54 protein-coding genes and 1 pseudogene are annotated in these 57,522 nt (G+C 39.9%); 34 read left to right on the top strand and 21 right to left on the bottom strand.

Annotated elements, in window-relative coordinates; translation table 11 throughout:
- From ccoP to QZ488_RS04280, 20 genes are all read left to right on the top strand, one after another.
- The coding region (gene ccoP / locus QZ488_RS04375; protein WP_293746585.1) for a cytochrome-c oxidase, cbb3-type subunit III at positions 1 to 939 on the top strand (939 nt) is incomplete at its 5' end.
- Positions 940 to 1,016: 77 nt separating this feature from the next.
- The gene (locus tag QZ488_RS04370) at positions 1,017 to 1,508 is read left to right on the top strand and encodes a FixH family protein (RefSeq protein ID WP_293746584.1); all 492 of its coding nucleotides are present in this window, start codon (positions 1,017 to 1,019) and stop codon (positions 1,506 to 1,508) included.
- A gap of 5 nt (positions 1,509 to 1,513) precedes the next feature.
- Positions 1,514 to 3,883, top strand: a complete 2,370-nt coding sequence (locus QZ488_RS04365; RefSeq protein ID WP_293746582.1) for a heavy metal translocating P-type ATPase — start codon at positions 1,514 to 1,516, stop codon at positions 3,881 to 3,883.
- Positions 3,884 to 3,895: 12 nt separating this feature from the next.
- Positions 3,896 to 4,087 (top strand): cbb3-type cytochrome oxidase assembly protein CcoS, encoded by a 192-nt coding sequence (gene ccoS / locus QZ488_RS04360; RefSeq protein WP_293746580.1) that lies wholly within the window; start codon positions 3,896 to 3,898, stop codon positions 4,085 to 4,087.
- Positions 4,080 to 4,751, top strand: coding sequence for a sulfite exporter TauE/SafE family protein (locus tag QZ488_RS04355; RefSeq protein ID WP_293746578.1), 672 nt, complete (start codon positions 4,080 to 4,082; stop codon positions 4,749 to 4,751). Before ccoS ends, QZ488_RS04355 begins: the two co-directional genes overlap by 8 nt.
- 113 nt (positions 4,752 to 4,864) lie before the next feature.
- A complete protein-coding gene (gene uspE, locus QZ488_RS04350; protein ID WP_293746576.1) occupies positions 4,865 to 5,794 on the top strand; it encodes a universal stress protein UspE in 930 nt (309 codons plus the stop codon).
- Between the two features lie 561 nt (positions 5,795 to 6,355).
- Entirely contained in the window at positions 6,356 to 6,814 is a 459-nt protein-coding gene (locus tag QZ488_RS04345) for a hypothetical protein (RefSeq protein ID WP_293746574.1), read from the top strand.
- Between the two features lie 126 nt (positions 6,815 to 6,940).
- Positions 6,941 to 7,330 (top strand): NADH-quinone oxidoreductase subunit A, encoded by a 390-nt coding sequence (gene ndhC, locus QZ488_RS04340; protein ID WP_293746573.1) that lies wholly within the window; start codon positions 6,941 to 6,943, stop codon positions 7,328 to 7,330.
- Positions 7,330 to 7,971 (top strand): NADH-quinone oxidoreductase subunit B, encoded by a 642-nt coding sequence (locus tag QZ488_RS04335; protein WP_293746572.1) that lies wholly within the window; start codon positions 7,330 to 7,332, stop codon positions 7,969 to 7,971. Before ndhC ends, QZ488_RS04335 begins: the two co-directional genes overlap by 1 nt.
- A gap of 2 nt (positions 7,972 to 7,973) precedes the next feature.
- Entirely contained in the window at positions 7,974 to 9,728 is a 1,755-nt protein-coding gene (gene nuoC / locus QZ488_RS04330) for an NADH-quinone oxidoreductase subunit C/D (protein ID WP_293746571.1), read from the top strand.
- Complete coding sequence (nuoE, locus tag QZ488_RS04325) at positions 9,725 to 10,270, top strand: NADH-quinone oxidoreductase subunit NuoE (protein WP_293746570.1); 546 nt, start codon at positions 9,725 to 9,727, stop codon at positions 10,268 to 10,270. Before nuoC ends, nuoE begins: the two co-directional genes overlap by 4 nt.
- Complete coding sequence (nuoF, locus tag QZ488_RS04320; RefSeq protein ID WP_293746569.1) at positions 10,263 to 11,531, top strand: NADH-quinone oxidoreductase subunit NuoF; 1,269 nt, start codon at positions 10,263 to 10,265, stop codon at positions 11,529 to 11,531. Before nuoE ends, nuoF begins: the two co-directional genes overlap by 8 nt.
- Before the next feature lie 3 nt (positions 11,532 to 11,534).
- Positions 11,535 to 14,327: an NADH-quinone oxidoreductase subunit NuoG gene (gene nuoG, locus QZ488_RS04315; RefSeq protein WP_293746567.1), complete on the top strand. Its 2,793-nt coding sequence runs from the start codon at positions 11,535 to 11,537 to the stop codon at positions 14,325 to 14,327.
- Complete coding sequence (gene nuoH, locus QZ488_RS04310) at positions 14,327 to 15,280, top strand: NADH-quinone oxidoreductase subunit NuoH (RefSeq protein WP_293746565.1); 954 nt, start codon at positions 14,327 to 14,329, stop codon at positions 15,278 to 15,280. The genes nuoG and nuoH overlap by 1 nt, the downstream gene beginning before the upstream one ends.
- The gene (gene nuoI / locus QZ488_RS04305) at positions 15,265 to 15,798 is read left to right on the top strand and encodes an NADH-quinone oxidoreductase subunit NuoI (protein WP_293746563.1); all 534 of its coding nucleotides are present in this window, start codon (positions 15,265 to 15,267) and stop codon (positions 15,796 to 15,798) included. The genes nuoH and nuoI overlap by 16 nt, the downstream gene beginning before the upstream one ends.
- Positions 15,795 to 16,337 (top strand): NADH-quinone oxidoreductase subunit J, encoded by a 543-nt coding sequence (gene nuoJ, locus QZ488_RS04300; protein ID WP_293746561.1) that lies wholly within the window; start codon positions 15,795 to 15,797, stop codon positions 16,335 to 16,337. Before nuoI ends, nuoJ begins: the two co-directional genes overlap by 4 nt.
- The gene (gene nuoK, locus QZ488_RS04295; protein ID WP_226989141.1) at positions 16,337 to 16,645 is read left to right on the top strand and encodes an NADH-quinone oxidoreductase subunit NuoK; all 309 of its coding nucleotides are present in this window, start codon (positions 16,337 to 16,339) and stop codon (positions 16,643 to 16,645) included. The genes nuoJ and nuoK overlap by 1 nt, the downstream gene beginning before the upstream one ends.
- 2 nt (positions 16,646 to 16,647) lie before the next feature.
- Positions 16,648 to 18,468, top strand: coding sequence for an NADH-quinone oxidoreductase subunit L (gene nuoL, locus QZ488_RS04290; RefSeq protein WP_293746559.1), 1,821 nt, complete (start codon positions 16,648 to 16,650; stop codon positions 18,466 to 18,468).
- Positions 18,459 to 19,907, top strand: coding sequence for an NADH-quinone oxidoreductase subunit M (locus QZ488_RS04285; RefSeq protein ID WP_293746558.1), 1,449 nt, complete (start codon positions 18,459 to 18,461; stop codon positions 19,905 to 19,907). The genes nuoL and QZ488_RS04285 overlap by 10 nt, the downstream gene beginning before the upstream one ends.
- Positions 19,904 to 21,337 (top strand): NADH-quinone oxidoreductase subunit N, encoded by a 1,434-nt coding sequence (locus QZ488_RS04280; protein ID WP_293746557.1) that lies wholly within the window; start codon positions 19,904 to 19,906, stop codon positions 21,335 to 21,337. The genes QZ488_RS04285 and QZ488_RS04280 overlap by 4 nt, the downstream gene beginning before the upstream one ends.
- 27 nt (positions 21,338 to 21,364) lie before the next feature.
- On the opposite strand, the gene QZ488_RS04275 is transcribed toward QZ488_RS04280, so the two are convergent.
- A complete protein-coding gene (locus tag QZ488_RS04275; protein WP_293746556.1) occupies positions 21,365 to 22,552 on the bottom strand; it encodes an ABC transporter permease in 1,188 nt (395 codons plus the stop codon).
- Between the two features lie 34 nt (positions 22,553 to 22,586).
- Entirely contained in the window at positions 22,587 to 23,270 is a 684-nt protein-coding gene (locus QZ488_RS04270) for an ABC transporter ATP-binding protein (protein WP_293746554.1), read from the bottom strand.
- A 118-nt stretch (positions 23,271 to 23,388) separates the two neighbouring features.
- Between QZ488_RS04270 and ttcA the strand changes: the two genes are divergently transcribed.
- The 3 genes and pseudogenes from ttcA to QZ488_RS04255 all read left to right on the top strand — a co-directional run bounded on the left by ttcA (position 23,389) and on the right by QZ488_RS04255 (position 25,983).
- Positions 23,389 to 24,297 carry a tRNA 2-thiocytidine(32) synthetase TtcA gene (gene ttcA, locus QZ488_RS04265; RefSeq protein ID WP_293746553.1) on the top strand — a complete coding sequence of 303 codons (909 nt, stop codon included), beginning with the start codon at positions 23,389 to 23,391 and terminating at the stop codon, positions 24,295 to 24,297.
- A 17-nt stretch (positions 24,298 to 24,314) separates the two neighbouring features.
- Positions 24,315 to 25,351 (top strand): annotated as a pseudogene (locus QZ488_RS04260) (patatin-like phospholipase family protein).
- 83 nt (positions 25,352 to 25,434) lie between these two features.
- Complete coding sequence (locus tag QZ488_RS04255; RefSeq protein ID WP_293746551.1) at positions 25,435 to 25,983, top strand: DUF1232 domain-containing protein; 549 nt, start codon at positions 25,435 to 25,437, stop codon at positions 25,981 to 25,983.
- Positions 25,984 to 26,063: 80 nt separating this feature from the next.
- Here the strand turns inward: QZ488_RS04255 and QZ488_RS04250 are convergent, their stop codons facing one another.
- The 5 genes from QZ488_RS04250 to cobB are packed head-to-tail and all read right to left on the bottom strand — an operon-like array spanning position 26,064 to position 29,704.
- The gene (locus QZ488_RS04250; RefSeq protein ID WP_293746550.1) at positions 26,064 to 26,699 is read right to left on the bottom strand and encodes a DUF2987 domain-containing protein; all 636 of its coding nucleotides are present in this window, start codon (positions 26,697 to 26,699) and stop codon (positions 26,064 to 26,066) included.
- Positions 26,696 to 27,523: a glucosaminidase domain-containing protein gene (locus QZ488_RS04245; protein WP_293746548.1), complete on the bottom strand. Its 828-nt coding sequence runs from the start codon at positions 27,521 to 27,523 to the stop codon at positions 26,696 to 26,698. Before QZ488_RS04245 ends, QZ488_RS04250 begins: the two co-directional genes overlap by 4 nt.
- Positions 27,516 to 28,286, bottom strand: coding sequence for a hypothetical protein (locus QZ488_RS04240; protein ID WP_293746546.1), 771 nt, complete (start codon positions 28,284 to 28,286; stop codon positions 27,516 to 27,518). The genes QZ488_RS04245 and QZ488_RS04240 overlap by 8 nt, the downstream gene beginning before the upstream one ends.
- A 34-nt stretch (positions 28,287 to 28,320) precedes the next feature.
- Positions 28,321 to 28,965 (bottom strand): LysE family translocator, encoded by a 645-nt coding sequence (locus tag QZ488_RS04235; RefSeq protein WP_293746545.1) that lies wholly within the window; start codon positions 28,963 to 28,965, stop codon positions 28,321 to 28,323.
- The gene (gene cobB, locus QZ488_RS04230) at positions 28,958 to 29,704 is read right to left on the bottom strand and encodes a Sir2 family NAD+-dependent deacetylase (RefSeq protein WP_293746544.1); all 747 of its coding nucleotides are present in this window, start codon (positions 29,702 to 29,704) and stop codon (positions 28,958 to 28,960) included. Before cobB ends, QZ488_RS04235 begins: the two co-directional genes overlap by 8 nt.
- A gap of 316 nt (positions 29,705 to 30,020) precedes the next feature.
- Here cobB and QZ488_RS04225 point away from each other — a divergent pair, with 316 nt between their 5' ends.
- Positions 30,021 to 30,842 carry a sulfite exporter TauE/SafE family protein gene (locus QZ488_RS04225; protein ID WP_293746542.1) on the top strand — a complete coding sequence of 274 codons (822 nt, stop codon included), beginning with the start codon at positions 30,021 to 30,023 and terminating at the stop codon, positions 30,840 to 30,842.
- A 12-nt stretch (positions 30,843 to 30,854) separates the two neighbouring features.
- Here the strand turns inward: QZ488_RS04225 and QZ488_RS04220 are convergent, their stop codons facing one another.
- The 5 genes from QZ488_RS04220 to QZ488_RS04200 all read right to left on the bottom strand — a co-directional run bounded on the left by QZ488_RS04220 (position 30,855) and on the right by QZ488_RS04200 (position 36,584).
- A complete protein-coding gene (locus QZ488_RS04220) occupies positions 30,855 to 31,487 on the bottom strand; it encodes a TetR/AcrR family transcriptional regulator (protein WP_293746540.1) in 633 nt (210 codons plus the stop codon).
- Positions 31,488 to 31,501: 14 nt separating this feature from the next.
- Entirely contained in the window at positions 31,502 to 33,700 is a 2,199-nt protein-coding gene (locus QZ488_RS04215; RefSeq protein ID WP_293746538.1) for a malate synthase G, read from the bottom strand.
- A 66-nt stretch (positions 33,701 to 33,766) separates the two neighbouring features.
- Entirely contained in the window at positions 33,767 to 34,276 is a 510-nt protein-coding gene (locus QZ488_RS04210) for an ureidoglycolate lyase (RefSeq protein WP_293746536.1), read from the bottom strand.
- Between the two features lie 29 nt (positions 34,277 to 34,305).
- On the bottom strand, positions 34,306 to 35,355 hold the full coding sequence (alc, locus tag QZ488_RS04205) for an allantoicase (RefSeq protein ID WP_293746534.1): 1,050 nt from the start codon (positions 35,353 to 35,355) through the stop codon (positions 34,306 to 34,308).
- 245 nt (positions 35,356 to 35,600) lie between these two features.
- Positions 35,601 to 36,584: an NAD(P)H-quinone oxidoreductase gene (locus QZ488_RS04200; RefSeq protein WP_293746532.1), complete on the bottom strand. Its 984-nt coding sequence runs from the start codon at positions 36,582 to 36,584 to the stop codon at positions 35,601 to 35,603.
- A 103-nt stretch (positions 36,585 to 36,687) separates the two neighbouring features.
- Between QZ488_RS04200 and QZ488_RS04195 the strand changes: the two genes are divergently transcribed.
- Entirely contained in the window at positions 36,688 to 37,875 is a 1,188-nt protein-coding gene (locus tag QZ488_RS04195; RefSeq protein ID WP_293746530.1) for a class I SAM-dependent methyltransferase, read from the top strand.
- 63 nt (positions 37,876 to 37,938) lie between these two features.
- Here the strand turns inward: QZ488_RS04195 and QZ488_RS04190 are convergent, their stop codons facing one another.
- The 3 genes from QZ488_RS04190 to QZ488_RS04180 all read right to left on the bottom strand — a co-directional run bounded on the left by QZ488_RS04190 (position 37,939) and on the right by QZ488_RS04180 (position 42,762).
- Positions 37,939 to 38,241: a PilZ domain-containing protein gene (locus QZ488_RS04190; protein ID WP_293746528.1), complete on the bottom strand. Its 303-nt coding sequence runs from the start codon at positions 38,239 to 38,241 to the stop codon at positions 37,939 to 37,941.
- A gap of 87 nt (positions 38,242 to 38,328) precedes the next feature.
- Complete coding sequence (gene hrpA / locus QZ488_RS04185; protein ID WP_293746526.1) at positions 38,329 to 42,234, bottom strand: ATP-dependent RNA helicase HrpA; 3,906 nt, start codon at positions 42,232 to 42,234, stop codon at positions 38,329 to 38,331.
- A gap of 102 nt (positions 42,235 to 42,336) precedes the next feature.
- A complete protein-coding gene (locus QZ488_RS04180; protein ID WP_293746524.1) occupies positions 42,337 to 42,762 on the bottom strand; it encodes a CBS domain-containing protein in 426 nt (141 codons plus the stop codon).
- Between the two features lie 202 nt (positions 42,763 to 42,964).
- Here QZ488_RS04180 and sbcB point away from each other — a divergent pair, with 202 nt between their 5' ends.
- Positions 42,965 to 44,395, top strand: coding sequence for an exodeoxyribonuclease I (gene sbcB, locus QZ488_RS04175; RefSeq protein WP_293746522.1), 1,431 nt, complete (start codon positions 42,965 to 42,967; stop codon positions 44,393 to 44,395).
- 182 nt (positions 44,396 to 44,577) lie between these two features.
- The gene (locus QZ488_RS04170) at positions 44,578 to 46,233 is read left to right on the top strand and encodes a FapA family protein (RefSeq protein WP_293746520.1); all 1,656 of its coding nucleotides are present in this window, start codon (positions 44,578 to 44,580) and stop codon (positions 46,231 to 46,233) included.
- A 24-nt stretch (positions 46,234 to 46,257) separates the two neighbouring features.
- Here the strand turns inward: QZ488_RS04170 and QZ488_RS04165 are convergent, their stop codons facing one another.
- On the bottom strand, positions 46,258 to 47,127 hold the full coding sequence (locus QZ488_RS04165) for an NAD(P)-dependent oxidoreductase (protein ID WP_293746518.1): 870 nt from the start codon (positions 47,125 to 47,127) through the stop codon (positions 46,258 to 46,260).
- Between the two features lie 112 nt (positions 47,128 to 47,239).
- On the opposite strand from QZ488_RS04165, the gene QZ488_RS04160 reads away from it, so the two are divergent.
- Positions 47,240 to 47,728 carry a glutathione peroxidase gene (locus tag QZ488_RS04160; RefSeq protein ID WP_293746516.1) on the top strand — a complete coding sequence of 163 codons (489 nt, stop codon included), beginning with the start codon at positions 47,240 to 47,242 and terminating at the stop codon, positions 47,726 to 47,728.
- Between the two features lie 7 nt (positions 47,729 to 47,735).
- Here QZ488_RS04160 and QZ488_RS04155 read toward each other — a convergent pair whose 3' ends face one another.
- Together QZ488_RS04155 and QZ488_RS04150 are read right to left on the bottom strand one after the other, a co-directional pair.
- On the bottom strand, positions 47,736 to 48,500 hold the full coding sequence (locus QZ488_RS04155) for a methyltransferase (protein ID WP_293746514.1): 765 nt from the start codon (positions 48,498 to 48,500) through the stop codon (positions 47,736 to 47,738).
- Positions 48,501 to 48,514: 14 nt separating this feature from the next.
- Positions 48,515 to 49,276, bottom strand: a complete 762-nt coding sequence (locus QZ488_RS04150; RefSeq protein ID WP_293746512.1) for a Nif3-like dinuclear metal center hexameric protein — start codon at positions 49,274 to 49,276, stop codon at positions 48,515 to 48,517.
- Positions 49,277 to 49,419: 143 nt separating this feature from the next.
- Here QZ488_RS04150 and QZ488_RS04145 point away from each other — a divergent pair, with 143 nt between their 5' ends.
- Positions 49,420 to 49,803 carry a hypothetical protein gene (locus QZ488_RS04145; protein ID WP_293746510.1) on the top strand — a complete coding sequence of 128 codons (384 nt, stop codon included), beginning with the start codon at positions 49,420 to 49,422 and terminating at the stop codon, positions 49,801 to 49,803.
- Positions 49,804 to 49,877: 74 nt separating this feature from the next.
- Here QZ488_RS04145 and QZ488_RS04140 read toward each other — a convergent pair whose 3' ends face one another.
- Positions 49,878 to 50,672, bottom strand: a complete 795-nt coding sequence (locus QZ488_RS04140; protein ID WP_293746508.1) for a DUF2189 domain-containing protein — start codon at positions 50,670 to 50,672, stop codon at positions 49,878 to 49,880.
- A gap of 168 nt (positions 50,673 to 50,840) precedes the next feature.
- Positions 50,841 to 51,359, bottom strand: a complete 519-nt coding sequence (locus QZ488_RS04135; protein WP_293746506.1) for a hypothetical protein — start codon at positions 51,357 to 51,359, stop codon at positions 50,841 to 50,843.
- A gap of 202 nt (positions 51,360 to 51,561) precedes the next feature.
- On the opposite strand from QZ488_RS04135, the gene QZ488_RS04130 reads away from it, so the two are divergent.
- The 5 genes from QZ488_RS04130 (at position 51,562) to QZ488_RS04110 (ending at position 56,525) form a co-directional block, all read left to right on the top strand.
- The gene (locus QZ488_RS04130) at positions 51,562 to 52,782 is read left to right on the top strand and encodes a pyridoxal phosphate-dependent aminotransferase (RefSeq protein ID WP_293746504.1); all 1,221 of its coding nucleotides are present in this window, start codon (positions 51,562 to 51,564) and stop codon (positions 52,780 to 52,782) included.
- Positions 52,783 to 52,786: 4 nt separating this feature from the next.
- On the top strand, positions 52,787 to 53,404 hold the full coding sequence (gene yfbR / locus QZ488_RS04125) for a 5'-deoxynucleotidase (RefSeq protein ID WP_293746503.1): 618 nt from the start codon (positions 52,787 to 52,789) through the stop codon (positions 53,402 to 53,404).
- Positions 53,405 to 53,749: 345 nt separating this feature from the next.
- Positions 53,750 to 54,232 carry an anaerobic ribonucleoside-triphosphate reductase activating protein gene (gene nrdG, locus QZ488_RS04120; protein ID WP_293746502.1) on the top strand — a complete coding sequence of 161 codons (483 nt, stop codon included), beginning with the start codon at positions 53,750 to 53,752 and terminating at the stop codon, positions 54,230 to 54,232.
- Positions 54,219 to 56,000, top strand: a complete 1,782-nt coding sequence (nrdD, locus tag QZ488_RS04115) for an anaerobic ribonucleoside-triphosphate reductase (protein WP_293746500.1) — start codon at positions 54,219 to 54,221, stop codon at positions 55,998 to 56,000. The genes nrdG and nrdD overlap by 14 nt, the downstream gene beginning before the upstream one ends.
- Before the next feature lie 132 nt (positions 56,001 to 56,132).
- A complete protein-coding gene (locus tag QZ488_RS04110) occupies positions 56,133 to 56,525 on the top strand; it encodes a ribonucleotide reductase subunit alpha (protein WP_293746498.1) in 393 nt (130 codons plus the stop codon).
- A 191-nt stretch (positions 56,526 to 56,716) separates the two neighbouring features.
- Here the strand turns inward: QZ488_RS04110 and QZ488_RS04105 are convergent.
- Positions 56,717 to 57,522 (bottom strand): serine/threonine-protein kinase (locus tag QZ488_RS04105; protein ID WP_293746496.1); only part of this gene is annotated, 806 nt, incomplete at its 5' end.

Here is a 57,522-nt window from a genome sequence, read left to right as displayed (position 1 = left end):
ATCTGGATCTCTGTGATTACACTGGGGTCAATATTAGGTTGTTATTTATTACTACGTTGGTGTTTACAGAATAAAACTGGCGTAGAAGAAGGTGACGACATGCACCATGAGTTTGATGGCATCATCGAACTCAACAACCAGCTACCCCGTTGGTGGACGATATTATTCTACATTTGTATCGTTTGGGGTCTTATTTATTTAGTCTTATACCCTGGTTTGGGTAACTATAAAGGTCTTTGGAATTGGCAAAGTTCTAACCAAACTATCAAATCATTGGCTGAATCTAGGGCTGCTGTAGAAGCAAATAAAACCAACGGCGTAATTAATCAATATGATAGAGAAGTAGAATTTGCAAATGAACTTTTTGCACCTATCTTTGATGGATATTACCAACAACCTATTACTGAATTAGCCCAAGATCCGGAAGCATTAAAAATAGGTCAACGTTTGTTTAGTCAAAATTGTTCACAATGTCATGGTTCTGATGCCCGTGGTCAAAGGGGTTTTCCAAATTTAACCGACGATGATTGGTTGTATGGTGGAACACCTGAAAAAATCACTGAGACTTTAATTAATGGTCGCCAAGGTATGATGCCAGCTCAATTAGATTCTATGGGTGAGACAGGCATAGAAGAATTAGTTGCTTATGTATTAAGCCTAAGTAATAGACCTGATTTGCAACAAACAAAGGTAGACGCTGGCCAAGCTAAATTTGCTATCTGTGCGGCCTGTCATGGCCAAGATGGTAAGGGCAATCAATTATTAGGCGCGCCTAACCTAACCGATCAAATTTGGTTATATGGCGGCACTGAAAAAGTGCTGACAGAAACCCTTAGACATGGTCGCAATGGTGTAATGCCTTCATTTAAAACAACACTAGGTGAAAAGAAAATCCATTTAGTGAGTGCATACGTTTACAGTTTGTCACAAGACAAGTAGTAACCAAGTGTTATACTGAAAGCCCCGTATTTACGGGGCTTTTTTAGGTTTCTTTTAACTTTGAGTAGTTTTTTTTCATGCAATCTAACACCCCAAAAATTTGGTACAAACAATTCTGGCCTTGGTTTCTTATAGTTGTGCCGCTTTCATCCATGGTGCTTAGTTTTACTATGATGAATTTCGCTTTTAATAGCGAAGACAGCATGGTTATTGACGATTACTATAAAGAAGGTAGATCTATCAACCTTAAGATCAAAAAATTACAACAGGCCAAAGTTCTTGGTATATCAACTAAAGTTCAAGTGTTTTCAGATTATGTTGAAGTATCGTTTACAAGCGGTATTCCAGACAATGATGGTGCCCTAACATTAGATTTTTTTCATTCGACACAAAAATTCAAAGATTTTTCAGTCACTTTATTACGTGACGCAAAAGGCCTATATCGTGCTCCTTTAGTGACTGATGTTACGGGTAAATGGAAATTAAGTTTACATCCGTTTGATGAAAATTGGAAAATTCAAAAAGTAATTTCTCTGCCGCAAACAAGTCCATTTGACTTAAAGCCCTAAGCAGAATGCAGACTAAGTGTTTTCATTGTGATCTAGTTATAGCCCCACAACTTAACTACCACACTAATGTATTTGGCAATCAACAATCTTTTTGTTGTCCTGGGTGTTGCGCAGTCGCTGAGGCAATCGTTAATAATGGTTTGGAAGATTATTATCATTATCGAAGCGAGTTTGCCGAAAAAGCGCAAGAGAACGAATATGAAATGCTACAGACGCTCAAGGTATTTGATGATGATAGTATTTTGCAAGAATTTGTTGAAATTCAAGATGATGCAAGCGAAATACAATTAACTATTAGTGGTATTAACTGTGCTGCTTGTGGCTGGCTAATCGAAAAGCAACTAGCTAAATTAACTGGTATTATGAAGGTTGGTGTTAATGTATCCGCCAGACGAGCAAGTATCACTTGGAATAATGAGCACTTAAAACTCAGCCAAATCCTAAGCCATATAGAAAAAATTGGTTACCATGCAAAACCATTTCAACCGGAACAACATGAAGCGTCATTTAGGCAAGAAAACAAGGCATTTCTAAAACGCTTAGGCTTAGCTGGTTTAATGACTATGCAAGTCATGATGTTAAATATAGGCGTGTTTTTTGACTTGTTTGGGCATATTGATGCACAAACTAAACAATACTTTAATTGGATTAGTTTGCTGTTAACCACCCCAGTTATTCTCTATTCAGCTGCAGAATTCTATTCTAGTGCTTGGCGAGCACTTCGTGCAAAAGTCGTCAACATGGATGTTCCTATTGTTCTGGCGTTAAGTTTAACCTACGTTTCAGGGGTATTTGCCACAGTACAAAATAACGGCCAAACCTATTTTGAATCCTTGTGTATGTTTGTATTTCTCCTACTGATTAGCCGATATTTGGAGCACAGTGCGAGGTACAAAGCCTCTCAGCTGTCTGCCAATATGTTGGAATACATGCCTACAACCGCCAATTTAGTAGAAGGCAAACAAATCACGCCTGTCCTAGCAAAATCTTTGATGGTAGAACAGCTTGTATTAGTTAAATCCGGGGAAATGGTACCAGTGGATGGAATCATTATAGAAGGCGCAGGCCAATTAGATGAAGCGATGTTAACTGGGGAGTTTAAATTAGTCAGTAAATCATCAGGACAAACAGTTTTTGCTGGTTCTGTGAATCAATTAGGCACCCTTACAATAAAAGTAACAAAATCACTGAAAGGCTCAATGCTTAATCAAATTAGTCTATTACAAAACCAAGCATTATTGAGTAAGCCCAAAATAGCCAGTTTAGCTGACCAATTTTCTCAATACTTTGTTTTAGCAGTGCTGGTAATTTCCTTGAGCAGCTATATTATTTGGTTGCAAATAAATCCCTCTCAAGCATTGTGGGTGACCATTTCAATACTAATTGCTACCTGCCCCTGTGCCCTAGGATTGGCCACCCCCTCAGCCCTGTCTTGCGCAGTCGCTCATTTAAACAGCAAAGGAGTTTTGCTAAAGCGTGCTGATGCCTTAGAGAAAATATCAAAAGTGGATTGGGTTGCCTTAGATAAAACAGGCACTTTGACGGAAGGCAAATTTACACTAGCAGATTGTATTAGCGTACCAGGCCAGAACAAAAATCGATGTTTGCAACTTGCAGCTAGTTTAGAACAATATTCATCACACCCGATAGCTAAAGCTTTTAGTGACATCACTAACACACTCCAAGTATCAGATTTCTCCTCAAAAATAGGCCAAGGTGTAGAAGGTAAAATAGATGGAATACACTTCAAATTAGGCTCAGTTAGCTTTGTTGGCCTCGCCGTACCAAAAGATATACTTGGTTGTAACGTGTTTCTGAGCACAAATGATAAGTTACTCTGTGGATTTTTGTTAACTGATAAAGTTCGCACCGGAAGTGCACAGATGATTAAAAAAATTAAGGTTAATCATCTTACCTTACTCAGCGGTGATATACCGTCTGTGGTAAAAACTGTAGCTAATTCACTTAATATACCCAACTGGTTAGCACAACAAACACCTGAAGATAAACTACATGTGGTTCAAAAAGCCCAAAACAATAACCATGTTGTGCTTATGGTAGGTGATGGTATTAATGATGGACCTGTTTTAGCCCAAGCAGATGTATCAGTCACATTAGGTGCAAGTTCTGACCTTGCTAAATCATCGGCTGATGTCATTTTATTAGATAATTCTTTAGAAAAAATCAGTGTAGTCTTCGCGATAGCAAAACGTTGTAGAGCTAAAATCATCCAAAATATGGGTTGGGCACTAGGCTATAATCTATTAGTGTTGCCCCTCGCAGTGACAGGCTTTTTAAGCCCTTGGATGGCAGTAGTTGGTATGTCATTAAGCTCTCTAATTGTAGTAGCTAATTCTATTAGGCTTTTAAAGTAGGACGATTTAATTTTGAGTATTATTTACGTGTTGATCCCTATTGCAATTTTATTGGTGTGTATTGCAATAGGTGTGTTTTTTTGGGCTGTTAAATCAAATCAATTTGAAGACCTAGAACGACACGGTAGCAGTATTTTGTTTGATGATGATCTTCCTAAAAAAGCAAACAATCAAAATACAAAAACACCTGGAAAGCATGACTGATTTAAGCTTTATTTCGGCGTTGTTAATTGGCTTAGCTGGCGGCGTACATTGCGTGGGTATGTGCGGCGGTATTGTAGGTGCTTTTGCTTACGCCGTACCAAAAAATTCCTCGATGTTACCTTACACCCTAGCCTATAATTTTGGGCGAATATTCAGTTATGTTTTAGCCGGAGCTATCACTGGCTGGGCTGGGAAATTGTTTGCACAACAAATAGCTCAAGGTATTGTTATTCTACAATTTGTTAGCGGTATATTTCTGTTTGTTTTGGGGTTATACATTGCGGGCTTGTGGCAAGGGCTAAGTAAAATTGAAAAACTTGGCAGTAGGTTTTGGCAACTTATTCATCCTTACTCAAAAAAGTTATTGCCGTTTAGAAGTCCCTTACACGCCCTACCCTACGGCATGATTTGGGGATGGTTACCCTGTGGATTGGTTTATTCAGTGCTAACTTGGTCTTTAGCAAGTGGTTCGGCGCTTAACGGTGGGGTTATTATGGCTGGTTTTGGTTTAGGCACATTACCAATAATGATCTTAATGGCTACTGGTTTTAACAAAATTCAACAAGTGATCCAAAATCCCAAATCAAAAACTTTGATGGGTTTATTATTGATGATATTCGCTTCCTTCCAACTATTTCAAGCCATCTCCGGTTCTATTCAATAATCTCACATCCTTTTTAATGAATAATACTAATCAGTATAACAACTGGTAAAATATTAAATAGTTTCATAAGCTTAGTTATCTTCTTGATTATTAATTTTAGATCGGAATTACATATGAATTATCAGAAAATATTAGCTGTAATCGAGCCAGAACTGTCCACTCAAAAGTCATTAGCTAGAGCAATCGAAATCGCCAATATTAATGGTGCAAGTGTTACTGCATTTTTAACTATTTATGATTTTTCGTATGAAATGACCACCATGTTGTCGATGGATGAACGAGAGAATATGCGCCAAGCAGTGATCGATGATAGAACTGATTGGTTGGTTAACTTAGTATCAGAACAATTTAGTACTCAAGGAGTAAGTATTGACGTGAAAATCGTCTGGCATAATCGCCCATATGAAAGCATTATTTATGAAGTGATAGACAAAGGCTACGATTTAATTGTTAAAGGTACACAGCAACACGATACATTAAAATCTGTTATTTTCACTCCCACCGACTGGCATATTATGCGTAAAGCACCTGTACCAGTGTTACTGGTAAAGGAGCATGACTGGCCTATTGGTGGTCAAATTATTGCAGCAGTAAATGTAGGAGTGGATGTTGAAGAGCACATTTCGTTGAACGAAGAAATAACTAAACAAGCTTTACATTTTGCTAAGTTATTATCATCAAATGTACATTTAGTTAATTCATATCCTGGCACACCAGCTAATATTGTCATCGAAATACCAGAGTTTGATCCCACTACTTACGATGAATCAGCCAAACAGCATCATGAACAATGTATGCATATTCACAGTGAAAAACATCATATAAGTAAAGAACACTGTCATGTAGATATAGGTTTACCAGAGGACGTGATCCCTAAGTATGCTAACCGCTTAGACGCAGAATTAGTGGTACTAGGTACAGTTGGCAGACAAGGTATTTCAGCCGCATTAATTGGAAATACTGCAGAACATGTAATCGATAAACTCAATTGCGATGTTTTGGCGATTAAACCCCATGGATTTGTATCACCTGTGAAATGTTAAGACCATAAGTGAGGGCAATATAATTGTAAATTAACTTGCTTTGCAGACTGCAGGTTTTTGTATCTCCCACTTTCAAAAATAGCGATTAATATTGAAGGCCTAGAAGGAGCAAAATTTAAATCAGTTGCTTCTAGTCATTATATTTTTGTTCAAGCCATAGTAAAATTTCATCTAAATAACATAAAGTATTTTAATGATGATGCGTAAAGTTTTTGATAAGAACAGCTAATGTAATTTTCTGTAAAACAATTATTTTATGCTTCATTAAACTTCTCAATAAATCCTCTTTAAAAACACCAACAATCTAAAATAGAGCCAAACTGGAACCCATAGCGGAAGTCCCGTGACACATAAAGTTAAGTGAAGAAAAGGGTTGAAAATCTATCAAAACAAACATAATCAAAATTCATACCAAATATATTTAGTGCAAAATATATACAATTATCAGTATCTTCTGATTAAATATTAGGCTAATGTAAATTTAATGTAAAAATTTATGTTGTTTCTTGTAAGTTTTTTAAGCTTGTTAAAAACATGTGTTTTGCAATAGGAAAGAGATTGATGAGTAACTTTTCTCAGGTACATGAATTGCTCCTGCATAATCAACAATTGCATGCCCGCACTGGTGAGTTTTACGCCGCATTATCCCATGAAGCTAAAAGTGAACGAGTCAAGATGTTACTCAACACTTTGGTCAAACATGAGTCAGAACAGTCACACTCTTTGCAAGCTTACATTGAGAAAGCGCCAGACAAAATACTGAATACTTATTTTCAATTTGACCACGAGCACAGTGTTGAGGAATTGTTTGTAACTCAGTTTAATGCAGCTCAAATCAGTACTGATAACGTAGAAATAATGGCTACGGCTTTTGACGATTATTTTTGTCATCTTTACACAGAGATGCAAGAGATCGTTGACTGTGAACTAGTGCAGGAATTATTCGAAAACCTACATCAGCACATGATGGAAGAGAAAAAGAAGTTATCCATCGATATCTATTCAATGATGGATGTGTAAAAGAAACGTTTCAGAATTAAAACATGTAGACCAACACTTTTAGGCGTTGTAAATGGTGAGTCCAAAAAAGTGTAAATTTCGAAAATAACTATCGAAAAGACATAAAACGATTTTGGGGTAATTAACATGATTCAAGCGTTGGCCGAACTATGGCCTATAATACTGTACTTCACTTTTACTCTGTTGTTATTAGTAGGAGTTATGTTTGTATCGTCTCTATTAGGTCCAAGAACAAAGGGCCATTCAACTCATCTCCCCTATGAATCAGGCATTTTATCCTTAGGAAACGCTAGGGTTAAGTTTGCTAATCACTTCTTTTTATACGCAATTTTTTTCGTCATATTCGACCTTGAAACATTATATCTTTTTGCTTGGGCAATATCCTTTGAACAGGTTGGTGTGACCGGCTTTATAGAGGCATTAGTGTTTATGATTATCCTGTTAGTCGCCCTCATTTACTTGTGGCGTATTGGCGCCCTTAACATTCTAAAAAGACATCTACCGGAGCAACGTTAATGGATTGGAATCTCTCGGACCCCAATATAGTGCCACAAAAAATCCCCGTTATAGATGAAAGTGTACAAGAAGACATCAAGAAAAACGTTATTTTTACCACTCTTAGCAACATGGTTAATTGGGGCAGAAAAAATTCTGTCTGGCCATTTAACTTCGGTTTATCATGCTGTTACGTAGAAATGGCCACCAGTTTTACCGCCCGCCATGATATAGCCCGCTTTGGTGCAGAAGTAATAAGAGCTACGCCTCGTGAAGCAGACCTTATTGTTATTTCTGGCACAGTATTTCGTAAAATGGCGCCGGTAGTAAAACATTTATACGATCAATTACTCGAACCTAAATGGGTTATTTCTATGGGTTCCTGCGCTAATTCAGGCGGTATGTATGACATTTATTCAGTTGTACAAGGCGTTGATAAAATATTACCTGTTGATGTGTACGTACCTGGATGCCCTCCCCGACCAGAAGCTTTGATGCAAGGCTTGATGTTATTACAAGAATCAATTGGTCGTGAACAGCGGCCATTAAGTTGGGTGGTTGGGGAACAGAGTGTCAGCCAAATAGAGAAACCCAGCCAACGAGACATACATAACGCCCAGCGTATGCGAACTCGGGATTTAACGCCACCGGATAGAGTTTAATCATGCCAGCAAATTCAACGCCTGATTTACTTGGTGAAATCCAACCTTGGTTAACGAGTGCAGCATTGCATGAAGAAAAGACTGCAGATGATATCCCAACGATATGGGCAACCGCAGCAGATCTAAAAACCTTATGTGAAGTATTACGTTTCAAACTAGAAAAACCTTTTGATTTTCTGTTTGATTTAACAGCCATCGACGAAACTACTCGCCAACATAATGTCATCCCCCATCGACGGGATTTTACCGTGGTGTATTTATTGCGCTCCTACGCCCGTAACCAAGATTTACGCATCAAGGTTGCTCTAACAATGGATGCAAAGGAAGTATCCAGTATCAGTTCTATTTGGCCAAATGCAAATTGGTATGAACGTGAGGTGTGGGATTTATTCGGAGTAAAATTTACAGATCATCCTTGTTTACGCCGGATTATGATGCCTACCACTTGGCAAGGTCATCCACTGTGTAAAACCCACCCAGCAAGAGCGACTGAAATGGGTGAATACAGCTTACCCGATGACATTCGAGATCTTGAACAGGAAGCATTAAAATTTAATCCAGCTGACTGGGGGCTAAAACCACAGGGTAATTCTGAAGAATTCATGTGGCTGAATTTAGGTCCAAATCATCCTAGTGTGCATGGTGTATTTAGGATCATGTTGCAACTAGATGGCGAAGAAATCGTTGAAGCCATACCCGATATCGGCTACCACCATCGTGGTGCGGAAAAAATGGCCGAACGTCAAAGCTGGCATTCGTATATTCCTTACACAGACCGAATTGATTATTTGGGTGGGGTGATGAATAACTTACCCTACGTCATGGCCGTGGAGAAACTAGCGGGCATCGTTGTGCCAGAAAGGGTCAAGGTCGTTAGAGTGATGATGTGTGAGATGTATCGCATTCTAAGTCATCTTCTATTTTACGGCACCTTCGCTCAGGATATCGGTTCGTTATCACCTATTTTTTACATGTTTGTTGACCGCGAAAAGTTGTTCGGCATCGTTGAAGCTATTACTGGCGCGAGAATGCATCCAGCTTGGTTCAGAATTGGTGGACTTGCCGCTGACTTGCCTAAAGGGTGGGACAAGATGGTCACTGAATGGCTAGATTATATGCCTGCACGTATGGCCGATTACGACCAAATGGTAATGCGAAACAGCCTTATTAAAAAACGAGCCGTTGGAATAGGCGCTTACGACACAGCCACAGCTATTGACTGGGGTGTAACAGGGCCAGGACTTCGCGCAACAGGATTTGATTGGGATCTACGTAAAAAACGACCTTATAGTGGTTATGAAAACTTTGAGTTTGATGTACCTGTTGGTACACGAGGCGATAGTTACGATAGATGTGCGGTGCGGGTAGAAGAGATCCGTCAAAGCATGCGCATTATACGTCAGTGTGTAAACAACATGCCAGAAGGCCCATACAAAGCGGATCATGTGTTAACCACACCACCTCCCAAAGAACACACTATGCAGGATATAGACACGCTAATCCCGCACTTTTTAGGAGTGAGTTGGGGGCCCGTTATACCGGCTGGTGAAGCGATGATGGAAGTAGAAGCCACCAAAGGCAGTAACGCCTATTACATCACGAGTGACGCCAGCACTATCAGCTATCGCACCCACATTCGTACCCCTTCCTTTCCACACTTGCAAATGATCCCAGTCATGGCAAAAGGCCAAATGATTGCGGATTTAATTGCAACCATCGGCAGTATAGATTTTGTTATGGCGGACGTAGACAGATGAGCAACGAAATTCCAATTTTACAAATCGACCTTGCAAAGCAACAAGTGGTTAATTACCGCGACGTGCTTAGCCAAACAGAAATCGATGCGATAGAACATGAATGTTCTTTGTATGAAAGTCGGCACGCTGCGGCTATCGATGCCCTGCAAATTGTTCAGAAACAACGCCGCTGGATAAGTGACGAAAGCCTGTATGCCATAGCCAATATGTTAGGTATGTCAGCCACAGAATTAGAAGGGATCGCCACTTTTTACAATCTAATCTATCGTCAACCTGTAGGAGAACATGTGATCCACTTATGCGACAGCATTAGCTGCTGGTTACATGATTACCAAATTATTGCCAACCATCTGCGTAACACTCTCAATATTGAATTTGGTCAAACCACAAAGGATGGAAAAATCACTTTGCTGCCAAATGTATGTTTAGGCTGTTGTGATAAGGCGCCAGCCCTAATGTTAGATGGCGAGCTAGTTGAAAGCCTAAATATAGAAACTCTGGATAATCTCATGCAGGGATTAAGTAGAGGCCAAAATGGATAAGCCACTTAGCCAGTATCTTGATCTGGACAATCCACAAAACCTTGATGCCTATAAAACCACCGGCGGTTACCAAGGATTTGAAACCGCTTTGAATATGCAACCTCAAGAGGTTCAAAAACAAGTTTCCGATTCTCAACTTAAAGGTCGAGGTGGTGCTGGTTTTATGACAGGCATTAAGTGGAGCTTTGTGCCGATGGGAAAAGATGCGCCAAAAAATAAATACTTGGTGTGTAATGCAGATGAAATGGAGCCAGGCACCTTCAAAGATCGCTGGTTGATGGAAGGGGCTCCACATTTACTCATCGAAGGCATGATGATCGCAGCCTACGCGATAGGTGCAGACGTTGCTTATATTTTCTTGCGGGGAGAATATCGCCTCTGTGCGACCCGTCTACAGCAAGCTATCGATGAAGCTGAAGCCGCAGGTTTGCTTGGTAATAACATCAATGGCACGCAGTATTCACTTAAATTACATCTACATACTAGTGCCGGACGTTATATTTGCGGCGAAGAAACGGCGCTGATTAATGCTCTGGAAGGTAAACGTGCCAATCCTCGAGCCAAACCACCTTTTCCGCAAGTTGTCGGTTTATTTGGCCGTCCGACGATAGTTAACAACTGTGAAACCCTGTGCAATTTACCAGGCATTTTGAAAAATGGCTCACAGTGGTATGCCGAGCTATCAGGTGGCCCAGACGCTGGTACTAAAATTTACGGTATCAGTGGACGAGTAAAAAACGCTGGATTGTGGGAACTACCAATGGGTACTACTGCCAGACACATTCTGGAATTATCCGGCAGCATGCAAGACAACTTAACCCTCCGAGGCTGGTTGCCTGGAGGCGCATCTACCGACTTCTTATTACCCGAACATCTCGATACTCGCATGGAATATGACGCTATATCCAAAGTCGGAAGCCGAATGGGTACTGGAGTGATGATTGTTCTTGATGATAAACATTGTCCAGTGGGCATGATCTTAAATTTGCTTAAATTCTTTGCTCAAGAGTCTTGCGGCTGGTGTACACCTTGCCGAGATGGTTTGCCCTGGGCAGTGGAAATTTTGAGTCGTATTGAAGATGGTCAGGGAACACAAGACGATCTGGACGCATTACAACAACTCTGCGGATTTATGTGGATAGGGAAAACCTTCTGTGCACTCGCACCGGGTGCAGTCGAACCACTGCGTAGTGGAATGAAATATTTCGCCGATGATTTTCAACAGCACATTGATCACAAGGGGTGCCCTCACGGGCATTAGATTATGGCCAAAATTTTTATTGATGACCAACAATATACCGTTAAGGATGGGCAAAACCTATTGCAGGCTAGCTTATCGTTAAAACTGGACCTGCCCTATTTTTGCTGGCACCCAGCCATGGGTTCTGTTGGCGCTTGTCGGCAATGCGCAATGACTCAATACCAAGACGAAAATGACACCCGAGGGAGAATGATAGTTGCCTGTATGACACCTGTAACTGAGGGCATGCGAGTCAGTATGCAACAACCTGCAGAGAAAGAATTTCGCGAACAGAATATAGCAGCATTAATGACTCATCATCCTCATGATTGTCCAGTTTGTGCTGAGGGTGGTGAGTGTCATTTACAAGATATGACTGTAATGACTGGCCATAATGAAAGGCATTACAAGGGTAAGAAAACAACATTTACCAACCAAGATCTTGGCCCGTTAGTCAAACATGAAATGAATCGCTGCATTACTTGTTATCGCTGTGAACGATTTTACAAAGATTATGCTGGAGGTACTGATTTAGCCGCTCAAGCATCACGGAATAACGTATATTTCGGCCGTCAGAGTGATGGCACCTTAGAAAGTGAGTTTGCTGGTAATCTAGTTGAAGTTTGCCCAACAGGTGTATTTACCGACAAACCATTTGGCGATCACTACAGCCGAAAGTGGGATTTGCAAACCGCTCCATCCATTTGCCAACACTGTTCTGTTGGGTGCAATACAAGCCTGTCAGAACGTTATGGTTCAGTGCGACGTGTTACCAATCGCTTTAACGATCATTTAAATGGTTATTTTTTGTGTGATCGTGGCCGCTTCGGATTTTCCTTTGTTGATCATGATACCCGCCGCCTGAATATCACTTTAGACGGGCAACAAAACAATTGGGCAGATACGGCTCTCAATGTCAGATTAAAAAACAAAGGGCGATGGATTGGCATTGGCAGTAGTCAGGCGAGTTTAGAAGACAATTTTGCCCTTCAACAACTAGTCGGAAGTGAGAATTTCAACCCTGGACTAGATGCGCAACAGGAAGTTTTGTTGGCCACTCACATGGCTATACTGAATCAGTGGCAAGCGCCAAGTTTAGCCCAAATGGAGCAAGCCGACGCCATAGTTATTTTCGCTGAAGACGTTAACAACAGTGCACCTCGCATAGCTTTATCTATTCGTCAGGCGCTGCTAAACAATGCCAAAGTGCAAGCAGAAAAGCTCAGAGTGCCTAGCTGGCAAGATGCCGCGGTCAGGGCTATTCAACCTCATCATCCTGTTCCCTTAGCAATATTTGGTTTTGGAGAAAGTGACCTTGCTAAACAAGCAACAATCAACTTAGTTTGCTCGCCTAAACAAGCTGCTGAGCAAGGATTTTTATTGGCTAGTATGCTCAGTGACAGAGCTCCCACACCTAAAGTCAGTAAAGCGTCTTCAGAAACACTCGCCTTGCTTGAAGTCTTACGAAAAGCAAAACGTCCGTTAATTTTAACAGGCTGGTCAGCCAATAACCCTGCGCTATTGGCCGCTGCCAGTAATATACGCAATGCATTGAAAGTACACAGTACTGCAACAGAAAACGGCCAAGATGACGCCATGTTGTGTATTGTGCCACCCGAGGCGAACACCTTAGGTCTAGGTTTATTAACCCAAAATGGTTATCTGAGCATCGACAGTTTAGATGTGGAAAACAGCACCACAGAAAAATCCAATTTACTGGTTCTAGACCATTGTTCACCAGCCTTTGTTAACCGACTGAGTAAATGGCGAAAGTGTGCAGACAATATAGTACGTTTAAGTCAACTTGGAATTCCCGACGCGGACGAGGTAAACCTGCCGGTGTCTACTTTTAGTGAATGCAGTGGTTCACTACTTAACTATCAGGGTTTAATTCAATCTCACCTTCCCGCCACTAAACCATCTGGACAATGTATGCCTGGCTGGCAATGGCTAGTAAACATCGCCAAACTTCGCCAGCATTCACTGGGTGAAATCAGCGATTTGGGACAACTTCGAGGTTTACTTAACCAAGACTTCCCTCAGCTCTGTGAACATTTTAATCAGCATCATCAGACCCAACTGGCTTTGCAAACGCCAAGAGTGAGCGGTCGAACCGCGATGTTAGCTAATCAAACAGTGCATGAACCAAAACCTTTCAGTGAATTAGGTGCCCCGTATAAACAAAGTATGGAAGGAACACAAGTCGGCCAGAAAAACGAATTTCCGTTAGCCTACAGTTGGTCACCAGGTTGGAACTCCAATCAGTCAAACCATAAGTTTCGCGATGAATATCGTGGAACTGAGCTTGAAAAACAAGAGGGCGTACGCTGTATAAAACTCGGACAGAGTGATCAGTGGTTCAAATGGCAAGCCAATTGGTCGCAAAAGAACAAAGCTCAATGGCAAATACTACCGCTGCAAAAAGTGTTTGGTAGCGATAATTTAAGTTTACATGCCCTGCCTATTGCCCAACTAAAGATACAGGCTCAAATTGTAATGAGTCCGCTGGATGCTAAGAAAGGGGGGTATGTTGCAGGTCAATTACTTTACTGTGATGACAATTCAACTGCTCTACAATTAATTATTAGTACACAAGTTCCAGCCAGTTGTTTATTAATTTATGTACCCGCTGATCAACTATTCGAATTACAACACTGTGAACAACTTACAGCGGCAACTGGGAAACAAATTGATGAATATAGTCAGCAAATTAAGCACTTACAGACAACACAACAAACGGTAAAACAGCAGCATCGAGACAAGCTGTTAGCTCAAGATCAAACCATACCTATCCATTTTATTGATGGAGTAATCTAATGCCAGAATTAGAATTGATGATAATGATCGTACTTATGGTGGCTACACTGGTTCCCATTGCGGCTATGTTGGTTTGGTTTGAACGACGCTTGTTAGGGTTCTTCCAGCAACGTTATGGACCAAATCGTGTTGGCTATTTTGGCATATTACAATCTCTTGCCGACCTCATAAAAATATTATTCAAACACGACTGGATCCCACCATTTGCTGACCGGCCAGTTTTTGTATTAGCACCGTTAATTGGCGCAATGGCAATACTGATGAGTTTTGCCGTAGTGCCCATGGCACCAGGTTTAGTGGTTTCTGATAGCAATATCGGTTTACTGTTTTTCCTAGCCATGACCTCAATGGCGGTTTATTCCGTGGTTTTGGCTGGTTGGGCATCCAACAATAAATATGCAGTTCTAGGCGGAATGCGAGCGGCCGCGCAAACCATTAGTTATGAAGTATTTATGGGTGTGTCATTACTCGGCGTAGTGATCTTAAGTGGTAGCTTTAGATTGAGCGATATTGTGTTGGCACAACAAGACATATGGTTTGTGGTCCCCCAATTTATAGGATTTGTCGTTTTTATCATTGCTGGGGTAGCCGAAAGCCATAGATTACCTTTTGATTTGCCTGAAGCTGAAACTGAATTAACCGCGGGATTTCATACAGAATATTCAGGCATTAAGTTTGCCCTATTCTTTCTCGGTGAATACCTCGGCATGATGTTAATTTCGATGATGATCACCACCCTTTTCCTCGGCGGTTGGCTTGGCCCCTGGTTACCGCCTTTTGTGTGGTTTGTATTGAAGACCATGAGCCTAATTTGCTTCTTTATTCTTCTAAGAGCTGCTTTGCCTAGGCCCCGCTTTGATCAACTCTTGGAATTTGGCTGGAAATGGATGTTACCTCTGGCGTTACTTAATCTAGTGGGTACTGCTGTGGTTAAACTATGGGGGAGTTTTTAATTATGCATACTCAAATTAGAACCATGTGGACTGTTTTCAAACATTTATTTGATAGAACAGACACGGTTCAATACCCAGAAGAAAAACCCTATTTGGCACCTCGCTACCGCGGCAGAATCGTTTTAACCCGTGATCCTGATGGTGAAGAGCGTTGTGTCGCGTGCAACCTGTGTGCAGTAGCTTGCCCAGTAGATTGTATTTCACTACAAAAAACAGAGGACGATCACGGTCGTTGGCGCGCTGACTTTTTTCGCATCAATTTTTCTCGCTGCATTATGTGTGGTATGTGTGAAGAAGCCTGCCCTACATACGCAATCCAACTGACACCTGATGTTGAAATGTCGGAATATACAAGACAAAGCATGGTTTATGAAAAAGAACATTTGCTGATAGACGGTTCTGGAAAATACCCTGATTATAACTTTTATCACAAAGCCGGCATCAAAGTTAAAGGCAAGGGCAAAGGACAAGCTGATAACGAAAAACCTCCAGTAGATGTAAGGAGTTTAATGCCGTGAGTGCACAAATTTTATTCTACATAAGTGGCAGCATAGCCATACTCGCAAGCTTGTTTGTTGTAACAAATAAAAATGCAGTACATGCATTGCTGTATTTGGTTGTTAGTTTACTTGCGCTGGCCATGTGTTTTTACTTACTTGGAGCGCCCTTCGCGGCGGCCTTGCAAATTATCGTTTATGCCGGTGCAATTATGGTGTTGTTTGTTTTTGCTGTGATGATTTTTAATATTAATCAAACCGACATTGATCGAGAAAAACACTGGCTAACTTGGCAGAGCTGGGTTGGACCTAGTTTATTAGTCATGGTTTTGCTTGCTGAAATTGTATTTGTAATACTTTCAAACCAAAACTGGTCAACAAATCCCTCTTCAGCGGTGCAAATAGAATTAGTCGATGCTAGAGCTGTGGGCACCTTGTTATTTGGTCCTTATTTACTTGCGGTTGAAATCGCCTCCTTTTTACTATTAGCGGGACTAGTCGGTGGCTATCATTTGGCCAAGGAACTGCCTAAAAGAACCACTAAAGATGGGGGACGCTAATCATGACTGTTCCTATTGAACACGGCTTTGTGTTAGTTGCTTTGCTTTGGGCTATCGGGCTAGTGGGTTTGTTAAGCCGGAAAAACACTTTGTTTATGTTGATGTCGATGGAAATCATGCTGAATGCGGGTGCCCTTGCATTCATTCTGGCTGGTAGTCTTTGGCAACAGGCTGACGGGCAGGTAATTTATATATTGATCTTGAGCATTGCCGCGGCTGAAGTAGGACTGGGCTTGGCCTTACTTATTCGCTTAAGACAACATATTGGTGACTTGGATATCGATAAACTAGATGAGATGAAAGGATGAACATGCAAAATTTACTTGTCCTAGTTCCGTTATTGCCTCTTTTATCGTCGTTAATATTGTTGCTACTTGCTGGACGACTGTCCCCCTTATTGGTAGCTCTGCTGGGTGTTGGCTCAATGGGTTTAGCTGCCATACTGACTTTACTTATTGGCATCGAATTTATTGGTTTGGGAGGAGAGTCCTTCCAGCAAGTGTTATTCAATTGGTTACCAATTGCTGGAGCACCGATTAACTTTGGGTTACACCTAGATCAGTTATCCCTTGTGATGATGAGTGTGATTACCGGTGTAGGCTGGATGATCCATTGGTACGCCGCGGCCTATATGTTCGAAGACAAAGATGTACAACGCTTTTTTGTGTATATGAACTTGTTTGTGTTTGCCATGTTGATGCTGGTATTAGGCGATAGTTTGGTGCTGTTGTATTTAGGCTGGGAAGGCGTGGGATTGTGCAGTTTCTTACTTATTGGTTTCTGGCAACATAAAGCAGATAACGTTGTTGCCTCTAAAAAGGCGTTTATTGTGACCCGAGTTGGCGATACCGCCATGATGATCGGTTTGTTGATCCTATTCAGTGAATACGGCAGTTTGCACATCAATACAATTGTTGAATCAACAACTCATGTATCTCAATCCAATCTATGGTTAGCCTGCATATTACTGGTGGGAGGCGCAGTAGGTAAATCAGCACAACTGCCTTTGCAGACATGGTTACCTGATGCCATGGCCGGCCCTACTCCAGTCAGCGCGTTAATACATGCAGCTACAATGGTAACCGCCGGTGTGTACCTCATTGCCCGAATGCATCCGCTGTTTTTACAAGTAGAAGGCATACTCAATTTGGTCGCGTGGATAGGCGTCCTTACCCTAGTATTAGCGGGAGTAGCCGCCCTCGCCCAATCAGATATTAAACGTATTCTTGCCTACTCTACTATGAGTCAAATTGGCTATATGTTTTTGGGATTAGGCGCGTTGGCATTTGATGCTGCTATTTTTCATCTGATGACCCATGCATTTTTTAAGGCGTTATTGTTTTTAACTGCCGGTAGCATTATTTTGAAAATGCACCATCAACAAGACATTTTCAAGATGGGCGGTTTATTTCGAAGTTTACCTTTAACCTCTACATTTTTGTTAATTGGCTTATTAGCATTGGTAGCTTTCCCTGGCAGCTCAGGATTTTTCAGTAAGGAAGCCATATTGGCGGCCACTTACCAAGCGCATACTGCTGGTCCAACTCTATGGTGGATTGGGGTACTTGGCGCATTTCTAACTAGCCTTTACAGTTTTCGCCTACTATTTATTGTTTGTTTTGGCCCTGCGAATCATGATCTAAAAGAAGCGGATTACAAACCGACTAGCCAATTAGTTGTGCCCTTATTACCTCTAGTGACATTAGCCGTGATTGGCGGGTTTATTAGTTTAGATTTTAGCCTGGTATTTGGTCCAGCTAATCACCCACACTTACCATTGTGGATTGAATGGATGCCCGTAGCTGTCGCTTTATTAGGCTTTATCCTTGCTTGGTTTTTGTATTTTCCTCGTCAATCCATGCAGGCTAGCAGTAGTGTTATCAATAACTTCTGCCGTGATGGTTTGGGCTTTGACTGGCTCTACGAGCAGCTTTTTACCAAACCCTTGCAACTGTTTGCGCGTATCAATAAAGGTGACGTGATAGACCATTTCTATCACTTTGTAGGTTGGTTTAATTTCAGCCTAAATGAAGTATTAGTTATCAGTCAAAACGGTAAGTTGCGCTGGTACTTATTCGGCACTCTCGCTGGCTGTGCCCTGATGTTAGGAGGGTTGATATTGTGGCGTTAAGTTTTCTGATTTGGCTTCCATTGTTATTTGGCATATGTGCTTGGTTAAGTGAAAAGAAATACAGTGGTTTGGGCAACTGGATCACCCTGATTAGCTTAATCGGTCTATTGATTTTCACCCTCTACTTAGGCAACAGTGGCTCTAGTAGTCTTAGCTGGCAGTGGTTTGCACGCTTTAATATTCATTTTGCGTTGTTGTTTGATGGTCTTTCTTTATTACTTATTTCGTTAACTATTGCATTAGCAATATTGGCGGTATTGGTTTCTTGGAACGATATCGAGAAACATCGAGGTTTCTTCCACTTCAATTTAATGTTTAGCGTGGCTGGAATTATAGGAGTGTTTTTAGCCGCAGACCTATTCTTGTTTTTCTTATTCTGGGAAGTCATGTTATTACCCATGACCGCGTTGATTCTTATTTGGGGACATGAGGGTCGCCGCTATGCAGCGTTCAAATTTTTTATCTTTACCCAAGTAAGCAGTTTATTAATGTTAATCGCTATTATCGCCCTGGCTCTATACCATCAAAATCAAACAGGGCAACTTAGTTTTAATCTTGGAGAATTACAGCAATTAGTGATCCCCGACACTATGCAATTTTGGCTTATGTTAGGTTTCTTTATTGCCTTCGCAGTTAAATTACCCATGGTGCCATTCCATAGCTGGTTACCAGATGCCCATACGCAGGCGCCTACTGCTGGTAGCGTTTTGTTGGCGGGAATATTACTCAAAACAGGTGCCTATGGCTTAATTCGAATTGTGTTGCCGTTATTTCCCAGCGCCACAATGGAATTTGCGCCAGTAGCTGTGACTCTCGGAGTAGTCAGTATAATTTATGGGGCGCTAATGGCCTACAGCCAAACAGACTTTAAGAGACTGGTGGCTTATTCAAGTATTAGCCATATGGGTTTTGTATTACTGGCACTGTTTAGTTGGAATGAAGTGGCACTACAAGGCGCCATTTTAACTATTGTGGCCCATGGGATAAGTAGTGCGGCACTATTTAGTATGGCCGGCATGATACAACATCGTATTCACAGTCGAGAACTTGGCAATATGGGTGGCATGTGGAAAAGCGCGCCTAAAATGGCAACCGTAACCTTAATTTTTGTGATGGCCGGTATTGGCATGCCAGGCATGGCTAACTTCAACGGAGAGCTATTTACTTTGCTGGGCAGCTATCAACAATTTCCTGTGCAAACCATAGTAGCGTCCTTAGGCATAATTGGCTCAGCAATTTATGGTTTACATTTATTTCAACGAGCTTTTCAGGGCCCACCCAATGTGGATGTAGTCGACTTACATATGCGCGAATTAGTATTCACCAGTATTTTAGTGGCCGCATTAATCTATTTCGGATTACAACCACATATAGTGTTGGAATTGAGTAGCGATACCATTGGTAGTTTAATGCAAACCGCTAGGGAGTTACGTCCATGAGTATTCAAGAACTATGGTTGTTACTGCCGGTTTTGATCATCAGTGCAGGTATTCTGGCATTAATGCTTCAGGCTAGCTGGAAGCGCAGTTGTTACTTAGCTCAAGGTATTTGTCTCGTCACCCTGTTTCTAGCGTTAGCAGCACTAATTAACAACTACCCTACAGATCTAAAAACCATTACGATCTTGTTTGAGTATGAACCCATTGGCGGATTTTTTAGCCTACTATTATTGATGGTGGGGATTTCTGTCGCCCTGTTGCAAGGCCCCTATATGGGAGCCAATAGTAAAGAAGTCGCAGAGGAATTTTATTTATTACTGTTGTTATCTTGCTTGGGTGCAATGTTGCTAGTGATGTCTCGCCATATAGGTAGTGTGATCCTAAGTATTGAATTAATGAGTTTGTCGATGTTAGCCATTCTTGCCTATAACAGAGAGCGAAAACTGGCACTGGAAGGCGCCATGAAGTACTTGTTATTGTCAGGTGCTGCGACTAGTGTATTACTCATGGGTTTTGCCCTGCTGTATGCTAGCAGTGGGCAGATGATGCTAGTTGATATGCTGCAATCTCCCATGGGTTTAATGGCTAAAAGTGGTTTTGTTCTAGTCTTAGCCGGACTAGCCTTCAAATTATCTCTGGTTCCTTTGCATTTTTGGACGCCAGATGTCTATCAGGGCGCACCGGTTAATTCCACATTATTGCTCACCACTTTATCTAAGGCCGCGGTCTTTGCTCTATTTATCAAATTAATCCTACTTGTTCCAACTGATTTTGAAGCAGACATGGTACGTATGCTTAGCTGGATGGCGATTGCCAGTATGCTTTTAGGCAATTGGTTGGCCTTACAACAACAAAGTCTGAAACGATTAATGGCTTACTCGGCAATAGCACATATGGGTTATGTGTTAGTTGCGGGGGTTATTGCCATGGGCATAGATCACAGTTTAGTGCTGGAGGGTGTCAGTTATTATTTATTAGCCTATCTCGTCGCCTCAATACTAATCTTTGCGGTACTAACATTGTTATCCAGACTCGATGATCAACAAGATTTAGAAGAGTTACCCCAATTGCAGGGATTATTTTGGCAGCATCCTTGGCTTGCAACTATTATGACTATTGCGTTTTTGTCGTTGGCAGGCATGCCTATTACAATCGGGTTCATTGGTAAGTTTTATCTACTTACCTTAGCGGTTAAGCTTTCAGCGTGGTGGTTAGTAACGACCATGTTAGTAGGCAGTGCTGTAGGCCTATATTATTATTTACGGGTGATTTTCACTCTGTTTGCGCCAGCCAAAAGTGATATGCCTCAAGCACAGGCGGCTTATCTCAGCAAAATATGGATTGGCCTTATTGCAGCTAGTTTGCTCTTACTTGGTATATTACCAGGGCTATTGGGAGATCAACTGCGCAGTATATTATCAATTGGCTAGTTTTTACTGACTAAGCACACTAGACATTTAATAATTTAGGCTCGCCATCAGTGATTTTTTATAGGCTATTAAAGCTGGGACAAAAGACAATAAAATAGCCGCAGATGCCGCAATTAGAAAATAATATCCGACTGTTGTTAAATCAGCATAGGGTTGGATGTACAAAGCAAAATGCTGTTCTAGAAGGGCTTGCCCAAATAATAAGCCAACAGTCACTAATACATAACCTACTAATGCACCAATAAGAGTGAGTACAAGCGCCTCGGCGCCAATGAGTAGAATAATGATATATTCATTGGCACCCAATGCCCTTAACACTGCTAACTCCCGCTCTCGCTCTTTCATTGAAGCCAATAACATAGTCGTCATACAAATTAGCGCAGTAGCTAAGATCAGCCATGAAATTATCATTAAACTAATTTCAACAGTACCGACAATTTGCCACAGTTCACGTAGCGCCAAAGTAGGTAAAATCGCGCTAAGAGGTTCTTGCACATACTGATTAATATTTCTCTGCAATCGTAGAATGGCTATCTTACTTTTACTGCCAACAAAAAATGCACTTAATTGAGGCTGATAGTTTTTTCCTAAAGGCACATCCACTAACAATTTATTCTGGATTTCTTGTTTGTTGTGAAGAATATCAATGCCTTGTAACGGGATGTACAAAGACTGATCAGCAGGTGTGCCTGTAGGCTTTAAGATACCCACAACCTTAAAAGAATGGTCGTCATGATGAGTGAAACTGACTTTGGCTGTGCCATGGGACATGACCAAAGATTGGTCTAAACTGTAACCTAATTTTTTAGCTACATCAGCGCCTAATACGACCTCATATAAGCGTGTAAACGACTTACCTTGAACAAAGCTAATCTTTTGTTTATCTGCGTATTTAAAATATTCAAAATAATCGTTAGTAGTACCAATTACCGAAAACCCTTTATGCGAATCTCCCATCGAAATTGGCACTGACCATGCCACTTGATTAATATTGATAATATCTTGGTAACTTTTCCACAGAATGTTGTTACTCGGGTTGCCTATTTTGAACACCGAAAACAGTAATAAATTAATGCCACTGGTGCGGCCACCCACTATTAAATCAACGCCGGAAACCGTTCGTTCAAAGTTGCTTTTAATCTCAGCACGCAAATGTTCTACGCCAATCAACACCAACATACTAATGGCAATTGACGTACATGTAAGAATTGCCATAACTCGCCTAGACCATAAACTAGCCAATACCAATTTAAGCAACATCAAGGTCACTCCTTTGCTGCTGTAATCTTGCTAAATCCAGTTGTTGATCAAAGTGTGGCGCCAAAGACATATCATGACTGACAAATATTACGGTTGAAGATTGCGCACTGTCTAGTAGTAGCTGGATAAATTGTTCTCTGGTTTGGGTATCTAGTGCCGAAGTAGGCTCGTCAGCAATAATTAATCTAGGTGAACCATATAACGCCCTTGCCACTGCCACACGTTGTTGCTGACCCACACTGAGTTCATTAGCTTTTTGTTTAAGTAAGCTACGAGTTAATTCTAATCGGTCGCATATTGAAGCCAAGTTTTCAGGTTGCAGTTTTTTATCAGAACTTTTGAATCTCTGAGCGAGAAGTATGTTCTGCTCTGCAGACAAATATGGCAACAAATTAAATTGTTGAAATATGATGCCAATATTATTGGCTCTAAAAGTGTCTTTCTGTCTTTGACTAAGTGAAGCCAAGTCTTGACCTAACACTTGGATATGCCCCGAATAACGATTTTCAATGCCAGATATCAAGTTTAACAAGGTAGATTTGCCCTGCCCTGAGCGGCCATACAGAAACACTTTTTTTCCTGTTTCTACCTGCCAATTGGGTATTTCTAGGGAAAAATCACTTTTCTTAGGCCATGTGAAAAGCAAATTTTTAATTGATAAACTGTGTGGCATATAAGCAAGCTATCCATTAAACGAAGGTTTAGTTAATAAAGGAGAGTTTTTTCAGTATAATTGCTTAACAACTTGCGGGTTACAACCTTTTTTAGCCGATAAAACATAAGCCATATTCATGAATCAATTGCCCAACACCAATCCAAACAACAAATTATTCAGTAAGTTACAAAAGCGCATCAGACATAACACGGGTAAAGCCATAGCTGATTTTAATATGATTGAAGAGGGTGACAAAGTGATGGTTTGTCTATCTGGCGGAAAAGATAGTTACACTATGTTGGACGTACTTCTGCACATGCAAAAAGTAGCACCCATTACTTTTTCAATTATTGCGGTTAATCTCGATCAGAAACAACCTGGATTTCCAGAACATGTTTTGCCGGAATACCTGACTCAACTTGGTGTGGAATTTGAAGTGGTAGAAGAAGACACCTATTCAATTGTCATAGATAAAATCCCTGAAGGAAAAACCACCTGCTCCCTTTGTTCTCGATTACGCCGTGGAATTTTATACAAAACGGCTACTCGTTTAAAGGCGACCAAAATTGCCTTGGGTCATCACCGAGATGACATGTTAGAGACTCTTTTTCTGAATATGTTTAATGGTGGCCAATTAAAATCTATGCCTCCAAAACTAGTCAGTGATGATGGCAAACAAATGGTTATACGCCCTCTGGCTTATTGTGCTGAGAAGGATATTGCCGATTATTCGCTACATCAAGGGTTTCCCATAATTCCTTGTAACCTCTGCGGCTCTCAAGAAAACCTACAAAGAAAAGTCATTAAGGGCATGTTGCAGGACTGGCACCTACGTTTTCCTGGAAGAATTGAATCCATGTCTAAAGCGCTACAAAATGTAGTGCCTTCGCATTTAGCAGACAGTAGCCAGTTTGATTTTGTCGGTTTAAAAACCCAAAACATGCCATTTGAAAATGGTGATATTGGCTTTGATCCACCAGAAATAACTTCTCAAGTAACGCCAAACACAATACTGGCTGCACCACTGGTCATTACCAATATCTAGGATCAAAGGAATAACACATGAAAATCGGATTAGCATTAGGCAGTGGCGCATCCCGAGGATGGGCGCATATTGGTGTAATCCAAGCTTTAGAAGAAATGGGTATTCAGATAGATGTGGTATCTGGATGTTCTATTGGTTCTTATGTGGGGGCTGCATATGCTTCTGGTAAATTACCAGAGTTGGCTGAATGGGTCGAAAGCCTAACAGAATGGCAAGTGTTTGCTTTGATGGGTGTAGGTTTCCATAAAGGCGGTTTAGTAAGCGGTCTAAAAGTATTTAAAGCGCTGCAAGATAAGTTTAGTTTCCAATATTTTGAAGAGTTAAACAAATCTTTTGCAGCTGTCGCCACTGATTTATATAGTGGTCGCGTAGTGGTCGCGAAGTAGACTTTACAACTGGTTCTGTAATTGAAGCAGTAAAAGCGTCCTGCGCTATTCCCGGCTTATTCCCGCCGCTGTTGTTTAAAAATAGGTGGTTGGTTGACGGCGGAGTGGTAAACCCTGTGCCGGTTAACATGTGCAGAATGTTAGGGGCTGATATTGTCATTGCGGTAAACTTAAGCGCAGACTTTAGACCCCAATCTTTAGACGCAAATCCAATTGATCATGGCAATAACCAAAAAAAGACATCTGAGTTTTTTAAGCGCAGCCAGCAACAGATCCAGCAATGGTTTAAAAAAACCGGAAACAAGGATCCAGAGCCATCAGAAGAAGCGCTAGCAGCAGAAGAAGGATTTTTAACTGAAGAATGTCTTGAGATATTGGAGCCAGCGAATATAGATCAATTAAAATCTGAAGGATTGGCTAGTAAAGAACAGATTATTGTTCCCCCTGCCCCCTCTATCATCAATGCAATGACGGGCTCATTAGATATTCTATCAGCAAGGGTTACCCGTTCTCGATTAGCTGGCGATCCACCGGATATATTAATTGAGCCGCAGCTTCGCGATTTTGGCATGATGGAGTTTTATCGAGCAACAGAACTTATTGAACATGGCCGAGCCAGCGTTGAAAGAATTGCCAAACAAATTAAGTTTCAATTAGGTGCAGAATAAGTGTGTTATTTTAACAGTACAATTGACAGACTCTCGACTGCTCTTTAAGGTAGGCAGCTAAAATAAAATAAGGATTGTGAACAATGCCCATTCAAATTAGTTTCGAACTCTCTGACAGTGACTTAGATCATTTTCGTACAATGATGAAAGCCGCTATGAAGAAAGCTAGCGAGTATCCTCCGGCAGAAGTATTAATAAAAGCACGTGCCGTGTGCGCAGAAATGGAACAGGCTAATTTGCCTGATTTTGTAAAACAAAGATTGGATTCTCTCGAAACCCTTATATCTGCCTTAGAAGATGCAGAGTGGCAGATGCCTGAAGATGAAAAAAATGAAATTTTGACATCACTGGCTTACTTTACCGAGCCGGAAGATCTGGTTCCTGACAATATTCCAGGTTTAGGGTACGTTGATGATGCCATCATGATCGAATTGGTTATTCAGGAATTATCTCAAGATTTGTCTGCGTACAGACAATTCTGTAGTTTTAGAAAAACGGAAGAAAATCGTAGAGGCTCTGAAGCCAATATCAACCGAGATAGCTGGTTAGATAGTAAGAGAACAGAATTACGTTCTAATATGCGTCGCAACCGCAGTACAGGCGGAAGTAGACGTTTATTCTCAAGAAGATAACGACAAGCCTTAATGAATGCAGGGAGTCTGACTCTTCCTGCATGTTCCTGCATAGTTTTCCTTTAGGAAAATAGAGGCCGTTAGTTTTCAATGATAGCGGTTATGCGTAACGGTGGAGTTGTTAATTCCAAGCCTTTTCCCAATATCAACCAGTCCTCACTTAAGCGTACATTCCCATTTTCATCCAACAATATCTTTCCCTCTTTGAGTGGAGCGGTTGCATTATCAAACTGTAAAACTAAGCCTTGCGGTAACGGCATCATAAAGGATAAAAAACCTCCCATCTCATCAAAAAACGCCTGATATTGATTGAACAGTAATAACAGTTCGTCGTGACTATATTGAATTTTTAAAAAGCTAGGTAACGTTTCTAACTGCACTGACATATCACATTGGTTTGCTTGATCATCTAATTCAATGACTACCTTAGCCTTAGCCATTTTAAGAATTTTATCCGTCGGCACAGTGAAGCGACTATTGTTTTCAACAATCAAAGGAAGTGTTTGTTTTTGTGTGGTGATTTGTCCGCTACTAATATGACATAGCCGTTTGTGAGCAATATGCTGGAAGCCAAAAGTGAACCTTAGTGCATTAGTCTCTGGATCATCTAGTTTTTTAACGTGGCTATAGAAACTTGCATATTCAACTTCTAAAGTATCTGCGACCGCGTTAACACTGACAACTAGATAACCCAAAATAAACAAAATTATTTTCAAATCGTTGTATCCATATGTTTTTTATTAACCCGTAACATGCTTAACAACTCATCAATATATTCCTGACCTCGCTCAGAATAGCTAGACAAACCTTCTGCTAATGCTCTTGCAGTGATAGGTTTATCTTCTTGTCTTAAATTCTGTCTAATAACTCGCAAGTCTTTGTACGCATAGTGACGATTAAGGTTACGTATATAAGTCATGACCGCATGTGATAAATCTCTAAACTTTGCTACTTCATGAACTGCATCGCCGTCCCGTTGTTTAGGCACAAAACCACAGCCCTTTTTAAAACACCAAAGACCAAAAAAGTTGTACCCCTTTTGAGCAAACCTTGACGCCCCCCAACCCGATTCGTTCGCTGCTTGAACTAATACCAGCGCCTCCGGAATGATATCAACTCGTCTTATTAAGGTTTCTAGCATTTGCTCAACAGACAAGGGTTTGTCACCTGTGAATTTATATTTCTTCACCAACATGTTGAATGTTTCTTGTTGATGTTTATTAAACACTTGCTGTTGTAAAAATGTTTCTTGCAATGCAAACACCATTTCTCGCTCTTTTAAAACGATTTCATTCTGTCTATGTATTTCAGGTTGTAAGTAGGCGAAGAAAGCCCGCTTTTTATCGGTGATATCAGCATAATTAGAAAAGTTAGGTACTGGTTGTTTACTAATTTCTAACGGAGCTATATGCATATTTTCAAGACTAATAATGTCTTCAGACACATCTTTAGTACTATGTTTTTGTAGCAAAACGATTAACGTTAAGGTGCTAATAACAACGACAATAGTGACAACAGATGCTTTAACAATATTAAGCATGAAATACCGCCTCATCTTTATTTGTATCATTCTTAACACTACGCACTTTAACCCCAAATAGTTCTCTATATAGGATGCCTTTCATATTAATAAAAAATGGAATAATCCAGATATAGGCAAAACCTAGAGACATAAGCCCTAAAAACAAACAACAATAGTAAACTACATAAAAGATGGAAAGTGGCATCCAATATTTGTGGAATACTTTGAAAGACTGGATCACGCATTGGCTCGGAGCTAACCTTTTTTCAACCAACAACATAATTGAAAAACCCGTTGCTAAGTTTATATAAAATAGCACTAGCAAACCTAATAAAACACTAACTTGTGCGCCAACAAACGAGCCTACATCTGACATAGCTGCTAATAACAATGCCAGTAGAATGACTAATACAGACCCCATTACATTTTTTAAAATGGATATAAATTTGGGTTTGATCCCAACACTATGTGAAATACCGACTAAAAACATAGCGGCTATAATGGGAGTAGTGACAATCACGCCAGCGAACTTAAGACCAATCATCATGCGCTGCGGCAAAACATTCAAATCGGTAATCCCAAAAAGTGACTGCAATACCCAAGCAAATAAAATGGCAATAAACACTAACAGCAACATCCCATGTAACACTGGGGTTTTATCATTTTTTGACAAATTCCAGGCTTCTTTGGCTATCGCCTTTAGATCTAATTGGGTTTCACGCTTTAGCGATTTTTCAAGGCTTCCACCCTGAATTACAAATTTATGTTGTTCTTCTTCCACTTAAATATCAATCCTATTACTCAATACAGGCGCACTATACAGGCATTACCAGTTTGATCGCCAACAAAATCAAAACAACACCCATAACCCGATCAAACCAATAACCCTTTTGACCAATGAACTGACTTACTTTTTTAGAGCTTAAAAACATCGACAACACACAAAACCAGATACCGGTCGCAATAGCTAAGTACAAACCATAACCAAGTTTAATCATATTTGGCGTGTCTGGTGATACTGCTACCGCAAATACTGATAAAAAGAATAACGTTGCTTTAGGATTAAGACCATTGGTTAAAAAACCCACCACAAAAGCCTTCTTATCAGAGATAGTTTGGATTTCTTTTCTAATGTCTCCCTGTTCTAGGCTGGCAGGTGCAGGGCTTCTTATGGCTCCCCACCCTAAATAAAGCAAATAGGTCGCAGCGGCATAACTAAACATTTGAAATAACATTGGTGTGGTTTTGATGAGAATACCAATACCTAACAACGAATAAGCGACATGAATTAAAATAGCGACGCCAACACCAATGCTACTGATAATAGCGGCTCTTCGGCCAAAACTAATGCTGTGTTTTAAAACAATAGCAAAATCTGGCCCCGGACTAGCGACAGCTAATAAATGTACGCTAGCAATAGTTATAAACTCCAACCAATATTGTTGTACGTATTCAGTCAATTTTGAGGCCTTGTAATAATATGTCGACAAATTGACCGACTAATTCGCTTGCCGGCCCATAGTGTTTTTCTGCAAACTCAGATTGTCCTGCGCTTGGCTCTAGATTTAATTCTACACTGTAAGCACCATTATAATTAGCCTGACTAACAAAACCTGCAGCGGGATAAACTGTTCCAGACGTACCGATAGAAATAAAAACATCTGCAGTATACAAAAGGTCTTCAATTTGTTGCATATATTTTGGCATTTCCCCAAACCAGACTATATCTGGTCGTAAACTACATTTAGGTTGACAGCACTCACACTGATTAGTGTGATCTAAATGGCTGAAAATATCGCTACAAATGCCGGATCCTAAACATCTAGCTGATAACAAACTGCCGTGCATATTTAGTACGTTTTTGCTGCCAGCTCTTTGATGTAAATTATCAACATTTTGGGTAACAAGGGTGAAGCTGTTGCCTAATACATTTTCCAATTTTGCCAATGCTAGATGGGCTTTATTCGGTTGTACTTCAGTACTAAGTAGCTGGCTCCTTCTTTGATTATAGAATCGATAAACCAGTTCTGGATCACGCTCAAACCCCTCTGGCGTGGCGACATCCTCAATACTATGCTGTTCCCATAAACCATTATTATCCCTAAAGGTTTTTAAACCAGACTCAGCAGAAATACCCGCACCAGTTAATACAACGACTTTCAATTGGGTAAGGTTATAATCTGGGAAATCACCTAACATTGAAAACCAAACAAGTATAAGAAACGAAATTGATTACATACATCAGAGTATTTAAAGTTCATTTAAAGAATATAAGTTGAGCATTATGCTAACAAAATTATCGCTACTCATTTGTCTATTTTGTCTCAATCAATTTCAGAATTATCCTCACGATCGAAGTTAATCACTCTACTTTTTAATAAAGCTTGGTATTAATACTGATATTATTGAATGCATATTGTTATGGGATAGATGTTAAACATAACCAAGTTAGGCGCGACAATAGTGAAGTGAGACTTTGAAGCGTTTTTGAGTACAAATAATTTAAGAGAATATTATGGATGTTGTTCTAAACAACCTGCCAACGATTTTAGCTTTATTGGCAACTGGTGTTTTTGCTGGATTGTTAGCGGGATTATTGGGTGTAGGTGGTGGCATTGTAATAGTGCCTGTGTTGTTTTTTTTATTTCAACGTTTTGGTGTATCAGCGCAAAGTGCCATATTGATTGCGACTGCCACCTCGTTAGCGACTATTGTTCCTACTTCACTTAGTTCTATTCGATCCCATCACAAATTAGGAAACGTTGATTTAGTCCTACTTAAAACTTGGTGCTTGTATATCCTGTTAGGTGTGATAGTTGGGAGTCTATTGGTCACACAATTTGGTGGCAAATGGTTAGGTGTTTTGTTTGGCATAATTGCCAGCTTAGCAGCACTCAATATGATGTTTGGCCAAGGTAAATCAAACGTTGCCGAGTCACTACCAAATAAATATTGGCAGCGACTATTCGCTAGTTGTATTGGATTTATTAGCGCTATGGTAGGTATAGGTGGCGGTACATTGAGTGTGCCTATTCTTACCGCGTTTAGTTATCCTGCCCGTAAAGCAGTAGGCACTGCGGCTGGTATAGGTCTAATCATTTCTCTTCCTGCAGCCATGACTATGCTGATACTTGGTAACACACCTAATGATGCACCCTTTGGCACTTATGGTTTGGTTAACCTTGTAGGTTTTGTTTGTATTGTGCCACTGACTGTTTTGTTTGCACCAATAGGCGCTAAATTAGCCAACATCATAGACGGCACCTTGCTCAAAAGACTATTTGCCATATTACTTCTGGTTACTGGCTTGCGTATGTTTGCGCAATTATTTATTTAGCTCACCTGTTGGTTATAGGTTTTTTACTCCACAGCCTTTTAAAACTATTGTGGTGATGGAATCTACCACCGCCTCAAAACTCGAGGTATCCATTTTCTTCTTATCCATAGCGGCAAGTACCTGCACATTAAAATCGGCATAATGTTGCGTCGCGCCCCAAATTAAAAACAGTAGGTGATAAGGGTTGATGTCGTCTATCAATTCTTGCTTGATCCAATATTGAATGACATCAACCTTAGTCTGTACCCATATTTTAAAGTCTGTTGAGAGGTACTCGGTTAAAACAGGCGCAGCATGAATGATCTCACTAGCAAAAATACGAGAGGCATCGGGATCATCTCGGGAATACATTACCTTTGAGCGAATGTATGCAGATAACGCCGTTTTGGGATCATCATCAATACTTAGGGAGTCAAATTTTGAGTTCCAAATACTCACAATATTACTGAGTAATTCTTGGTACAACTCCATCTTATTCGCAAAATAGTAATGTATATTTGCCCGAGGGATATTTGCTCTTTCGGCTATACGTTTGATAGAGGCACCTTTAAAACCAAAGGCAACAAATTCTTTTTTAGCCGCATTGAGGATCAGCGCTTTATTCTTCTTTCGAATATCGCCCACCTCGTTCTTTTTATTTAGCATGACAATAACTAAGTTTAGTTAGCTAAGCTGCGTTTCAACTCATTACGCATTTTATGTAACAGGGGTTCGGTATAACCACTTGGTTGTTCTTGACCCTTAAAGATAAGGTCAACCGCCGCCTGAAACGCTAAACTGGAATCGAAGTTAGGCGCCATGGCAATATAAGAATTGTCCTGCTCATTTTGAGTGTCTACTACCACTGCCATGCGTTTAAGTGTTTGCATGACTTGCTCGGCACTCAATAAACCATGATGTAACCAGTTGCAGATATGTTGACTGGAAATACGCAAGGTTGCTCTGTCTTCCATACGTCCTACATTGTTAATGTCAGGCACTTTAGAACACCCTACCCCCTGATTAACCCAGCGCACCACATAACCCAATAACCCTTGCACATTATTATCTAATTCTTCTTGTCGCTCTTGTTCAGTTAAATCATCAATGTTTTCGAGTAACGGAATAGTTAACAATGCATCTAGTTGAGTATTACCATCACTTACTTTAGTTTCTTTGATCATTTGCTCTTGGACATCTGACACACACACTTGGTGATAATGCATCACATGTAATGTTGCGGCGGTGGGTGAAGGCACCCAAGCACACGAAGCCCCGGATTTTGGGTGACCTATTTTTGTTTTAAGCATCGCCGCCATTTCATCGGGAGTAGCCCACATGCCCTTACCTATTTGCGCTTTACCTTTAAGGCCTGCTTTTAATCCAATTATAACGTTTCTATTTTCATAAGCTGAAATCCATTTTTCATTCTTCATCAGCTCTTTACGCGCCATAGGACCTGCCATCATACTGGTATGAATTTCATCACCGGTTCTATCTAAAAATCCGGTATTAATAAACGCTACACGAGTACTCGCGGCTCGAATACATTCTTTGAGATTGGCTGAGGTTCTACGTTCTTCATCCATAATCCCCATCTTTATAGTATTATCGGAAAGTCCAAATTTTTGTTCTATTCGGCTAAACAGATCATCGGTGAACTGTACTTCTTGGGGTCCATGCATTTTGGGTTTAACAATATAAATGCTGCCCTGTTTTGAATTCACATACTTGGATGAACCATTTAAATCATGCAAAGCAATCAATGACGTTATTAGGGCATCTACAATACCTTCTGGCACTTCTTCATTACTATTCGTTAAAATCGCGTCAGTGGTCATTAGATGACCTACATTACGGATAAACTGTAAGCTTCTCCCAGGCAAACTCATGGCGTCGCCTGACGGCGTTAGGTAAGTCCGATCAGGATTCAGGGTTCTGGTTATTTGTTTACCACCTTTACTTATGGTTTCTGCAAGATCGCCTTTCATCAGGCCTAACCAATTTTTGTATACAGCAGTTTTGTCTCGGGCATCAACGGCCGCAATGGAGTCTTCGCAATCTTGTATGGTGCTCAAAGCGGACTCTAATACGACATCTTTTATTCCGGCCGCATCGGTGTTTCCAATGGGATTGTTTTTGTCAATTAGGATTGACACATGTAAGCCATTATTAATACACAAAATTGCAGTCGGATTATCTAGAGAACCATTAAATCCAACAAATTGACTATCGTCTTTTAAGTTCACGCGACTGCCGGTATTTAATTCTACAATAAGCCTTTTATTATCAACCTTATACTTGACTGCATCATGATGACTACCTTGCGCTAAGGGCAAAGACCCATCTAGGAAATTACGCACGAAAACTTGGACTTTCCGGCCTCGAATAGGATCGTATTCGCCTGATTTATTTTCGCTGTTTTGATCAGCAACAATCACATCTGAACCGTAAAGCGCATCGTACAAACTACCCCAGCGAGCGTTCGCTGCATTTAGCGCAAATCGAGCGTTCATTAGTGGCACAACTAACTGCGGCCCTGCAATTAACGCTACTTCTGAGTCGACATTTTGAGTAGTGATTTCAAAATCGTCTTGCTCAGGCACCAAGTAATCAATATCGGTTAAAAACTGCTGATATTCTTTTTGTGAAAAAGGTACATTCAGCTTGCCTAAATGCCAATTATCAATTTTGGCTTGTAGCTCGTCCCGAGTAGCCAACAAGGCCTTATTAATCGGAATAAACTCATTAAGTACATCAGCAACAGCGCGCCAAAACTCATCTTGGTTAATATGCAATCCAGGCAGCACATCGAGGTTGACTAAGCTGTACAAGCAATCGGCTATTTTATAGCCGTGTTGATTAATTCGTTTATTCATTGTGTTTCCTATAACTTTTAATATAACCAGAGAGTAGCTTTATTCGGTGTATATTTTCAATTGTTGTTAATCTTCACTTTGAGCTATAACCAGTGAACCATCCAAATTTATCACATCGCAATTTTCACCTGCGCCACCGCGGTCAACCACGATAAAGTCACTAACTTGATGCAATGCTAAACAGTAGTGATGCCACGTGCCTTTATGATAATTCACCCCTTGATTTTCTGAAGCCAAGAACACTTTAATTTTTGTGATATCAAATTCACCTTTAGGTGCAACTACCACTAAATAAGGTTGTTGCCCCATAGGAATAAATGCTTGGCTAGATAATGGGTGACGCTCCATCATTTTTATTCTAACCGGCTGTTCTAGTGGCGTTGAGCGAAAGATATTAATTAAGGTTCGGCCGTTTTCTTCAGTCACGTCTACATCGGCTAAATCATGATAGCGTTGAGTAAACCCGTCATTAATGCTGAAGTTTTTGGCTTTATCATTGACCTCAATCACATCCCCAAATCGCGAAAAACCTTCTCGGGTGAGTGGTTTAGGTATTAACTGTTTGTTGTTAATCATCAAATCGTCATTCCCATTTTACTTAGACGCTACTTACGTTTGCCAAATACGCGCATTCTAGAAATACCGCCGTCTGGGTAAATACTTAATTTTACATGTGTAAATGTCTGTAATTTATTGGCTACTATTTCACTAATAAACAAATGTTCGCGATGAGCATGTAACTTAGTTTGAGGAATCAGGGTCTGCCAATCTAACTCGGCGTTAGCATCGTTAAAATTATCACTCTCGCTGTTAATGCCTTCTAATTTAAAGGTGTCTGGAAAGTTACCTTTAAAATGACAAGTATCGATTATGACTTTCTCGACACTGCCCTGTGCTGCCAATTTTACAATTGACCAATCAGGGCCGGGATCTCGGCGACGTTTAGTTTCCCAGCCATCCCCCATATCTTTACCACGCCCTGGCATAATCAGATTATTTTTATCGCTGAAAAACATGTCACTGACTAACAATGCTTTTGCACCATTTTTAATCGATGCTAAATCAATAAGTTCGCCGTCAACGAATTGTTCCCAGTTAACATCAGCTTCACCGTAAACACGTAAACGCGCTATGCCACCATCTGGAAACATATTCAAACGTACATGGGTACAGGACTGAGAGTTAGATATTTCGAATATGTTTTGACTATGTGCGGCCACTTCACTTTTATCTAAAACGGTATGCCAAACGGTATCTTCATTGGGTTGCTGTGAACTGACACAGGCTTCGACTGAAACAGTTTGCGGCGCATTTCCACGGAAATAATTGGTATCGATATCAAACCCACGTATGACACCACTGATCCCAAGACGAATAATACACCAATCAAATTCGCGACCATTATCTCTGCCATAACTACGGCGAGATTCCCAACCGTCCATCCATTTACCACGTTCAGTGTATTTATCATCAATAAAAATACCACGACCGGTTTTAAGTAAGTTTTCCATTTCAGCAAAAAAATCATCACTACAAGACAACGTTTCACCGCCTACTCGCTCACTGGCTAAATCAACAAAATAAGTTTTTAACTTCAACTCCTGCTCAGCACTTTGACCTGCTAGTTTGGTTTGCTCTTGAGTATTCTCAATCATGTAACATGTCCTATTTCACTCACTTGATGATCTTCAATTAGAGTTGTCATTAAAAAGGGGGAGTTGCAAAAGTTTTCACTGCAGAAAACCTGACACAACTGTCAGGTAATTATTGTAATCGAATAGCTAAGCCCTGCATAGCTTGATAAAAAATAAAAACAGGGATTAGATTGATGTTATGAATGGTAAAGATCAATTAAAAAGTGTTTAAAAGTATAGCCATTAAAAACGTTTATCAAATGTTACTACCACCAACCGATTAACTTACCCATGGTATCGTTATTCTCTATTCGTTGATGTGCTTTGCCCGTGTCTTCTGCTGCAAATTCACTGTCGACATTGGCGATTAATGTGTGTTTCGCAAAGTCCGCTAAACAAGCCTGACTAAACTTTTCAATTAGATGGGTTTTATATTGATCACTACGACTTCTCAAAGTGGAACCTTTCACTGTAGCGCGTTTACCCAACATCAATCCCATATCGAGATTATCTGCATACCGACCTGCCAACATCGCTAAATAAAGTACGTTACCATCAATATTAAGAAGCTTTAGGTTTCGATTTAGGTAATCACCTGCAACAAAGTCAATAATCAAATCACAGCCTTGCCAGTGTTTGGCTACTTCAACCGCAAAATCTTGTTGTTGATAATTAATGAGCAGATCAGCACCTAACTGCTGACAAAGATCTAACTTAGCTTGATTGGACGCGGTTACTGCTACATAACATCCTTTTAGTTTGGCTAATTGAATAGCCGCAAGCCCCACTCCACTGGCCCCTGCATGGATCAATACATGTTGTTTTGGTTGTAGATTATTTTCTATGAACATTGCTTGGTATGCAGTTAGAAAACATTCAGCAATACCCGCAGCTTCCAGCAAACTAATATTAGAAGGCACTGGCATGAGGTGCTCAGTATTCACTGCTACATATTCGGCGTAACCACCCCCGGCCACCAATCCAAATACTTTGTCACCAAGTTTAAAAGGTTGCTGCTTAATTGGTTGAGCATGGATTTGCACAATTTCACCGCTCATTTCCAAACCTAAAATAGTACTTTCGCCTGAAGGAGCTGGATATTTTCCTTGCCTTTGTAACGTATCGGCTCGATTTACCCCAAAACAACTGACTTTGACCAAAGCCTGGCCAGGTTTCAACTCAGGGATCGTAGCCTGGCTAATTTCGAGTGCCTCAGGTGCGCAACCGTTTTCGTGTTTTATAAACCGCATGGAACCTTTCATCGCATAATATCTCTTTTTGTGTGGGAAATTCTATTTAGCAAACCCTTTGCCTCATGTACAATTGCGTCAAATTTTACATCTAAGTTATCCTATGTCATCTAGCGTTATTTTACAGCCTGGTCGTGAAAAGTCTTTATTACGTCGACACCCTTGGATATTTTCCCGTGCGATAGAGAAAACCATTGGCAGAACCAATATGGGAGAAACAGTCGATGTGATATCTCATGATGGTAAATTTTTAGGCAGAGGTGCTTGGTCGCCAGAGTCGCAAATTCAGGTTCGAATATGGACATTTGAAGAAGATGAAAGTATCGACAATGGTTTCTTTCAAAGACGTATAGCCACAGCCCAAGCGTCAAGAGAAGATTTAATCGCACGTCATGGTTTAACTGGCTACCGACTTATCGCTGCAGAATCTGATGGCTTACCTGGTATCACAATAGATAGGTACGCTGATGTATTAGTTTGCCAATTATTATCGGCTGGCGCTGAGAAACACCGCGACAAGATTGTTTGGGCACTAAAAAAACAATTTCCTGAGTGTTCAATTTATGAACGCAGTGATGTGGCCATTCGAAAAAAGGAAGGCTTAGAACAAATTACCCAGACATTACATGGTGATGTGCCCGAAGAAGTTGTAATTGAAGAAAATGGTGTAAAAATCATTGTTAATGTCAAAGCTGGACATAAAACCGGATTTTATTTAGATCAACGAGACAACCGCGCCATTGCCGCAAAATACGCCAAGGATAAGACCTTACTCAATTGTTTTTGTTACACCGGTACCTTTGGCAGTTATGCATTAGCCAATGGTGCTACATCAGTGACTAGCATAGACGTATCTGATTTGGCTTTAACCACAGCCAAGAGAAATGTTGAGATAAATGATTTAGACACAGATAAATGTGAATTCTTAAACGCTGATGTGTTTCAAGCTTTACGAGACTTCAAACAACAAGGAAGGCATTTTGATGAAATCATTCTTGATCCTCCAAAATTTGTCGATTCAAAATCATCTTTAGTACGCGCGTGTCGCGGTTATAAAGACATCAATATGTTAGCTATGCAAATTATGCAACCAGGCGGTATTTTATGTACTTTTAGTTGTTCTGGATTATTGTCTTTTGATCTGTTTCAAAAAGTAGTGGCTGACGCCGCGTTAGATGCTGGCAGGACAGTACAAATTATAGAAAGATTAGGTCAAGCAGCTGATCACCCTGTCTCGACTAATTATCCAGAAGGATTTTACCTAAAAGGTTTAGTCTGTAAGGTGCTATAAGCTGACCTTAAAAGTCCAACTTAATTGCTTGTTTGATAATAAAAAAAAGCGACTTTATGTCGCTTATTTCATTTCAAGAATTTCAACGCCAACAGTACATGAGTTGTCATCAATAGCTTCACAGCGCACGACTTTAGTATCTGCGGTTAGCGAGGGAATTTGTGAATTAGTTGATTCTATATACACGTTAACCTTGGTCCCCATCTCAATAGAGCTTTCCTCTATTTCAAAAGACATACCAGTAGCGCTTATGTCCTTACAAACAGCCTGAAGGCTACGTGTAGATTCATCGTCCATTATTTTTAGTTCACATACAGAATTAACCATCATTCGGAAAAAATTGCGTTTGTCATCGTAACCTAACATCCAATACCTCTTGCTGTTTAAATACTACCCTGTTGTTTATAGGGTGCAGAGTAACCAAAGTCAACGAAAATTAAGTAATACTATTGCTTAAATAGATTCCAAATGATTGAGTATTCGTTTCACCGAAATAGGGGCAGATGTCCCTAACTGCTGGGCAAAAAATGATACGTGCAATTCATGTAATAACCATCGCACCTCTTTTAATTCTTCTGGTATGGGTTGATTAGCAGAAATCTTATTCAATTTAGCCTGATAAGCCTGCTCAGCTTTTTCCAAATTAAGCTGATGCAACTTGTCCTTGGTGGGATCAATAGCGACTTTTTCCAGCCGTTTTTGAATGCCTTTAATATAGCGTTGCCAATCAAGCAATTTCTGTGCTCCAACATCAGCCACAAACCCCTTGTAAACCAATGAATCGAGTTGACCTTTAATATGTCCATGGGCATAAATCAAATTCAGTGGCACGTTTCCTTTCATCTTTTTCTTTATTTCATGGGCAACAGTCAGCCCCACTTCTACTTGCTGTGCAATACTCAAAACACAATCGTTAATTTCTTGCCTGACAAAGTCACAACATGATTCGAAATGTATTTTCTCCCTAATATCCCCTGTATTCTTTTCAACATATTGATTGATAAGATGATCAACTCCGGCATCGATACAATCATCGATTAGCGCATTTATTTGACCAAACGGATTAAAATATAATCCCAACTTAGCTTTATTCGGTAGTTTGTCTTGTAAATATTTGACTGGTGATGGAATACCCAATATTACCAATCTACGTAGACCTTGTTTGTGTGATGCTTGAGCGATGTGCGGCTGGTCAAATAACTTAACGGCAACGGTTTTACCTTCGTTAACTAAAGCTGGGTAGGCCTTAATTTCATACCCCCCCGTCTTATTTATAAACTCAACAGGCAAATTATCAATATCCCAACTGACTAAACCTGTTTTCTCAAGCTCAGGTGTGGCTACTGCCTGCAGGTTTTGTTTTACTTTGCCTTGTAATTTTTGTTGCAAAGCAAATAAATCACGTCCTTGGGCAATGACTTGTTTATTTTGATCAATTACCTTGATATTAAACTTTAAATGTTTTGGCAATTTATCTAGTTGCCACTCTGTTCTTTCCAGTTCACGGCCCGTCATACGTTTTAATTTTAAAGACAATGCAGTTAAAAATTCAATTGGATTACCTTGCTTATCCACTTGTTGCATATCAGATAAACAGGCATCTGCGTAACTTGGGGCTGGCACAAAGTTTCGCCTTAGGGATTTTGGTAAAGCTTTGATCAGGGCCACTATAAGTTCATGCCGTAATCCCGGAATAAGCCAATCTAACCCAACAGTTGTAACTTGATTAAGTAACGCCAAAGGCACCATCAAACTCACACCATCATCTTCATCCTTTGGATCAAAATGATAATCCAGCCCTAAGGTAAGATTGTTTTGCCTAAAAGTCTCAGGGAACGATAACGCATCTATGTGTTGGGTATCTTTTTTAAGTAAAACTTCTGGGTCAAAATTAAGAATGTTTGAATTTTCTACAGACTGCTTTTTCCACCATTTCTTAAAATTAACTTCCGAGCATATATGACTTGGAATTTTCTCTGAGTAGAAATTAACTAACGTATCTTCATCTACCAGTAAGTCTCGCCTACGACTTTTATCTTCTAGATCTTCAATGCCTTCTATCAGTTTTTGATTAAGTGACAAAAAGGCAAAATTTAATTTGGTTTCCATATTCACTAACGCTTCGCGTACGAATATATCTCTGCTTACCTCAGGATCAATTTGACTATAGTTTTTTCGTCTTTGGTTAACGAGCACTAGTCCATACAAACTGACTTTCTCAAAGGCTTGTACTACACCTTGTTTCTTCGACCAATGTGGCTCTGAATATTCAGTTTTAATTAGGTGCGAAGCTAATGGTTCAATCCATTCAGGTTCAATTTTAGCCGCTACCCGACCAAATAAATGCGCGGTTTCAACTAACTCAGCGACCATTGTCCACTTAGGTTGGGATTTAGCTAATCCTGATCCTGGAAAGATCATAAAGCGACTATTACGTGCTCCTAAATATTCACGATCTTTATCTTTATTACCTAAATGGGATAACAATCCTGAAGCGATTGCTTGGTGAATAGCTTGGTATTCTGCTTGCTGTGAAGAAATACCAAAACCCAACTCTGCCACTGATTTTTTTAGTTGGCTGACGATATCTTGCCATTCACGCATTCGCATGAAATTGATGAAATGCTTTTTACACCAATTGCGTAATTGGCTTGATGATAAAGCTTGTTGTTGTTCTTTAAAGCCCTGCCATAACTGAAAGTACCCGAGAAAATCTGACTCTTTATTAGTAAAATCCTCATGCATTTGGTCGGCTTGTTGCTTTTTGTCTTGTGGACGTTCTTTAGGATCTTGAATACTTAAACCAGCAGCAATAATTAGCACTTCACTTAGACAATTTTGTTTAGCCGCTTCAACTACCATTCGTGCATATCTAGGATCGATCGGTAATCGAGCGAGTTGTCTACCTTGATGGGTTAACCCTTGGCGACCAAGTTTATTATCGATCGCACCTAATTCTTCAAGCAGTTTAAAACCATCATTGATACTTCTGGAATCTGGGGGTTGCACAAAAGGGAAATCATCGACTTTACCCAGCCCCAACGACATCATTTGCAAAATAACAGACGCCAAATTGGTGCGTAATATCTCCGGATCAGTAAATACATCTCTAGATAAATAATCATCTTCGGAATATAGACGAATACAAATGCCGTTAGAGACACGACCACAGCGCCCTGCCCTTTGATTGGCTGATGCTTGCGAAATAGCTTCAATAGGCAAACGTTGCACTTTGCTGCGCACACTGTAGCGAGATATTCGCGCAGTGCCTGGGTCGATAACGTACTTAATTCCCGGTACTGTCAATGACGTTTCGGCTACATTAGTGGCGAGAACAATTCGCCTGGCAGAATATGCAGAAAACACTTTATTTTGTTCGCTGTTACTTAACCTTGCATACAAGGGCAAAACTTCTGTATGCCGATATTTTTGTTTGTTTAACACATCTGCCGTATCACGAATTTCTCGCTCACCACTGAGAAAAACCAGAATATCACCGTTAGGTTCCGCCATCAGTTCATTAACGGCCTCGATAATGCCCTGAGTCTGATCATAATCGTTGCTTTCAATCTCTCGATAGCGCATTTCCACAGGATAAGCTCTGCCACTCACCTCAATCACTGGAGCATCGTTAAAGTGTTTAGAAAAACGCAGTGGATCAATAGTGGCTGAAGTAATGATTAGTTTAAGTTCTGGGCGCCTGGGTAATAGTTGTTTTAAATAACCCAAAATAAAATCTATATTTAGACTACGTTCGTGAGCCTCATCTATGATGATAGTGTCGTATTGACTCAAAAATTTATCTTGTTGGATCTCTGCCAACAAAATACCGTCTGTCATCAATTTAATGTAAGTGTTATCTGAAACTTGGTCTGAAAATCTGATTTTAAACCCAACAGTTTGACCTAGCGGACTTTTTAACTCTTCGGCTATACGGTTGGCTACAGTCCTTGCCGCCAAACGCCTTGGTTGAGTATGGCCAATCAATCCACCAATACCTCGTCCTAGCTCTAAACATATTTTAGGGATCTGTGTGGTTTTACCTGAGCCAGTTTCACCTGCAATAATAACCACTTGATTGTTGCTAATTGCCTCAGCAATTTCATCTTTTCTTTCAGATACAGGTAGAGCAGGATAATCAATCTCTGGAACTTGAGATTGTCTTAAAAGAAAAGTCTGAGTAGATTTAGCGATATCACTTTGTAATTTACCTAAAAAAGCCACTTTTTTATCAGAGGAAAGACTAGGAATTTTTCGCAGCCGGGAGATAAGTCTAAATTTATCTTTAGACATACAGGTGGCGATATCACTGGAAAGTTGTTTTACGCTAATTTCTGGAATGGGTTTTTCTGGTGACAAAAACGGCTGCTCTATTGCATCTATAAAATCGAACCAAGGATCCTAGAAGATGCACCGAGCAAATACCAGTGTTATTCAACACAAATCATACTCAACAAGCCTTTATTTACCTGCTTGTGTTTTGTAACCATCACGTAGTTGAAGATCTATTGCATGCAATAAGTTTGAACGATTGATAGTACCGAGCAAATAACCGTCGTCATCCACAACTGGATACACTTTAGGTTTAGCAGTCGTCATTTGTTGCGCCAACTCAATTACTGAAGTATAGGGTTTGATGGCTAACACTTCAGTTCTCATAATATCTTTGACGAGTGCCACTTGCTCTCTGTAATAACTAGACTCAATCATTTGTACTAAGCAGTCTTGTTCTGATAAGAAACCTACGACTTTATTATGAGTATCAATAACCGGACCACCGGTTTGTTTACCTTCTAATAATCGCTCCACGGCTTCAGCCACTGGCATATTACTAGTAAAGGTGACTGGTCTGTGATTCATATGGTCGCTAACTTTTAGAGATTCCACTGTAACTCCTTGGTTTTCTAATAATTATAATTCTATATCGTCTCAGATAAAGATAGACTTAAGTCTTAACAATGCCTAATAATTTTAATTTAGATTAATCTATTGTAATAAGTATTACGAGCAGATTGCTATTTTTGGGTCCCTAAAACAGGCAAGTTCATCTAATTTGTAATTATCAGAACATCTTATGGAAGGAAGCAGCGTGAATTCAGCAAGTATTTATTGGCACGATTATGAAACTTGGGGAGCAAATCCGCAAAAAGATTTTCCGTGCCAGTTTGCCGGTATCCGCACCGATTTAGACTTGAACATTATCAGCGAACCTATGATGATTTTTAGCCAAATCGCTAATGATTGCCTACCCGTTCCTCAAGCTTGTTTAGTCACTGGGATCACTCCACAGCGCTCTTTAAAAGAGGGAATGCCAGAAAGAGATTTTATCGCTAAAGTCCTTAATGAGTTTTCACAGCCCAACACATGTGTGGCTGGATTCAACAGCATTCGCTTTGATGATGAAATTACTCGCTACACATTATATCGAAATTTCTATGACCCCTATGCAAGAGAATGGCAACATGGCAATAGCCGCTGGGACATAATTGATTTAGCCAGAGCTTGTTATGCCCTTAGACCTGAAGGCATAAATTGGCCGCTGAATGAGGAAGGTTTACCTAGCTTTAAATTACAAGATTTAACACAAGCTAACGATATTCAGCATCAAGATGCCCATGATGCGATGTCTGATGTATATGCCACAATTGCAGTAGCTAAGTTGATTAAGGAGCGCCAACCCAAACTTTTTGATTATTTGTTTAAATTACGCAATAAAAGAAAAGTACTCGAGCACATTGATTGTGAGCAATTAACACCATTAGTACACGTATCCTCAAAAATTCCTTCTATTCACGGTTGCTGCACTTGGATAGTGCCGATAGGAATGCATCCAACCAATAAAAATGCAGTGATTGTGCTTAATTTGGCGTTAGATCCAACTCCACTTTTTACACTCACAGTTGAAGAAATAAGGGAAAAACTGTATACACCCAATGCCATGTTAGAAGAAGGTGAACAGCGATTACCCATTAAACTTCTACATATTAATAAATGCCCAGTATTGGCACCTGCTAAAACACTTAGTAGTGAAAACGCCGAACGCTTAGGAATTGATAGGAAAATTTGCCTACAAAATTTGCAGAAAATAAAGGCTAACGTAAATAACTTAGAGAAATTACAAGAGGTTTACACTCAAACCCAGGATCACGCACCTCTAGATCCTGAACATGCTCTGTATTCAGGAGGTTTCTTTTCGTCTTCTGATAAAGAGTTAATGAATCAAGTTATTGGGGCTGACGTACAAAGTTTGACAGAGCTGTCTTTACCCTTTGAAGATGAGCGGTTAAACACTCTATTATTTAGGTACCGCGCTCGGAATGTGCCTCAGTCCTTATCAGCTCAAGAAATAGAAAGGTGGCAACGTTATCGACATTTTAAGTTTTTTGATGATGAATCGTCTGCCAGTATTAAAATGCCAGAGTTTCTGATGCAACTCGAACAATTAAGTACTGAATATGCGCGTTACCCAGATAAACTGGCAATACTGAAAGCGCTATATAATTATTCACAAAGCTTATAAACAGTCCATGAGTCGCACGTATTGTTAGCTTAGCCCTAAAATTTTAAATTAAGTGTGTTTAAGAAGTGCAACTATTAATGTAAGTTAGTGATTAGCCGATACAAACCGATACAAAATAGTAATTTGCTAGTCAGACATAAATCCACGTTTAAGTATGTGGCGTAATAATCAAAGGCGATTGAATGCTTGGTATAACGGTAGAAGTAGATGTCACAGACCAATATTTAGATTTAAATATTACTCCCGATCTTGTGCAAAAGAAGATTGAGACGAGCGCTATTCATGAACTTATTCAAAAAAGTGAGTATAAACATTTCTTTATATTTGATGAAAATATAATTGATGCAATTAGTACTTATAAATCTGCAGAAAAAGATAATGTCTCGGCTGTCATTGAACATCGAATCGGCGAACGTAGGGACTCCCAAGTAAAGTGTAGAATCGTGGAAGATCAACTATCTGCTTACATGACCATAACAACTGGTTTTGCAGGAAAACTCCCCTCACTCAAATCCTTACGTATAGAATTAGACTCGTCTGGTATAAAACGTGGGATCAGCAATAAGCGTTTAAAATCATTAGTTAAACAATGTGCAAATGCACAGCCAGGTGAAATTTTTGAAGAAATGATCGCTAAAGGCTTGCCACCTAGAGTCGGAAAATCCTCCAAATTGAAACCTCTGGTACAGAACGCCTTAGATAGAATTCTAAAACCGCAAACTATGGGAACCGCACGGGTTGATATGCGTAATTTGGGGGCAATTATATGTGTTCAAAAAGGCACAGAACTTTTACGTAGAATGCCGCCAACTGAGGGCAGAAGTGGATTTACAGTCGGCGGAGAAGTTATCAGTGCTAAAGCAGGTGAGTGGATCAAATTTAGACCTGGCGATGGCACAGTTATAAGTGATAGCGATGAAAATTTATTAGTTGCAGAAATCACTGGCATGCCCAAATTTAAAGATCAAAAAATGTGGGTTGACAACATATTTACATGTAAAGGTGTGAATGTAGGTAGTGGCAATGTTAATTATGATGGGTCTGTCTTAGTTAATGGTGACGTAACCGAAAAAATGGAAATTCATGCCACTGGTGATGTCACTGTAAATGGTTTCGTTGAGTCTGCCACTATCCATGCAGGTGGAGATATCATCATTACAGAAGGTGCAATGGGTAAAGTTAATGATAGTGCCACTGAATATAGCACTAGTTTAACCTGTAAAGGCAGTGTGCACGTGCAACACGGTCAAGGCTTGGATATTAATTGTAATGGTAGTGTCACGGTTGGAAGACAACTCGCCTATAGCCGTATTAATTGTCGAGGGAAAGTGACTGTCGGCGCTATAGATAAACCGAATGGGAACATCTTTGCTTGTATGATTAAATGCCAAGATCAAGTCACTGCAGGCACCTTAGGTGCAGTTTCTGGTAGTAACTTGAGTGTTGATTTCAGTGAAGGTTTTAATACTTTATTAGAGCGTAAAGACACGCTAGACGAACTTTTTAAACAAATAAAACAAAATAACACCAGACATTTTGAGCGTATGAATATCATCAATTCTAAATTCATCCCACAAGATATGCAGGGACGCGTTGACGAAGCTAATCAATTGTTTCAAAACGAAACACAGTTACTGCAATGGCTTGAAAGCAAAGCTAAAGAAATGCAAAGGAGCAAAGATAAATACCAAGAAGACATCCAGCTCATCGCTAACAAACGCGTCTACCCTGGCGTAGTAGTTAAACTGAATAACCGTACTTGGCGAGCGGAAAGAGAATACGATCGAGCAAAAATTTGTTTTCATGGACATCAGTGGCATTTCGAACCACTGATGTAATTATCAACCTAGTATTTAATTAAGTTATTTCTTCAACCTAGTTAACAGACTAGAGGTATCCCAACGTCCTCCTCCGCTTTTCTGTACGTCAGCATAAAACTGATCCACTAAAGCGGTTAACGGCAACGTAGAGCCATTTCTTTTTGCTTCATTTAAGGCAATATCTAGGTCTTTACGCATCCAATCAACAGCAAATCCAAAATCAAACTTACCCGCTAACATAGTGTCAAAACGATTTTCCATTTGCCAAGACTGGGCAGCCCCTTTTGAAATAACATCAATAACAGCATGACAATCTAAACCAGCATTTTGTCCAAAACTAATTGCTTCCGCTAAGCCTTGTACTGTGCCCGCGATACAAATTTGGTTCATCATTTTTGCTAATTGGCCACTTCCAACATCCCCTAGCAACTGGCTAAATTTTGCATAACAATTTATAACTGGTTCAACGATGTCATAATGTGTTTGACCTCCGCCCAACATCACTGTCAATTGGCCATTCTCAGCGCCTGCTTGACCACCTGATACAGGTGCATCTAAAAACCCCACTCCAATCTTTTCACATAGCAAGGCCATCTCTCTAGCCACTTCTGCTGATGCAGTAGTATGGTCAACTATGATGTCCCCAGAATTAACCCCGGCTAACACTCCATGTTCTCCTAACATAACAGAACGTAAATCATCATCGTTGCCAACACATAACAAAATCACATTCGCTTGTCTTGCTGCAAGTTTAGGGGTTAACGCCATATCGCCAGAAAATTCGTCGGCCCAAGCGTTGGCCTTTTGTGTCGTTCGGTTAAACACTGTCACTTTATGGCCTGCTTTTTGACAGTGTCCCGCCATCGGATAACCCATTACTCCTAAACCAATAAATGCTATTTTTTGTGCCAATTTACTATCCTTAATTTAAGCTCATGTTAATTTGAAATTATTCACTTTAAATAGTTGAAACGTGACTAGATAATGACAATATACACTCACACGTTGTTTTAAAGAGAATGTTATGTCAGACACCATATATCAGTTTGATGCCATATTAAATAATGGCGAAAGTATAAATTTTGAAGACTACCAAGGCAAAGTTTTATTAATTGTGAACACAGCCAGTAAATGTGGTTTTACTCCTCAATATGAAGGTTTACAGAGTGCCTATTCACAATTTAAAGACCAAGGCCTGGAAGTATTGGGTTTTCCTTGTGATCAATTCGGTCATCAAGAGCCTGGCGCTGATGCTGAGATCCAGGAGTTTTGTAGTTTAAATTTCAATGTCAATTTTCCTTTATTTAAGAAAATTGAAGTAAATGGTGCAGGCACTGCCCCAGTTTACAAATATTTGAAAGAAGCGGCCCCTGGGGTGATGGGAAGCAAAAGTGTCAAATGGAACTTCACCAAGTTTTTAGTGAATAAACAAGGCAAAGTGACTAAACGTTATGCTTCCACAACTAAACCTAGTGAGATGATTAAAGATATCGAAAAATTACTAGCTGAATAATTCAAGCCTAAAACTCTTTTTGGGCAATAATTAAAAAATATTTGCCCAACCATAAATATGGCTCAGTCGAGCCATATTCGATTTCTAACTGTTTGAGTTGCTCATACTCGCTGGTTTGTTTCTCGGGCTGCTTTAAATAGTCGTGAAAACAGCGAACACCCGCTTTTTTTCTAACTTGAATAGGCAATGTCTCAAGTTGAGCTAAAATCTCTTTGGGTTTTTGTGGATTATTCGGGCTTAAGCGTACAATGTTTTTACTCCTCATGCCTTGTTCAACATAGTCAAAATTGCCATACAACATATTGCCAAACAACTGGGCATCATAATTGAAAAAACTGAGTGAAAGATGTCCACCGGGTTTAACCAAACTCACTAATTTAGTTATGACTTTAAACGGATCTTGTAACCACTCTAGAACGGCATGACAAACGACCAAGTCATACTTTTTCTCCGAGTTTAGCGACAAAATATCAATATGTTGAATATCTAGATTAGAATTATTACCTAACTTCTGTTTTGCTAACGCTAATGCTTCATTAGAAATGTCAGATAACGTCACCCTATGGCCTAAATTGAGAAGTAACTCAGTCATTACCCCAGTACCACCACCTGCATCCAAAACGTTCAATGGCATAACGTCTGCTGAGGTATAATCGCGCAAGTGATGGACTAATAATTCATGCCGTAAGCGTCCTTTAGTGGAACCATAAATATTTTTTTCAAACTTATCTGCGAACTTATCAAAACTTTGATCTTGCTTATTAATAGTCATTTCTTTCATTTGCCTTAAGCAGGGTTATCGATATCAACAAACACAACTTCAATCGCTAATTCTTGCTGAACATAGTCACCTAAGGCTTTTACCCCATAACGCTCAGTTGCGTGATGCCCAGCAGCATAAAAATGGATATTCATTTCCCGTGCAACATGAATGGTTTGTTCTGAGACCTCACCAGTAATGTAAGCATCAATTCCTTTCTCAGCGGCCAATTCAATGTACCCTTGCCCACCACCAGTACACCAAGCTACCGTTTCAATTTTGGTTTTATTTGCTGGCTCCAAAAGTGACGTTCTATTAAGTACAGTACTTAACAATTCACTTAACTCTATGGGACTAATACCTCCGTCAAATCTACCTTGCATCACTACTGATTGAGGATTATTTTCTTCTAATGGTGAAACGTTAACAATACCCAATAATTTAGCCAGTTGAGCGTTATTGCCCAGTGTTGGATGAATATCCAATGGCAAATGGTAGGCGTAAAGATTAATGTCATGCTTCAATAGTTCTTGTATTCGTTTCTTTTTCATACCGGTTATACATGGCGACTCTCCTTTCCAAAAGTATCCATGGTGCACCAAAATTGCATCGGCATTAATCGAAACAGCATGATCAATTAGAGCTTGAGACGCAGTCACGCCTGTGACTATTTTAGTTACCTCTTTTTTGCCCTCTACCTGCAAACCATTTGGACAATAATCGTTTACCTTCTCGGGCAATAATATTGAGTTAAGTAACTGTAATAATTGGGTATTTGATACTGACATTAATATTCCTCAACAACACTAGTGCAGAACTTAGTCATTAAAAACATAGAACTAACTTTGCAAAATTAGACATTATAATTAAAAAAAGGTATAAAACGCGCCCATATTCTGAAAATAAACATATTAAAGGCAAAGACCTGATTATGAGTAAATTGGATAAAGAGCAAGTAATAGCGGCTTTTACCGAAGCTTACACTGCAGCTAATGGTAAAGCTCCGGCAATCGAAGCCAAAGGTGGCTGGTACAGTGTTGACGGTGGAAAAAATATGCGTTTAGCAGATTTAGAAGCAATGACCGCTGAACTAGGTTCTTCAAGCCCTGCTAAGAAAACCAAAGCAGCAGCAAAACCTAAGAAAGCAGAGGTTGAAAAACCTGCAGCTGAGAAAAAATCTGTAGCAGAGAAAAAGCCTGCGGCAGCGAAAAAAGCACCAGCTAAAAAGAAAGCTAAAAAATCAGGCTTTTCAGTCAAAGGTTTTTGGGCAGAGAAGATAGCAGAACAAAATTCAGGTTCTAAACCACCTCGATAACTCGCATTAAATTGAAAAGCCACATGATGTTTACATCATGTGGCTTTTTTTGTGAAACTTAAATAATGGGTAAACTATTCGAATTGACGTTCTCTTTTGGTTTCAATGGTATCTATGTAGCCATGCCAAGTAGCGTATCCAATCAGTGGCATAAAGAAAACGAAACCTACAAACCAAGTAGCAAAACCAATTAATACAGCTAGCAAAATGATAAAAGCCCACAACATCATAGGTCCTTTGTTAGCCCACACTGCGTTCATATTGGTTAACAACGCAGTGGCTAAGTCTACTTTACGTTCCATTAAAATTGGCTGCGTAAAAGCACTGATGAAAAAAACTAACATTGTAAAACCAGCTCCTACAACAGTACCAACTGCTAGAAAGGGGAAAAGGTTTTCAAAGTTTTCATCCAAGTAAGGTGGATACAAAGCATGAACCATAGAGGCGACTCGTAACCAAAAAATCATTAATACCATGAGTAGTATTCCTAGTCCCCATTCATTAACCGCATTTCGCTTTATAGCTTTAACGCTATGCCATAAAGATGGTTTGTGATTTTTTTCAAGCTCCCAACTTACGTCGTACATGCCTGCCGCCAAAAATGGACCAATCAACATAAAACAAACGATGGCAGGCATGATCACCAAATGCCAGCCTGTTAATTGCACTAAGTACGTAATAAACCAGGGTATAGCAGTAAATATCAAACCAAAGAAAAGCGTTAATACCGGTGCCCTACTCGCATCTTTTAAACCAAGCACCAACCACTTAAACGGATCGCTCATTGATAGTTGCTTGCAGGGAATAACGCGGGCGATTTCACTATCAACAATAGCATTATGAGGAGTTTCTTTAAAATGTTGAGACATGGCTTTACTCCAAAAAAAATCGAAAGAAAGGATTGTTTGTATAAGCAACAATATCAGTTTACCCAAACAATAAAAAAAGTACATTACACTTAAGTTATAGAATAACTTAAGTGTAAATACCTAGATCAACAGATGTTTTAATTTCTATGAGATTATGTGGATTTAGGATCAATAATCGATTGGGTGCCAATTAACAGTGGTCGTAAAGTGTTGTGCTATCTTTTGGTTTAACTCGGAAAACCGAGTCAGTGTAAAGTCTTCGCCTGATATACATTGCCATACGAACTTGTGGCAATTATTTTTAATAACGTCGTATTCCGAATAACTAAAAAGTTGAGATACCGCTCTATCAGCTGTATCAAGTTGTATTAAAGGCTGATTTGATTCATCACAAGCAATATAAATATTTTCACCACTACGCTCTTGTAAAAATCGGTTTGGAGAGATACCTCTAATTAGGCCATTGCCTTTAAGTTCCAATATATTCCCATCTACCCATATACCTGTGTGTTCGAAAAACCCATAAATACCGCAGGTCACTATGCCGCCGTTAACAGGTTTAACCTTAACATCTGAATGCCCTGGCAAATGACCAACAGATTTTTCTAACTCTTTATCATTCGAATATTTAACACTAGCCAACATAGCGATGGCTCCAGCACCAAGCCACAAAAACGGAGCAGGCATATGATTTCCCTAAATTACAGACAGATCTCTAGCTAAGTTGAAATCAGACCGAAAATCAAATTTGGAATGTAATGGGATGTGAAAACATGTTTTACCTGATAGCCAATTTTAGGTTTTTATATTGCTTAGTTAATTTAATACTTAACAGTCTTACCCTTGTTGGTTTAATCTGTCGCCCCGTTTAGGAGAATATTCAGATTTAATGAAACAAATTTATAAGTCGAACAAATTAGAAAACGTCTGTTACGAAATACGTGGACCCATTCTGACCGAAGCCAAAAAAATGGAAGATGAAGGGCATCGAATTCTTAAACTAAATATAGGCAACCCTGCCCCTTTTGGTTTTGAAGCCCCCGACGACATATTAAAAGATGTGATCCATAATTTACCTAAGTCTCAAGGTTATTCAGACTCAAATGGTATTTATTCTGCCCGAGTAGCGGTCATGCAATACTATCAACAGATGAACCTCAAAAACGTCAAAGTAGAAGACGTGTTTATTGGAAATGGAGTCAGTGAACTAATAGTGATGGCCATGCAAGGACTGGTTAATAATGATGATGAAGTATTGATCCCAGCCCCTGATTACCCTCTTTGGACAGCAGCAGTGAGTCTCGCATCTGGTGTGCCTGTGCATTATCGCTGTGACGAAACCAATGAATGGCAGCCAGATATTCAAGACATTCGTAGTAAAATCACAGATAAGACCAAAGCAATAGTCTTAATAAACCCTAATAATCCTACAGGTGCGGTGTATAGCTCAGAACTATTGCAACAAGTGATTGATTTAGCACGTGAGTTTTCCTTGGTTGTTATAAGCGACGAAATCTACGATAAAATATTATATGACGACGCAAAACACACCTGTATTGCCTCAATGGCCACAGATATTTTTTGTATCACAATGGGCGGCTTGTCAAAAAATTATCGCATTGCGGGTTTTCGAGCTGGTTGGCTAGTGGTGAGCGGCAATAAATTAATCGCTCAAAGCTATATAGAAGGCTTAAACATTCTGTCATCCATGCGTATGTGCGCCAATGTGCCAAGTCAACACGCCATACAAACGGCCTTAGGTGGATATCAAAGCATTAACGAACTTATTGGTGATGATGGCCGGCTGAAAATCCAAAGAGATATGGCCTTTGAGATGTTAAATGCAGTAGAAGGCCTTGAATGTGTAATGCCCAAAGGAGCCATGTATTGTTTTGTTAAAGTAGATGCTAAAAAATTCAATATCAGCAACGATGAACAAATGATCTTTGATTTACTACGTACAGAAAAAATATTATTAGTGCACGGCTCTGCGTTTAACCTTAAAGAAGGTTGTTACTTTAGACTCGTTTTTCTTCCCCATGTTGATATGTTAAAACCAGCACTTGAAGGTATAGCAAACTTCTTTAAAAGTTATAGGCAGGTAAGTTAGATAAATGAACAATATATCCCCCAATCAAAGTCACTTTTTTGCCCATTTATCACGCATGAAACTGATTAATAGATGGCCACTCATGCGCAACGTAAGAACAGAAAATGTGCAAGAACATAGCTTACAAGTGGCTATGGTGGCACATGCCTTGGCGCTTATCCGTAATAAATATTTTGAAGGCGATTTAGACCCTAATCAAGTCGCCACTATTGCTATGTTTCATGACGTATCCGAAGTCATCACTGGGGATTTACCCACACCGGTAAAATATTCAAACCCCATTATACGAGACGAATATAAAAAAATTGAAAAGCTAGCAGAACAAAAACTGATTAACATGGCGCCCAATGAATTCAAAGAAGACTATGCTCAGCTCATAGATCACCACCATCACAATGAAGACATTGCGTTTATCGTCAAAGCCGCCGATGTCATTTGCGCCTACCTTAAAACGCTAGAAGAATTGTCTGCCGGAAACAAAGAATTTGAACTCGCCAAAAAACGTTTAGACAAAATGCTCAAAGATTACCATTCAAAGGAAGTCGATTATTTTATTAAAGCCTATGTGCCTAGTTTTAGCTTAAGCCTTGACGAAATAACCCAAGAAGATATCGATAATTAAATCGAAAAATATCAGGCCATTTATGTAACCACAAAATCTACCAAGTTTCACCGAAGTGAACATTTCACTTCGGTGAATTTTGAATCACTTATCATCAACTCGTTACCTTCTAAACCCCTACCCACATGTTAAAGCCAACCTAACAATGACTTGAACACTAAATACAGATTAATTCGCATTGGTATTCTTCCATTGTTCCTGTAGCCCTGCATACCTACAACAGTCAGTACCTCTACCTACAGCAAAAATTTGCCAGAAGAACTTTTATTGATCTAGATCAATGACACTACATGCTGCATTCGGAGTATATGCCAAACACAACATATAGTGCTTTCGGCGTATTTAATGAACTATTTACCGTTTAACAGTTTTCCTCCTCAGGTGCTCTTTCAAGAAATACCTGATGAAATTAGCTTGGCCTTCACTATTACCGGATGCCCACTCAAATGCCAGGGCTGCCATAGCACTGACACTTGGGATCAAAATAAAGGCATCTTTTTATCAAACAATTTATATATGGACTATCTAAACCGCTACAAAAAAATGATCAGTTGCGTACTATTTTTTGGTGGCGAATGGCAGCAAAAAGCACTGATAGAAAAATTACTTATCTCCAAAAAAATGGGACTAAAAACCTGTCTTTATACCGGACTAGATTATGTTCCTAGGCATATTTATCAGCACCTTAACTACCTAAAGACAGGCCCTTGGCGCAAAGCACTAGGAGGCTTGGAAAGTACAACCACCAATCAACGCTTTTTAGAACTATCAACAGGCAATTTACTTAACTATCGATTTAAAAAGGACCACACTCATGTTGCAGCTTAATGCCGAACATTTACAAGAAAAACTGACATTTATCGAACAGTATTTACAGGCAGGAAATGCCGCAGACGGAGCAAAATTAGATGCCAATGCAAATGTGACTCACAAAAATGTGGCCACCTTGGAAGCTGAACTGATGAAAGATTATTTTATTCAGATTAACCGTGCTCAAGTAGCCAATAAAATTGCTGAACTATTCGATGAAGATCTTGCAAAGGAGTATCAAAGGCAAGTTCATCAACATGAAATTTATGTACATGATGAGACGAGTCTAAAGCCTTACTGTACCTCCATTACCATGTATCCCTTTTTATTGGATGGTTTAACTAAACTAGGCGGAGAATCTAAGGCACCACAGCATCTAGAGTCTTTTTGTGGCAGTTTCGTCAATTTAATATTTGCCATAAGCGCCCAGTTTGCTGGGGCAATTGCTACTGTGGAGTTTTTGACTTACTTCGATTATTTTGCCAGAAAAGACTATGGCGACGATTACCTATCTACCCATAGTAAACAAATCGAGAATCACCTACAGCATGTGGTATATGCGCTAAATCAACCAGCCGCAGCTAGAGGTTATCAAAGCGTTTTTTGGAATATCTCTGTTTACGATCAATATTACTTTGCTTCTATTTTTGAAGAATTTGTATTTCCCGACATGACAGCACCCTCTTGGCCAAGTATCGAAGCTCTGCAGCGTTTTTTTCTGAACTGGTTTAATCAGGAACGAAGCAAAGCTGTTCTGACCTTTCCTGTAGTGACCGCCGCAATGCTGACGCAGTATGGTCGAGTGAAAGATGAAAACTTTGCGCAGTTTTGTGCCGAATCGATTAGCCAAGGTAGTTCGTTTTTTGTCTATCAATCTGATAGTCCTGATTCCTTAGCTTCCTGTTGTCGCTTACGTAGCGAAATTACCGACAACAGCTTCTCCTATAGTTTAGGTGCCGGTGGGGTCGCAACGGGTTCTATAAACGTGATCACGCTTAACATGAATCGCCTAATCCAAGATGGCCGCGATCTAAAAACAGAGATAGAGAAAGTACAAAAGTATCAGGTGGCGTACCGCGGTTTAATGGATGACTACGTGGCTGTTGGTGCTTTACCCGTTTACGATGCTGGCTTTATTAGCCTGAACAAACAGTTTCTAACGATTGGTATTAACGGCTTAGCTGAGGCAGCAGAATTTAAAGGGCTTACGGTGGGCAACAACCAGGGTTATCAGGATTTTGTAGATAAGAATCTGAAAATCATCTATCAGGCCAATCGCCTCGCTGCGAAAAAGTACGGATATATGTTTAACACTGAATTTGTGCCGGCTGAGAATCTAGGGGTTAAAAATGCCAGATGGGACAAACAGGATGGTTATATGGTTAACCGAGAGTGTTACAACTCATATTTTTACTTGGTTGAAGATAAGGAGATTAATCATCTAGATAAATTTATGTTACACGGAAAACAAATGACCCAATATTTAGACGGTGGCTCGGCGTTGCACCTCAATCTTGATGAAACACTGAGCCCTAAAAATGCCTATAAATTATTAAATATTGCAGCACAAAATGGCTGTAATTACTTTTGTATTAACGTCAAAATCACTATCTGCAACGACTGTCAGCACATAGACAAACGCACTCTACAAACCTGCTCATCTTGCGGCTCAAATGATATCGATTATGGCACCAGAGTGATTGGTTATCTAAAACGTGTGTCGTCGTTCAGTAAGGGCAGAAGAGATGAACACGAGGTGCGCCACTACCATAGAAAGCGCGCATAATTTCTAAAGTTCGCAAAAACCAACAAAAGCCTACCACTTAAGGAGTAGGCTTTTACTCCCTTTAACTTATCTCCCACACTCGTCAATATCATAGAATAGATATATAGAAATTAAGCGAAATAGGTAAAGACTATGATTTCAATGTTTAGTGATTTGTTAGAGATGGCCAATGAACAAACTGCGCCACAACGTTTGCTGTTTTTATTTGCGGCTACTGAAGAGTCTAACAAAAGCAAAAAACGCGACGACAAAAAGGGTACGATCACCCCTACAATGGTAGTAGACAAATTACCCTCAGAATTAACTGACTTTACAACCTTAGTCAATGAGGCTGATAGTATTAACAAAGAGTGGAATTTTGTATTTATTGCCAGCCTAAGTGGTGATCACAATACCGCACCTTCCAGCGAACACGCCGAACCGTTCTTAGACACCATGACCACCGACATTACCAGCGGCAACAATATCAATCGTTATGTGGTATTTGATAGGCAAGAAAACCCAATAGAGTTATCCGCCAGCTAAGCTGGTGAAATCAGGGGCCTAGCACAATCCCAAAGGCTATTTTTTGATGGTATACAGCCTAATCGTCAGTGGCGATTAGGCTTTAGCAGGTTTGATAACATGTGCTGGTTACATAGTTTGTAGGATCAAAATGGTAATCTAATCATCATCCATTTCTTTGTATAATGCTTCGCCATGTCAATTTCCCAACTTTATGAAGCGGAAAAAAGCAAAACGACTATCACCAGCATTAAAATCCAAAAACCAGACATTAATTGCCAGAATACCAAGCCACGACTGTTGGATACTTTTGGATCATCTTGCAAAAAAATCGGATTCGGCTGACTTATGTCATCAACAAAGTCTTGTAGTCGGTAATAACGCACTGATAAATCTAGACTCACGGCTTTTTCAAGGGCCCGGTCAAACCACAAGGGGATCAGTGGATTGTGCTCACTACTCGATACATAGCGTAATTTGTCGAAATCGTGTGTATGCACACATTGCTCTATTTTGTCGGTATAAGGTAAATGCCCAGTAAATAATTCATAGGTGATAGTCGCAAGGGCATAAATATCACCTTGCACACCGGTATTATTACCTTGTAAATAATGAGGATCTGAATAGCTGGCGGTACCTAGTGCCCCCTCATGTTCCAGAGGAATAAATATTTCTGCAATGCCGGCTACAAATACCGAACCAAAATCAATGACCTTAATTTGCATTTGGTCGTCAATAATAATGTTGGCTGGTTTTAGGTCTTGATGAATTGTTTCAGTAACGTGAAAAGCTTTTAGGGCTAGCGCTATTTTTTTTACAATGCCTATCGCTTGTTTGGGCGTAGGCAGAGGATATTGCTGCATCCATTTATCTAGCGAAATTCCTGGCACATACTCCATCAAATAATACAGGCTACTGCGGTTTCTATTTTGAGTGATTATGTTTACAACATATGGACTTTGTATACGTTTGCCTATCCACTCTTCTTGAATAAATCTATCAATATAATGCACATCAT

Origin of the sequence: uncultured Paraglaciecola sp. (genome assembly GCF_913020055.1) — a bacterium.
In the GTDB taxonomy this organism is placed as follows: domain Bacteria; phylum Pseudomonadota; class Gammaproteobacteria; order Enterobacterales; family Alteromonadaceae; genus Paraglaciecola.
This window is presented reverse-complemented; position numbering and strand designations above follow the sequence as displayed.

What these genes read in the sequence shown, in the direction of transcription:
- QZ488_RS04220 (WP_293746540.1), bottom strand. Translation starts at nt 31,487, where the DNA reads ATGCTAAATAAAAAGAACGAGGTGGGCGATATTCGAAAGAAGAATAAA.
- QZ488_RS04365 (WP_293746582.1), top strand. Translation starts at nt 1,514, where the DNA reads ATGCAGACTAAGTGTTTTCATTGTGATCTAGTTATAGCCCCACAACTT.
- QZ488_RS04130 (WP_293746504.1), top strand. Translation starts at nt 51,562, where the DNA reads ATGAAACAAATTTATAAGTCGAACAAATTAGAAAACGTCTGTTACGAA.
- nuoC (WP_293746571.1), top strand. Translation starts at nt 7,974, where the DNA reads ATGCCAGCAAATTCAACGCCTGATTTACTTGGTGAAATCCAACCTTGG.
- QZ488_RS04135 (WP_293746506.1), bottom strand. Translation starts at nt 51,359, where the DNA reads ATGCCTGCTCCGTTTTTGTGGCTTGGTGCTGGAGCCATCGCTATGTTG.
- QZ488_RS04215 (WP_293746538.1), bottom strand. Translation starts at nt 33,700, where the DNA reads ATGAATAAACGAATTAATCAACACGGCTATAAAATAGCCGATTGCTTG.
- nuoF (WP_293746569.1), top strand. Translation starts at nt 10,263, where the DNA reads ATGGATAAGCCACTTAGCCAGTATCTTGATCTGGACAATCCACAAAAC.
- nuoH (WP_293746565.1), top strand. Translation starts at nt 14,327, where the DNA reads ATGCCAGAATTAGAATTGATGATAATGATCGTACTTATGGTGGCTACA.
- QZ488_RS04335 (WP_293746572.1), top strand. Translation starts at nt 7,330, where the DNA reads ATGGATTGGAATCTCTCGGACCCCAATATAGTGCCACAAAAAATCCCC.
- QZ488_RS04140 (WP_293746508.1), bottom strand. Translation starts at nt 50,672, where the DNA reads ATGTCTCAACATTTTAAAGAAACTCCTCATAATGCTATTGTTGATAGT.
- QZ488_RS04190 (WP_293746528.1), bottom strand. Translation starts at nt 38,241, where the DNA reads ATGTTAGGTTACGATGACAAACGCAATTTTTTCCGAATGATGGTTAAT.
- QZ488_RS04210 (WP_293746536.1), bottom strand. Translation starts at nt 34,276, where the DNA reads ATGATTAACAACAAACAGTTAATACCTAAACCACTCACCCGAGAAGGT.
- nrdD (WP_293746500.1), top strand. Translation starts at nt 54,219, where the DNA reads ATGTTGCAGCTTAATGCCGAACATTTACAAGAAAAACTGACATTTATC.
- QZ488_RS04170 (WP_293746520.1), top strand. Translation starts at nt 44,578, where the DNA reads ATGCTTGGTATAACGGTAGAAGTAGATGTCACAGACCAATATTTAGAT.
- QZ488_RS04370 (WP_293746584.1), top strand. Translation starts at nt 1,017, where the DNA reads ATGCAATCTAACACCCCAAAAATTTGGTACAAACAATTCTGGCCTTGG.
- alc (WP_293746534.1), bottom strand. Translation starts at nt 35,355, where the DNA reads ATGATTGAGAATACTCAAGAGCAAACCAAACTAGCAGGTCAAAGTGCT.
- yfbR (WP_293746503.1), top strand. Translation starts at nt 52,787, where the DNA reads ATGAACAATATATCCCCCAATCAAAGTCACTTTTTTGCCCATTTATCA.
- QZ488_RS04245 (WP_293746548.1), bottom strand. Translation starts at nt 27,523, where the DNA reads ATGCTTAATATTGTTAAAGCATCTGTTGTCACTATTGTCGTTGTTATT.
- QZ488_RS04110 (WP_293746498.1), top strand. Translation starts at nt 56,133, where the DNA reads ATGATTTCAATGTTTAGTGATTTGTTAGAGATGGCCAATGAACAAACT.
- QZ488_RS04345 (WP_293746574.1), top strand. Translation starts at nt 6,356, where the DNA reads ATGAGTAACTTTTCTCAGGTACATGAATTGCTCCTGCATAATCAACAA.
- QZ488_RS04255 (WP_293746551.1), top strand. Translation starts at nt 25,435, where the DNA reads ATGCCCATTCAAATTAGTTTCGAACTCTCTGACAGTGACTTAGATCAT.
- nuoG (WP_293746567.1), top strand. Translation starts at nt 11,535, where the DNA reads ATGGCCAAAATTTTTATTGATGACCAACAATATACCGTTAAGGATGGG.
- nuoE (WP_293746570.1), top strand. Translation starts at nt 9,725, where the DNA reads ATGAGCAACGAAATTCCAATTTTACAAATCGACCTTGCAAAGCAACAA.
- ttcA (WP_293746553.1), top strand. Translation starts at nt 23,389, where the DNA reads ATGAATCAATTGCCCAACACCAATCCAAACAACAAATTATTCAGTAAG.
- QZ488_RS04200 (WP_293746532.1), bottom strand. Translation starts at nt 36,584, where the DNA reads ATGCGGTTTATAAAACACGAAAACGGTTGCGCACCTGAGGCACTCGAA.
- QZ488_RS04195 (WP_293746530.1), top strand. Translation starts at nt 36,688, where the DNA reads ATGTCATCTAGCGTTATTTTACAGCCTGGTCGTGAAAAGTCTTTATTA.
- QZ488_RS04150 (WP_293746512.1), bottom strand. Translation starts at nt 49,276, where the DNA reads ATGTCAGTATCAAATACCCAATTATTACAGTTACTTAACTCAATATTA.
- QZ488_RS04280 (WP_293746557.1), top strand. Translation starts at nt 19,904, where the DNA reads ATGAGTATTCAAGAACTATGGTTGTTACTGCCGGTTTTGATCATCAGT.
- uspE (WP_293746576.1), top strand. Translation starts at nt 4,865, where the DNA reads ATGAATTATCAGAAAATATTAGCTGTAATCGAGCCAGAACTGTCCACT.
- nuoL (WP_293746559.1), top strand. Translation starts at nt 16,648, where the DNA reads ATGCAAAATTTACTTGTCCTAGTTCCGTTATTGCCTCTTTTATCGTCG.
- ndhC (WP_293746573.1), top strand. Translation starts at nt 6,941, where the DNA reads ATGATTCAAGCGTTGGCCGAACTATGGCCTATAATACTGTACTTCACT.
- QZ488_RS04225 (WP_293746542.1), top strand. Translation starts at nt 30,021, where the DNA reads ATGGATGTTGTTCTAAACAACCTGCCAACGATTTTAGCTTTATTGGCA.
- cobB (WP_293746544.1), bottom strand. Translation starts at nt 29,704, where the DNA reads ATGTTAGGTGATTTCCCAGATTATAACCTTACCCAATTGAAAGTCGTT.
- QZ488_RS04145 (WP_293746510.1), top strand. Translation starts at nt 49,420, where the DNA reads ATGAGTAAATTGGATAAAGAGCAAGTAATAGCGGCTTTTACCGAAGCT.
- QZ488_RS04275 (WP_293746556.1), bottom strand. Translation starts at nt 22,552, where the DNA reads ATGGCAATTCTTACATGTACGTCAATTGCCATTAGTATGTTGGTGTTG.
- QZ488_RS04355 (WP_293746578.1), top strand. Translation starts at nt 4,080, where the DNA reads ATGACTGATTTAAGCTTTATTTCGGCGTTGTTAATTGGCTTAGCTGGC.
- nrdG (WP_293746502.1), top strand. Translation starts at nt 53,750, where the DNA reads ATGAACTATTTACCGTTTAACAGTTTTCCTCCTCAGGTGCTCTTTCAA.
- QZ488_RS04270 (WP_293746554.1), bottom strand. Translation starts at nt 23,270, where the DNA reads ATGCCACACAGTTTATCAATTAAAAATTTGCTTTTCACATGGCCTAAG.
- nuoI (WP_293746563.1), top strand. Translation starts at nt 15,265, where the DNA reads ATGGGGGAGTTTTTAATTATGCATACTCAAATTAGAACCATGTGGACT.
- QZ488_RS04160 (WP_293746516.1), top strand. Translation starts at nt 47,240, where the DNA reads ATGTCAGACACCATATATCAGTTTGATGCCATATTAAATAATGGCGAA.
- QZ488_RS04155 (WP_293746514.1), bottom strand. Translation starts at nt 48,500, where the DNA reads ATGACTATTAATAAGCAAGATCAAAGTTTTGATAAGTTCGCAGATAAG.